At 74.2% G+C, this 56051-nt stretch carries 53 protein-coding genes (2 of these 53 only partly in view); 30 read left to right on the top strand and 23 right to left on the bottom strand.

Translation table 11 applies throughout. The features are described 5' to 3' along the window. Together ACFT41_RS09760 and ACFT41_RS09765 are read right to left on the bottom strand one after the other, a co-directional pair. Window positions 1–553, bottom strand: partial view of an SAM-dependent methyltransferase gene (locus ACFT41_RS09760; RefSeq protein WP_377584703.1) — the 5' portion only. It extends 86 nt beyond the left edge of the window; only the first 553 of its 639 coding nucleotides appear in the window; its start codon is at window positions 551–553; the stop codon falls past the left edge of the window. A 64-nt stretch (window positions 554–617) separates the two neighbouring features. Next, window positions 618–830 carry a hypothetical protein gene (locus ACFT41_RS09765; protein ID WP_377584705.1) on the bottom strand — a complete coding sequence of 71 codons (213 nt, stop codon included), beginning with the start codon at window positions 828–830 and terminating at the stop codon, window positions 618–620. 167 nt (window positions 831–997) lie between these two features. Here ACFT41_RS09765 and ACFT41_RS09770 point away from each other — a divergent pair, with 167 nt between their 5' ends. Continuing rightward, window positions 998–1906 (top strand): LLM class flavin-dependent oxidoreductase, encoded by a 909-nt coding sequence (locus ACFT41_RS09770; RefSeq protein ID WP_377584708.1) that lies wholly within the window; start codon window positions 998–1000, stop codon window positions 1904–1906. A gap of 55 nt (window positions 1907–1961) precedes the next feature. On the opposite strand, the gene ACFT41_RS09775 is transcribed toward ACFT41_RS09770, so the two are convergent. Further along, window positions 1962–2363: an ASCH domain-containing protein gene (locus ACFT41_RS09775; RefSeq protein WP_377584711.1), complete on the bottom strand. Its 402-nt coding sequence runs from the start codon at window positions 2361–2363 to the stop codon at window positions 1962–1964. A 151-nt stretch (window positions 2364–2514) separates the two neighbouring features. Between ACFT41_RS09775 and ACFT41_RS09780 the strand changes: the two genes are divergently transcribed. Beyond that, the gene (locus tag ACFT41_RS09780; protein ID WP_377584713.1) at window positions 2515–3048 is read left to right on the top strand and encodes an alpha/beta hydrolase; all 534 of its coding nucleotides are present in this window, start codon (window positions 2515–2517) and stop codon (window positions 3046–3048) included. Between the two features lie 15 nt (window positions 3049–3063). Here ACFT41_RS09780 and ACFT41_RS09785 read toward each other — a convergent pair whose 3' ends face one another. After that, window positions 3064–4140 carry a questin oxidase family protein gene (locus ACFT41_RS09785; RefSeq protein ID WP_377584716.1) on the bottom strand — a complete coding sequence of 359 codons (1077 nt, stop codon included), beginning with the start codon at window positions 4138–4140 and terminating at the stop codon, window positions 3064–3066. A 28-nt stretch (window positions 4141–4168) separates the two neighbouring features. Further along, window positions 4169–4735: a phosphoribosyltransferase family protein gene (locus tag ACFT41_RS09790; protein ID WP_377584719.1), complete on the bottom strand. Its 567-nt coding sequence runs from the start codon at window positions 4733–4735 to the stop codon at window positions 4169–4171. Window positions 4736–4932: 197 nt separating this feature from the next. On the opposite strand from ACFT41_RS09790, the gene ACFT41_RS09795 reads away from it, so the two are divergent. The 3 genes from ACFT41_RS09795 to ACFT41_RS09805 all read left to right on the top strand — a co-directional run bounded on the left by ACFT41_RS09795 (window position 4933) and on the right by ACFT41_RS09805 (window position 8890). Continuing rightward, a complete protein-coding gene (locus ACFT41_RS09795) occupies window positions 4933–5577 on the top strand; it encodes a septal ring lytic transglycosylase RlpA family protein (RefSeq protein WP_377584721.1) in 645 nt (214 codons plus the stop codon). Window positions 5578–5698: 121 nt separating this feature from the next. Further along, the gene (locus tag ACFT41_RS09800; protein WP_377584724.1) at window positions 5699–6826 is read left to right on the top strand and encodes a PP2C family protein-serine/threonine phosphatase; all 1128 of its coding nucleotides are present in this window, start codon (window positions 5699–5701) and stop codon (window positions 6824–6826) included. Window positions 6827–7033: 207 nt separating this feature from the next. Beyond that, the gene (locus ACFT41_RS09805; RefSeq protein ID WP_377584727.1) at window positions 7034–8890 is read left to right on the top strand and encodes an acyl-CoA dehydrogenase; all 1857 of its coding nucleotides are present in this window, start codon (window positions 7034–7036) and stop codon (window positions 8888–8890) included. Between the two features lie 132 nt (window positions 8891–9022). On the opposite strand, the gene ACFT41_RS09810 is transcribed toward ACFT41_RS09805, so the two are convergent. Then, on the bottom strand, window positions 9023–9856 hold the full coding sequence (locus ACFT41_RS09810; RefSeq protein ID WP_377584730.1) for an SDR family NAD(P)-dependent oxidoreductase: 834 nt from the start codon (window positions 9854–9856) through the stop codon (window positions 9023–9025). A 101-nt stretch (window positions 9857–9957) separates the two neighbouring features. On the opposite strand from ACFT41_RS09810, the gene ACFT41_RS09815 reads away from it, so the two are divergent. Both ACFT41_RS09815 and ACFT41_RS09820 read left to right on the top strand, forming a co-directional pair. Continuing rightward, window positions 9958–10569: a TetR family transcriptional regulator gene (locus tag ACFT41_RS09815; RefSeq protein ID WP_377584733.1), complete on the top strand. Its 612-nt coding sequence runs from the start codon at window positions 9958–9960 to the stop codon at window positions 10567–10569. 162 nt (window positions 10570–10731) lie between these two features. Next, the gene (locus tag ACFT41_RS09820; RefSeq protein ID WP_043961115.1) at window positions 10732–11001 is read left to right on the top strand and encodes a DUF6458 family protein; all 270 of its coding nucleotides are present in this window, start codon (window positions 10732–10734) and stop codon (window positions 10999–11001) included. Between the two features lie 81 nt (window positions 11002–11082). Here ACFT41_RS09820 and ACFT41_RS09825 read toward each other — a convergent pair whose 3' ends face one another. Together ACFT41_RS09825 and ACFT41_RS09830 are read right to left on the bottom strand one after the other, a co-directional pair. Continuing rightward, on the bottom strand, window positions 11083–11613 hold the full coding sequence (locus tag ACFT41_RS09825; protein ID WP_377584736.1) for a SixA phosphatase family protein: 531 nt from the start codon (window positions 11611–11613) through the stop codon (window positions 11083–11085). A 118-nt stretch (window positions 11614–11731) separates the two neighbouring features. Then, window positions 11732–12409 (bottom strand): hemolysin III family protein, encoded by a 678-nt coding sequence (locus ACFT41_RS09830; protein WP_377584738.1) that lies wholly within the window; start codon window positions 12407–12409, stop codon window positions 11732–11734. A gap of 106 nt (window positions 12410–12515) precedes the next feature. Here ACFT41_RS09830 and ACFT41_RS09835 point away from each other — a divergent pair, with 106 nt between their 5' ends. The 3 genes from ACFT41_RS09835 to ACFT41_RS09845 are packed head-to-tail and all read left to right on the top strand — an operon-like array spanning window position 12516 to window position 14894. Next, the gene (locus ACFT41_RS09835; RefSeq protein ID WP_377584741.1) at window positions 12516–13217 is read left to right on the top strand and encodes an allophanate hydrolase subunit 1; all 702 of its coding nucleotides are present in this window, start codon (window positions 12516–12518) and stop codon (window positions 13215–13217) included. Then, a complete protein-coding gene (locus ACFT41_RS09840) occupies window positions 13214–14161 on the top strand; it encodes a biotin-dependent carboxyltransferase family protein (RefSeq protein WP_377584744.1) in 948 nt (315 codons plus the stop codon). The genes ACFT41_RS09835 and ACFT41_RS09840 overlap by 4 nt, the downstream gene beginning before the upstream one ends. Beyond that, window positions 14145–14894 carry a LamB/YcsF family protein gene (locus ACFT41_RS09845; RefSeq protein WP_377584747.1) on the top strand — a complete coding sequence of 250 codons (750 nt, stop codon included), beginning with the start codon at window positions 14145–14147 and terminating at the stop codon, window positions 14892–14894. Before ACFT41_RS09840 ends, ACFT41_RS09845 begins: the two co-directional genes overlap by 17 nt. Before the next feature lie 88 nt (window positions 14895–14982). Here the strand turns inward: ACFT41_RS09845 and ACFT41_RS09850 are convergent, their stop codons facing one another. From ACFT41_RS09850 to pdhA, 6 genes are all read right to left on the bottom strand, one after another. Next, window positions 14983–16815 (bottom strand): NHL domain-containing thioredoxin family protein, encoded by a 1833-nt coding sequence (locus ACFT41_RS09850; RefSeq protein ID WP_377584750.1) that lies wholly within the window; start codon window positions 16813–16815, stop codon window positions 14983–14985. 120 nt (window positions 16816–16935) lie between these two features. Then, complete coding sequence (locus tag ACFT41_RS09855) at window positions 16936–20034, bottom strand: hypothetical protein (RefSeq protein WP_377587270.1); 3099 nt, start codon at window positions 20032–20034, stop codon at window positions 16936–16938. 343 nt (window positions 20035–20377) lie between these two features. Beyond that, entirely contained in the window at window positions 20378–20515 is a 138-nt protein-coding gene (locus tag ACFT41_RS09860; protein WP_165823299.1) for a hypothetical protein, read from the bottom strand. Between the two features lie 222 nt (window positions 20516–20737). Further along, window positions 20738–22246: a dihydrolipoamide acetyltransferase family protein gene (locus ACFT41_RS09865; RefSeq protein WP_377587271.1), complete on the bottom strand. Its 1509-nt coding sequence runs from the start codon at window positions 22244–22246 to the stop codon at window positions 20738–20740. Continuing rightward, entirely contained in the window at window positions 22243–23232 is a 990-nt protein-coding gene (locus tag ACFT41_RS09870) for an alpha-ketoacid dehydrogenase subunit beta (protein WP_377587272.1), read from the bottom strand. Before ACFT41_RS09870 ends, ACFT41_RS09865 begins: the two co-directional genes overlap by 4 nt. Then, the gene (pdhA, locus tag ACFT41_RS09875) at window positions 23232–24419 is read right to left on the bottom strand and encodes a pyruvate dehydrogenase (acetyl-transferring) E1 component subunit alpha (RefSeq protein WP_377587274.1); all 1188 of its coding nucleotides are present in this window, start codon (window positions 24417–24419) and stop codon (window positions 23232–23234) included. Before pdhA ends, ACFT41_RS09870 begins: the two co-directional genes overlap by 1 nt. Before the next feature lie 530 nt (window positions 24420–24949). On the opposite strand from pdhA, the gene ACFT41_RS09880 reads away from it, so the two are divergent. Further along, window positions 24950–25933, top strand: coding sequence for a hypothetical protein (locus tag ACFT41_RS09880; protein WP_377587275.1), 984 nt, complete (start codon window positions 24950–24952; stop codon window positions 25931–25933). 207 nt (window positions 25934–26140) lie between these two features. Here the strand turns inward: ACFT41_RS09880 and ACFT41_RS09885 are convergent, their stop codons facing one another. From ACFT41_RS09885 to ACFT41_RS09895, 3 genes are read right to left on the bottom strand one after another with little or no spacing between them, the layout of a single operon-like run. Then, a complete protein-coding gene (locus ACFT41_RS09885) occupies window positions 26141–27361 on the bottom strand; it encodes a hypothetical protein (protein WP_377587276.1) in 1221 nt (406 codons plus the stop codon). Between the two features lie 55 nt (window positions 27362–27416). Further along, the gene (locus tag ACFT41_RS09890; RefSeq protein WP_377587277.1) at window positions 27417–29111 is read right to left on the bottom strand and encodes a GTPase; all 1695 of its coding nucleotides are present in this window, start codon (window positions 29109–29111) and stop codon (window positions 27417–27419) included. Then, window positions 29108–30955: an ABC transporter gene (locus ACFT41_RS09895; protein WP_377587278.1), complete on the bottom strand. Its 1848-nt coding sequence runs from the start codon at window positions 30953–30955 to the stop codon at window positions 29108–29110. The genes ACFT41_RS09890 and ACFT41_RS09895 overlap by 4 nt, the downstream gene beginning before the upstream one ends. A 211-nt stretch (window positions 30956–31166) precedes the next feature. Here ACFT41_RS09895 and dnaK point away from each other — a divergent pair, with 211 nt between their 5' ends. From dnaK to ACFT41_RS09920, 5 genes are all read left to right on the top strand, one after another. After that, window positions 31167–33035: a molecular chaperone DnaK gene (dnaK, locus tag ACFT41_RS09900; RefSeq protein WP_377587279.1), complete on the top strand. Its 1869-nt coding sequence runs from the start codon at window positions 31167–31169 to the stop codon at window positions 33033–33035. Window positions 33036–33082: 47 nt separating this feature from the next. Then, a complete protein-coding gene (grpE, locus tag ACFT41_RS09905) occupies window positions 33083–33826 on the top strand; it encodes a nucleotide exchange factor GrpE (RefSeq protein WP_377587280.1) in 744 nt (247 codons plus the stop codon). A 79-nt stretch (window positions 33827–33905) separates the two neighbouring features. Beyond that, window positions 33906–35090, top strand: coding sequence for a molecular chaperone DnaJ (gene dnaJ / locus ACFT41_RS09910; RefSeq protein ID WP_377587281.1), 1185 nt, complete (start codon window positions 33906–33908; stop codon window positions 35088–35090). A gap of 32 nt (window positions 35091–35122) precedes the next feature. Then, window positions 35123–35557, top strand: coding sequence for a heat shock protein transcriptional repressor HspR (locus ACFT41_RS09915; RefSeq protein ID WP_377587282.1), 435 nt, complete (start codon window positions 35123–35125; stop codon window positions 35555–35557). Window positions 35558–35695: 138 nt separating this feature from the next. Next, window positions 35696–35875: a hypothetical protein gene (locus ACFT41_RS09920; RefSeq protein WP_377587284.1), complete on the top strand. Its 180-nt coding sequence runs from the start codon at window positions 35696–35698 to the stop codon at window positions 35873–35875. A 21-nt stretch (window positions 35876–35896) separates the two neighbouring features. On the opposite strand, the gene ACFT41_RS09925 is transcribed toward ACFT41_RS09920, so the two are convergent. The 3 genes from ACFT41_RS09925 to ACFT41_RS09935 form a co-directional block, all read right to left on the bottom strand. Continuing rightward, entirely contained in the window at window positions 35897–36328 is a 432-nt protein-coding gene (locus tag ACFT41_RS09925; protein ID WP_377587285.1) for a hypothetical protein, read from the bottom strand. A 189-nt stretch (window positions 36329–36517) separates the two neighbouring features. Continuing rightward, window positions 36518–37723 (bottom strand): cation:proton antiporter, encoded by a 1206-nt coding sequence (locus ACFT41_RS09930; protein WP_377587286.1) that lies wholly within the window; start codon window positions 37721–37723, stop codon window positions 36518–36520. 7 nt (window positions 37724–37730) lie between these two features. After that, window positions 37731–38231, bottom strand: coding sequence for a cation:proton antiporter regulatory subunit (locus tag ACFT41_RS09935; protein ID WP_377587287.1), 501 nt, complete (start codon window positions 38229–38231; stop codon window positions 37731–37733). A gap of 956 nt (window positions 38232–39187) precedes the next feature. On the opposite strand from ACFT41_RS09935, the gene clpB reads away from it, so the two are divergent. The 14 genes from clpB (at window position 39188) to ACFT41_RS10005 (ending at window position 51419) form a co-directional block, all read left to right on the top strand. Then, window positions 39188–41779 (top strand): ATP-dependent chaperone ClpB, encoded by a 2592-nt coding sequence (gene clpB / locus ACFT41_RS09940; protein ID WP_377587289.1) that lies wholly within the window; start codon window positions 39188–39190, stop codon window positions 41777–41779. A gap of 81 nt (window positions 41780–41860) precedes the next feature. Beyond that, window positions 41861–42232 carry a hypothetical protein gene (locus tag ACFT41_RS09945; RefSeq protein ID WP_377587291.1) on the top strand — a complete coding sequence of 124 codons (372 nt, stop codon included), beginning with the start codon at window positions 41861–41863 and terminating at the stop codon, window positions 42230–42232. Between the two features lie 88 nt (window positions 42233–42320). Then, on the top strand, window positions 42321–42953 hold the full coding sequence (locus ACFT41_RS09950; RefSeq protein WP_377587293.1) for a DUF4178 domain-containing protein: 633 nt from the start codon (window positions 42321–42323) through the stop codon (window positions 42951–42953). A gap of 3 nt (window positions 42954–42956) precedes the next feature. Next, the gene (locus ACFT41_RS09955) at window positions 42957–43460 is read left to right on the top strand and encodes a DUF2617 family protein (protein WP_377587294.1); all 504 of its coding nucleotides are present in this window, start codon (window positions 42957–42959) and stop codon (window positions 43458–43460) included. Next, window positions 43457–43882, top strand: a complete 426-nt coding sequence (locus tag ACFT41_RS09960; RefSeq protein WP_377587295.1) for a DUF4247 domain-containing protein — start codon at window positions 43457–43459, stop codon at window positions 43880–43882. The genes ACFT41_RS09955 and ACFT41_RS09960 overlap by 4 nt, the downstream gene beginning before the upstream one ends. A gap of 34 nt (window positions 43883–43916) precedes the next feature. Beyond that, window positions 43917–44339 carry a DUF350 domain-containing protein gene (locus ACFT41_RS09965; RefSeq protein WP_377587319.1) on the top strand — a complete coding sequence of 141 codons (423 nt, stop codon included), beginning with the start codon at window positions 43917–43919 and terminating at the stop codon, window positions 44337–44339. Next, on the top strand, window positions 44339–45127 hold the full coding sequence (locus tag ACFT41_RS09970) for a hypothetical protein (RefSeq protein ID WP_377587296.1): 789 nt from the start codon (window positions 44339–44341) through the stop codon (window positions 45125–45127). Before ACFT41_RS09965 ends, ACFT41_RS09970 begins: the two co-directional genes overlap by 1 nt. Further along, window positions 45124–46719: a polyamine aminopropyltransferase gene (locus tag ACFT41_RS09975; protein ID WP_377587297.1), complete on the top strand. Its 1596-nt coding sequence runs from the start codon at window positions 45124–45126 to the stop codon at window positions 46717–46719. Before ACFT41_RS09970 ends, ACFT41_RS09975 begins: the two co-directional genes overlap by 4 nt. Window positions 46720–46759: 40 nt before the next feature. Further along, the gene (locus ACFT41_RS09980) at window positions 46760–47743 is read left to right on the top strand and encodes a hypothetical protein (RefSeq protein ID WP_377587321.1); all 984 of its coding nucleotides are present in this window, start codon (window positions 46760–46762) and stop codon (window positions 47741–47743) included. A gap of 98 nt (window positions 47744–47841) precedes the next feature. Further along, window positions 47842–48735, top strand: a complete 894-nt coding sequence (locus ACFT41_RS09985; protein WP_377587299.1) for a hypothetical protein — start codon at window positions 47842–47844, stop codon at window positions 48733–48735. A 111-nt stretch (window positions 48736–48846) separates the two neighbouring features. Then, window positions 48847–49458: a hypothetical protein gene (locus ACFT41_RS09990; protein WP_377587301.1), complete on the top strand. Its 612-nt coding sequence runs from the start codon at window positions 48847–48849 to the stop codon at window positions 49456–49458. Between the two features lie 9 nt (window positions 49459–49467). After that, window positions 49468–50277, top strand: a complete 810-nt coding sequence (locus ACFT41_RS09995) for an SDR family NAD(P)-dependent oxidoreductase (RefSeq protein ID WP_377587302.1) — start codon at window positions 49468–49470, stop codon at window positions 50275–50277. Window positions 50278–50444: 167 nt separating this feature from the next. Beyond that, window positions 50445–50984: an orotate phosphoribosyltransferase gene (pyrE, locus tag ACFT41_RS10000; RefSeq protein ID WP_377587304.1), complete on the top strand. Its 540-nt coding sequence runs from the start codon at window positions 50445–50447 to the stop codon at window positions 50982–50984. A 57-nt stretch (window positions 50985–51041) separates the two neighbouring features. Then, window positions 51042–51419, top strand: coding sequence for a helix-turn-helix transcriptional regulator (locus ACFT41_RS10005; RefSeq protein ID WP_007073957.1), 378 nt, complete (start codon window positions 51042–51044; stop codon window positions 51417–51419). A gap of 182 nt (window positions 51420–51601) precedes the next feature. Here ACFT41_RS10005 and ACFT41_RS10010 read toward each other — a convergent pair whose 3' ends face one another. From ACFT41_RS10010 to ACFT41_RS10020, 3 genes are all read right to left on the bottom strand, one after another. Next, window positions 51602–52486 (bottom strand): DedA family protein, encoded by an 885-nt coding sequence (locus tag ACFT41_RS10010; RefSeq protein WP_377587306.1) that lies wholly within the window; start codon window positions 52484–52486, stop codon window positions 51602–51604. A 97-nt stretch (window positions 52487–52583) separates the two neighbouring features. Beyond that, entirely contained in the window at window positions 52584–55106 is a 2523-nt protein-coding gene (locus tag ACFT41_RS10015; RefSeq protein ID WP_377587308.1) for a polynucleotide kinase-phosphatase, read from the bottom strand. Beyond that, window positions 55103–56051, bottom strand: the 3' portion of a protein-coding gene (locus ACFT41_RS10020; protein ID WP_377587310.1) for a 3' terminal RNA ribose 2'-O-methyltransferase Hen1. It continues 539 nt past the right edge of the window; 949 of the gene's 1488 nt are visible here — the last part of the coding sequence; the start codon falls outside the window, past its right edge; its stop codon occupies window positions 55103–55105. Before ACFT41_RS10020 ends, ACFT41_RS10015 begins: the two co-directional genes overlap by 4 nt.

Here is a 56051-nt window from a genome sequence, read left to right on the forward strand (position 1 = left end):
CGCCGTCCGGCGCGTGGAACGAGCGCTCGGCGAAACCGGCGTCCCGCAGCCAGCCGCGCAGTGCCGGGGTCAGGTCGGGAGCGCGCCGGGTCCGCGTCCAGATCACCGTGGCGTCGGCCGCGCACAACTGCGGCAGGGCGGCCACGGTCCGGCGTACGTCGTGGTCGTCGATGTTGCCGAAGACGCCCGCCATCAGCACGAGGTCGGCCGGCACCGCCTGTGCGTACGACGAGAGCCGGCCCGCGTCCGCCTGCCGGACGGTGGCGTTCGCGAGGCCGGCCCGGGCGGCGGTGATCCGGGCGGCGGTGACGTTGCCCGGGTCGTTCTCCAGCAGCGTGGCGCGGACGCGGGCCGCGTCGGCCCGACCAGCCAGTGCTCCGACGAGGTCGTGCCCCTGGCCCGTGCAGGCGCTGACGACCGTCAGCGGCTCGCCGGGGCGCTCGTCCAGCCACGCGGTGATCGCTCCCCGCACCAGCCGCAGCCGGCGGGACAGCTGGGAGTCCTCGTCGGCGTAGGGCTCGTGCCACGCCCGCCAGTCCGTCCCGGTCGTCATGCCACCGAGACTGCCAGGCCGCCGGCCGGTCGGGCCCACGGGCGGCCGGCGGGTCACGAAGGCGTCACAGGCGGCCGGCGGCGACGAACACGCAGGCGGCGAGGAGCGTCAGATTGACCAGTACGGCGACCGGCTCGCGTAGCCGCAGGTGGATGCCCGCCGCGCCGACCATCACGGCGGCGAGCGGCGTGAGCGAGGTCGCGATGCCGGTCAGCCCGGGCAGGAGCAGCCCGACGGCCGCGAGGACCGCCTGCGCGGCCCAGAGCGCGACGGTCACGGCGACTCCCGACGATCGTGGGTGGAGAATCGGTCACCTGAACGACGGGACGGGCCGCCGATCGGTGACCGGCCCCGCCGAGCTGCGGCGGCCGACGTGGTCTGCCGGCCGGCGGGCGATGCCGTCGACCTGACCGTCCCGGCCGTGGAGGCCGTAGGCTGGCGATCATGCGGATTGGCATCGTGATCCTTCCGGACCAGCGCTGGTCGCAGTCGCAGCATCGCTGGCGGCAGGCGGAGGAGTGGGGCTTCGACCACGCCTGGACGTACGATCACCTGGGCTGGCGGGACCTGGTCGACGGGCCCTGGTTCGACTCGATGACCACGCTGACCGCCGCCGCCACCGTGACCTCCCGGATCGGGCTCGGCACCCTCGTCGCCTCGCCCAACTTCCGGCACCCGGCGGCCTTCGCCCGGCAGATCACGGCCCTCGACGACGTCTCCGGTGGGCGGTTCCTACTCGGCGTCGGCGCGGGCGGCATCGGCTTCGACTCGGCCGTGCTGGGCGGGGAGACGCTGCCCCCGAGCCAGCGCGTCGCCCGGTTCGCCGAGTTCGTCGAGCTGCTCGACCTGATCCTGCGCGAGGACGGCACCACCTGGCGCGGCGACTGGTTCGCCGCCGTGGACGCCCGGAACAACCCGGGGTGCGTGCAGACCCCCAGGGTGCCGTTCGTGCTGGCTGCCAACGGCCCCCGCTCGATGCGGCTGGTGGCCCGGTTCGGGCAGGGCTGGGTCACCACCGGCACGGGCGGCGACGACGTGGAACAGTGGTGGGGGACGGTCACCGACCTGGCCGCCCGGATGGATCGGACGCTGGCCGAGGCCGGCCGCGATCCGGCCACCCTGGACCGCTATCTCTCGCTCGATTCCGCCCCGGCGTTCTCGCTGCGCAGCGCGGACTTCTTTGCCGAGCAGGTCGGGCGGGCCTCCGCCCTCGGCTTCACGGACGTGGTGACGCACTGGCCCCGAGCCAGCAGCTGGTACGCCGGGGACGAGGCCGTCCTGGCGGACGCGGCAACCCGCCTCCTGCCGGAGCTGCGTCGCCTGGCGCCCGCTGGCCGCCCTGCGGCTGAGTGAGAGCCGGTGGGAAGGGGACCCTTCTCTACCGTATGCGTTAACAGGGGGCCCTTCCTTACGCCTCCACCGAGACGAGCCGGAACCGCACGCAGACGACCCGGCTGTCGTCGGTGACGGGGGTGCCCACCCGGGCCCAGTAGGCGGCGTGCCCGGCCCGCCACTCCTCGATCGACCGGTCGCCCTCCCCTTCGGAGCGGGCGAAGTCCCACGGCACGTCGGCGAAGCGCACCACGTCGATGCCGGTCACCTCGACGATCCCGACGGGCGCGTCGTGGTCGTCCACGAGGGCGAGTCGCTCGCCGACGTGCTCCAGCTCCTCGTCCTCCTCGGCGTACTCGTCGGTCAGGCCGGCGGTCGCCGTCTTGGCCCCGGCCAGCACCAGGGAGTTGAGTCTCGCCCGCAGCTCGCCGGGGGTGCCGAGGGGGAGGCTGCGCAGTCCGTCGATCCGAGGCCACATCCCGCCGAGGCTACGCGGGCCGGCCGCACCCCGCCGCCGGATTTCGGGCGCGGAGTGCGGGAGCGCGTTCCGTGTCGGAGCGGCGCTGCTTCGCGCAGCGTGCCGGGGGCGTTACGGTGGCGGCAGGTCGAGCTGGCGAAGGGAGCGGGCGATGGCGGACCGGCGCGCGGTGCTGATTCCGGGGCGGGGCTACGACACCCGGGCGCCGCTGTTCGCGTACGTCGGGGAGGCCCTGCGCCGGATCGGCTTCGATACCCACGAGATCACCTGGCAGGTGCCGCCGGAGCTGGGCGCGGACCGGGCGGCGCCCTGGGTGGCCGAGCAGGTCGCCCCGGCGTTGGCGGAGCCGGCGCACCTGCTGGTCGGCAAGTCGCTGGGCAGCTTCGCCGCCCCGTTCGCCGCCGACCACGAGCTGCCGGCGGTGTGGCTCACCCCGCTGCTGCGCCGGGCCGACGTGACCGAGGCGCTGGCCCGGGCGACCGCGCCGTTCCTGCTGGTCGGCGGCACCGCCGACGCCCTGTGGGACGGCATCCAGGCCCGCCGGCTCAGCCCGCACGTGCTGGAGCTCGACGGTGCGGACCATTCGCTGCTGGTGCCCGGTCCGCTGGCCCGCTCGGCGGAGACGCTGGGCATGGTCTGCACCGCCGTGGAGGAGTTCCTCGGCGGAGCGGGCACGGGCAGCTGACCCTGGCGGCCTCGTTCAGATGAGCTGCGCCGCGTAGCCGGCCGCGGCGAGCACCCGCTCGTCTCCCGTCGCCGCGTGGGCGTCGAGCACCGCGTCGGCGAGCTTCACCACGTGCGCGTCGCCGTGCCGGGCCGCCCGGGCGAAGACCTCCGCCGGGGTGCCGGGGGCGACGGCCGGGGGTGCGCCGCCAGCCATGGAGGCGTACACGGCGGTCACCGCCGCCGTCGCGGACCAGGCCGCGGCGAGGCTCGGCGCCCAGAGCCCCGGGTCCAGCTCCGGCAGGGTACGCAGCACAGCCGTCGGCGCGGTCACCGCGTGCACCAGCATGACGGGTTCCGCGTGCCCGTACCGGAGGTAGTCCAGGCTCGCCAGGTGCACCAGCTCGGCGAGCCCCCGCTCCGCCTCGGCCGGGGTGCGCGCCGGCCGCAGCGCCGCGAGCGACGACTTCCACTCCGGTACGTCCGGCAGCCGGCCCAGCCGCTCGCGGATGCCGCCGGTGCGGTCGGCGATGCGGGGCAGCCCGGCCAGCGCGGCGGTCACCTCGCCCTCTCCGGCGGGAGCTCCGCCCTCTCCGGCGTGTGCCTCGTCCGTCCTGTCCGGTGTCGCCGCCGTCAGCGCTGTCGTGCCGGGGACCGGCTGCCAGCGCGCGGCCCAGTAGGCGAGGGCCTGGCCGAGTTCGGTGCGCCGGTCCGGGCTGGCCTCGTCGGCGCGCAGCGCCCGGACGGCGTGCCCGACCCGGATGACGCCGTGGGTCGCCCCGGCGGCGATGCCTGGCAGCAGTCGGGGCCACCAGGTGGCAAGCGTCTCCCGCCAGGGTCGTTCGCGTAGCTCCCGGTCGAAGTGGGCGAGCCAGTCGCCGGCGCGCTTCGGGTCGCCGAGGGCGGCCCGCCAGTCGTCGATCGGCCGGATGCCGCGCGGCAGCTCGTCGAGCCGCCGGAGGTAGTCGTCCAGCCAGCGGTGCACCCGGGCGTCGTGCCCGTGCCGGACCAGTGCCTCGACGGCCATCGGGCCGTGGTTGGAGAGCCAGCCCTCGAACTCCGGGCCGGTGCGGTGCAAGCGTCGGTACGCCTCGTTCAGGATTCCGTCGTCCATGCTCCGATCGTGCGAGTTGAAGCTCGCTTCAGGTCAACCCCTCGGGCGGCGACAACCGGCCGCCCTCGACCAGGCCGTGTACCCGCAGCTCGGCGGCGACGTCGGGCGGGCAGTCGACGACCACGGCCGAGGTGCCGACGACCTCGGCGCCCCGGGCGGCGCAGATCGCGTACAGGGCGTGCAGCTGGGCGCCGGTGGCCACCCAGTCGTCGACCACCAGCACCCGGTCGCCGGGGCCCAGGTGCCGGTCCCGCACGCCCAGGTCGACCCGGCGGCCCCGGAAGTCCGGGGGGCTCTGCGCCCACGTCGTCGCACCGGCGGGCAGCCTCCCGTCCCCCGCCTTGTGCGCCGGCGTGAAGCCGACCCCGAGCGCGGTTGCGGCGAGCGGGCCGAGCAGCAGCCCGGTCACGGCGGGGGCGAGCACGACGGTCGGCCGGGCGTCCTGGAACGGCGCGGCCAGGGCCGGCCCGAGCCCCGCCAGCACCGCCGGGTCCCGCCACCAGCCGGAGACGTCGCTGACCAGGTGGGTGCTCTGCGGCCCGGGATCGATCCACCGGAACAGCTCGACGAGGCGTTCGCTCAGCTCAGCGGGCATCCGCCCATCCTGCGCCAGATCGACGCCGCGGTGGAATCCGGCCCGCCCCGGGGCCGAGCGGGCCACGTCGCCTCGGATGATCGGCCACACGTATGCGAGCAAATATGCATATAGCACCATGATCACGTTGACTTCGGAAGTGCTTCTCTCGCTACGGTCCGGGCCGGTTTGTTCTCCACGACGAAAGGACCGGGCCGGTGGTTGGTAGGCACTCCCGTACCCGATTGTTCTCCTCGCCGGCCGGAATCGCGGCCACCGCGGCCGTCGGCGTCGCGCTCGCCGTCGGCGGCACCGTCGGCGCGGTGAGCCTGACCGCCGGTGAGGCGGCGCCGCAGCCGACCGTCGCCGACACCCCGGTGGGTGTCCCCACCACCCCGGCCGTGCCGTCGGCGTCGCCCAGCGCGAGCGCCAGCGTCCCGCCCAGCGCCAGCCCGTCGCCGACCGTAACGGCCAGTCCGAAGGGCACCCGGAGTCAGGCGGCCTCGCGGAGCAGGCCGCGCACCGCCGCGCCGAAGCCGGCCGCCACCACGAAGAAGCCCGCCCCGACCAGCAACGTCGTCGACAGCGGCTCGTGCGGGGCGTCCTTCTACGACGAGGGTCAGCTCACCGCCAACGGGGAGAACTTCGACCCGAGCGCCCTGACCGCCGCGCACAAGACCCTGCCGTTCGACACTTTGGTGCGGGTGACGAACCCGGCCAGCGGCAAGTCGGTCACCGTCCGGATCAACGACCGGGGCCCCTTCATCGACGGCCGCTGCCTCGACCTGTCCCGGGCCGCGTTCGCGGCCATCGCCTCCGTCGACGTCGGCGCCCTGACCGTGAAGTACGAGGTCCTGGGCTGACCCGATGACCTCGGGTGGGGGCGGTGCGACCAGGGCCGGACCGGCCGCCGCCCGGACCCGGCCGGGCAGAACATCCTCGGCCGACGGGCCAGGCTCGTTCACCGGTTCACGTCCATCAGGCATGCTGTCCCTCGTACGCACGCATGCCTTCCAGTCGGGCCGTGGCCCGCTGAGCCCCGGATCCCGCGCCGGCCTCGGCGCGGCCCTCGTCCTGCTCGCGATCATCTCCGCGGTGGAGCTGGCGGACGGCCGGTCGGCGCACTACGTGGCGCTGATGGTCGCCGCCCCGTTCCTCTCGGCGGCGCTGGCCTCCTGGCGGGTGGTGCTCGGGGTGGGTGCCGCCGCGACCGCGATCGGGTCCGCCTTCGCCCTCACCGAGCCGAGGACGTCGCTGGTCACCGCCGTCAACGTGGCCGGCATCGCGCTGGCGACCGGCATCGCGGCGGCGGTGGCCTCCGTCCGGCAGCGGCAGGCCGAGCGGATCGCCGAGCTGTCCAAGCTGGCGGCGGTGGCCCAGCAGGCGGTGCTGCGTCCGCTCGGCCCGCAGGTGGGGACCCTGGCAGTGGCGGGACGCTACATCTCCTCGACCGCGACCGCCGAGATCGGCGGCGACCTGTACGAGGCGATCGACACCCCGTACGGCGTGCGCATGATCATCGGTGACGTACGTGGCAAGGGGCTGGACGCCGTCCGGCTGGCCAGCATCGTGCTGGGCTCGTACCGGCACGTCGCGTACGAGCGGGCCGACCTGCGGGCGGTGGTCGCCGACCTGGACCGGGCGGTGGCCCGCAACGTCGGCGACGAGGACTTCGTCACCGCCGCCCTGGTCGAGGAGCGGGGTGGGACGCTCACCATCGTCAACTGCGGCCACCCGTCGCCGCTGCTGCTGCGCCGGGGCGCGGTGATCCCCCTCGAACCGCCCGCGCCCGCGCCGCCGCTGGGCTTCATGCCGGTCGTCCGGCCTCGGGTCGAGCGTCTGGAGCCCGGCGACCGGCTGCTGCTGTTCACCGATGGCCTCGGCGAGGCGCGCCGGGACGGCGAGTTCTTCCCGACGGCCGACCGGGCGTGGCGGCTGCTCGGCCACGGCACGGTCGGCGACGGGCTGGCCTCGTTGGAGACCGCCCTGGTCGAGTGGGTGCACGGCCGGCTCGACGACGACATTGCCCTGGTCCTGATGGAGTACGCCGGCCACCGCGGCGCGGTGGCCGACCCCGTGCCGAGTTGGGAGGTCGGCGCGGCCGAGGGCTGAGCCACGATTTTCGTGACCCACGGTTCCGTCCGGTTCGGGACGGGGTTCCGCCCGATTCGGGACGGGGTTCCGCCCGGTTTCGGACGGCCGAAGCGCGGGTGTGTAATCGCCGTCACTTCCACGATCGGCTTGTCGCTGCCTACCCGCGAGTAATACAGTCGGGGTTACTGATCGGTAACACCTGTCCGGGAAGCGGGGCCAGCGAGCATGACCCACTACAAGAGCAACCTCCGGGACCTCGAGTTCAACCTGTTCGAGGTCTTCGGGGTGGACCGGGCGTTCGGCCAGGAGCCGTACTCGGATCTCGACGTCGACACCGCGCGCAGCTTCCTCTCCGAGGTGGACCGCCTCGCCCGCGAGGACCTCGCGGTCAGCTACTCGGACAGCGACCGGAACCCCCCGGTCTTCGACCCGGCCACGCACACCGCGCCGCTGCCGGCGTCGTTCAAGAAGTCGTACCAGGCGTTCATGGACTCCGAGTTCTGGCGCCTGGACCTCCCGCCGGCGCTGGACGGCACCAACGCTCCCCGCGCCCTCTGGTGGTCGCTCGCCGAGATGGTGCTCGGCGCGAACGCCCCGGTGTGGATGTACGCCTCCGGCCCCTCCTTCGCGCACGTGCTGCACGTCGAGGGCACCGAGGAGCAGAAGAAGTGGGCCAAGCTCTTCATCGACAGGCAGTGGGGCTCCACGATGGTGCTCACCGAGCCCGACGCCGGCTCGGACGTGGGCGCCGGCCGCACCCGCGCGATCCCGCAGCCGGACGGCACGTGGCACATCGAGGGCGTGAAGCGCTTCATCACCTCCGGTGAGCACGACCTGAGCGACAACATCGTGCACTACGTGCTGGCCCGCCCGGTCGGCGTCGAGGGCGTCGGCGGCCCCGGCACCAAGGGTCTGTCGCTCTTCGTCGTGCCGAAGTTCCACTTCGACCCGGAGACCGGCGAGCTGGGCGAGCGCAACGGCGTCTACGCCACCAACGTCGAGCACAAGATGGGGATCAAGGTCTCCAACACCTGCGAGATGACCTTCGGCGAGCACGGCGTGCCGGCGAAGGGCTGGCTGCTGGGCGAGAAGCACGACGGCATCCGGCAGATGTTCATGATCATCGAGTACGCGCGGATGATGGTCGGCACCAAGGCCATCGCCACCCTCTCCACCGGCTACCTCAACGCCCTGGAATACGCCAAGAACCGCGTCCAGGGCGCCGACCTCGTCCAGCAGGCCGACAAGACCGCCCCCCGGGTCACCATCACCCACCACCCGGACGTCCGCCGCTCGCTGATGCTCCAGAAGTCGTACGCCGAGGGCCTGCGCGCCCTGGTCTGCTACACCGCCTCCTGGCAGGACCAGGTCGCCATCGCCGAGGCGGCCGGCGACGAGCAGGCGACGAAGATCGCCAAGCGGGTCAACGACCTGCTGCTGCCGCTGGTCAAGGGCGTCGGCTCCGAGCGGGCGTACGAGATGCTGGGCCACGAGGCGCTGCAGACCTTCGGCGGCTCCGGCTTCCTCCAGGACTACCCCCTGGAGCAGTACGTCCGGGACGCGAAGATCGACACCCTGTACGAGGGCACCACCGCGATCCAGAGTCTGGACCTGATCTTCCGCAAGATCGTCCGGGACAACGGCAAGGCCCTCATGACGGTCGCCGGCGAAATCCAGGAGTTCATCACCTCCGAGGGCGGCAACGGCCAGCTCAAGCAGGAGCGGCAGTCGCTCGGCAAGGCCCTCGCCGAGGTCCAGAACATGCTCGGTGTGCTGACCGGCTGGCTGGGCGAGGCGCAGGGCGGCGACGTCCGGGCGCTGTACAAGGTGGGCCTCAGCAGCCGGCGATTCCTGCTGGCGGTGGGCGACCTGGTCGTCGGCTGGCTGCTCCAGCGGCAGGCCGACGTCGCCCTGCGCGCCCTGGCCGGCGAGGTCTCCGCCGCCGACAAGGCGTTCTACACCGGCAAGGTCGCCGCCGCGAAGTTCTTCGCCCGCGAGGTGCTGCCCCGACTGGGCGCCGACCGGCGGATCATCGAGAACACCGACCTGGAGTTGATGGACCTCCCGGAGGAGGCATTCTGAGCCGCTGACGCACCACAGCGGCCCCCGGACGGCCGGCGAGTCCCCCACTCGCCGGCCGTCGCCGTCTCACCACCTGTCCGTCGGCGGTGCGGCGGTGCGGCGGTGCGGCGGCGGTGCGGCGGGCGGCGTGGTTCAGCGGGTGGTGATCGACAGCAGCGCGGCGGAGCGGTCCCACAGTTTCCTGGCCAGGGCCGGGTCGCGGGCGTCGTCGCTGGATGCGGCGACCTTGCGCTTCTCGTAGTACTCGCCCGACTGCCAGTCGGCGCCCGGTGCCCCCTCCGCCAACCAGACCAGTTGGTCGGCGCCCTTGTCGGGGCTGATCGTGAGCAGGTACCTGAGGGGCGTGTGGTAGATGAACCGCACGAAGTGCGTGGTGTCGCTGGCGAAGGCGCTACGGACCACGCCGGGGTGGAACGCGGCGGCGTTGATGCCCTGGGCGTGGTAGCGGCGGTGCAACTCCCGGGTGAACAGGATGTTCGCCAGCTTCCCGTTGCCGTACGCGACGTGCGGCCGGTAGTCCTTCTCGTTCTGCAGGTCGTCGATGTCGAACCGGCCGAACTGCTTCGCCACGACGCTGGAGGTCTGGATCACCTTCGCCCTGCTCGCGATCAGCGTCGGCAGGAGCAGGTTGGTGAGCAGGAACGGGGCCAGGTGGTTGACCTGGAAGGTCTTCTCGAACCCGTCGCGGGTCACCGCCCGGTCGCCCATGATGCCGCCGGCGTTGTTGGCCAGCACGTCGATGCGCGGGCATGCCTCCCGCAGCCGGTCGGCCAGCACACGCACCTGTGCGAGGTCGGCGAAGTCCGCCACGAAGTGCGGCACCCCGAGCTGCGCGGCGACAGCGGCGGTCTTCGCCGGTGACCGGCCGACCAGGACGAGCTTCTCGCCCCTGGCCGCCAGCTGCCGGGCGGCGGCGGCGCCGACGCCGTCACTCGCGCCGGTGATCACGATGGTCTGCTGCGGCATGACCACACCCTCCTCTCGTTAAAACCGAACGGTTCGGTTCGACCGTACACCGCCGCCCGGACGTCGCCAAACCGAACGGTTCGGTTAGGTAGGGTGGGGGCATGACCCCGCGCGCCAGCACCGATCCGACCAGCGATCGCATCGTCGCCGCGGCAACGGCCGAGTTCTCCCGGTACGGGATCGCCGGCGCGCGCGTCGAGCGGATCGCCAAGGCGGCCCGGACGAGCAAGGAACGGGTCTACGCCTACTTCCGCAGCAAGGAACAGCTGTACCGGTTCGTCGCCGGTCGCGAACTCGCGGCGATGGCAGAGGCCGTTCTGCTGGATCCCACCGATCTTCCGGAGTACGCCGGACGTGTACACGACCACTTCACCCGCCACCCCGAATGCTGGCGGCTGATGATGTGGGGCCAGATGGAACTGTCGCCGGGCCAGACGCCGCAGGACGACCCGCTCCAGGAGTCCGTGAACCACAAATTGGAACAACTGCGCAAGGCCCAGGAATCCGGCCACCTCGATCCCGCATGGGATCCCCAGGACATCCTGGTGTTCGTCAGCCAGCTCGCCACCTCGTGGGCCGCAGCCGAAAGCACCCTCACCCTGGCCGGTGAGGATCGTGCGGCCTTCATGGCGGCTCGACGAGCGGCCATCGTCGCCGCCGTCCAGCGCCTGTTCCCCACCATCCCGCGCGCCGGTGCACCCGAAGGTCACTGATCACCGGACCCCGGGCGCTCCGGGTGTCACTCCTCGACCCGGCGCGTCGGCTGTCCCCTATCGCCGGTCGCGTCCCGGGTACTAGCCCCGCCGGACGGGTAACCGGGGCCCGGACGTCGTCAGTGAACGCCCAGAGCCACCGCACGTGGGGGTGCAGCGCACATGGGCATTGGTAGTGGAATCTTTCTCATCGCCATCGGCGCGATCCTGACCTTCGCCATCCGGGCCAACGTCTGGTGGGTGGATCTGCGCGCGGTCGGCTGGGTCTTCATCCTGGCCGGGCTGGCCGTGCTGCTCACCACGCTCTGGTTCTGGCAGGACCGGCGCAAGCGGGCGCGCACCCTGATCGTGGAGGAGAACAGGCTGTCGCATCCGACCGCGATGATGCCGCCTCCGCCCGACCCGCCTCCGCCCACGGCGCCGCCCTCCTGAGGCCCGCCGGCCCGCCCGCACCTGTCGTTAGCAGGGGCCCCTGTGCAACAGAATGCGTTGACAGGGGCCCCTGCTTGCACCTCAGGCGCGGGCGGTGTGGCGGGCGACGATGTCGGCATGGCGCAACTCGGCCCAGGGGAGCCTGGTGCGGTGCACCACCAGGTCGGTGGTGCGTAGGCCCTCCTGGTCCGCGCGTTCCGGGTCGAGCAGCGCCGAGAGCAGCGAGATGCCCGGGTTGTGGGCGACCAGCAGCACCGTCGTCGCCTTCGCCGGGGTCGACCGGATCAACCCCAACAGCTCCGCCGGGCGTGCCTCGTACGCGCCCGGCTCGTAGCGCACCTGCGGCGCGGGGCTGGCCGGCCCGGCCTCGTCCGGCGAGCCGGTCATGCCCAGCTCCACCCCGTGCCAGGTCTGCCGGGTGCGCCTGGCGGCCGAGCAGAGCACCACGTCGGGAAGCAGCCCGTGCCGGGCCAGCCAGGCGCCGGCGGCGGCCGAGTCGGCGTGCCCCCTGGCGGTGAGCGGTCGCTGGAGGTCCGGCCCGGTTCCCGGTGCCTCCGCCTTGGCGTGCCGCAGCAGCACCAGCGTCCGTTCCGTCCCTCCGGCGTCCGTCATGGGCCCAGCTTGCCCGATTGACGATCGGAGCGCCTGGGTATGTCGATGGATGCCGCAACCTCATCCATGGCCGGGGCCCCGCAACGGCGCGGGGCCCCGGCGCGTGCCCGGGTGGGGATCAGGCGAACAGGGCGAAGTAGATCGCGATGTGGTGGCAGATCGCCGCCACCAGCGTGCAGGCGTGGAAGAACTCGTGGTGGCCGAAGACGGTGGGCCACGGGTTGGGCCGGCGCAACGCGTAGAAGACGGCGCCGACGCTGTAGATCGCTCCGCCGACGGCGAGCAGCACCAGCGCGGTCACGCCGCCGGAGTGCAGGATCTGTGGCAGCATCGCCACCGACACCCAGCCCAGCGCCAGGTAGAGCGGGGCGGAGACCCAGCGCGGCGCGTGCGGCCAGACCAGTTTCAGCGCCACCCCGCCCAGCGCGCCGCCCCAGACCAGGGCGAGCATGGTTGTCGCCTGCCGGACGTCCAGCAGCAGGACGCAGAACGGGGTGTACGTGCCGGCGATGAACACGAAGATCATCGAATGGTCCATCCGGCGCATGATCTGGTAGCCGCGTTCGGACCACACGCGACGGTGGTAGAGCGCGCTGGTGCCGAAGAGGCCGCAGACCGTCAGGCTGTAGACGAGGCAGCTGATCAGCGGGGACCAGCCGGGGCGGCTGGCGGCGATGGAGCAGAGCACGATGCCGCAGACGAGCGCGACGAAGAACGCGTAAGTGTGCAGCCAGCCGCGCATCCGCGGCTTCCCGATGTCGACCGGCTTGAGTCGAAGCGGTGCGGAGGTCGTCACGCACCTAGGTTACGGCACCGTAGGTTACCGTCAAGTAGTGCTGATCGTCACCGGATCGAGGGGTCCGACGGCCCTGCCCGGTCCGCCGATCGGGGATCATGGCGGGATGCGGATCCGGCCCGTCGGCGCACACGCCCTGCTGCTCGACTGCGACGATCCCGACCAGGTGGAGGCGTGGCGCGCCGAGCTGACGCACCGCCGGGCGGCCAGCGAGCTGACCGCCGTCGAGATTGTCGCGGCGGCCCGTACGGTGCTGCTCGACGGGGTGCCCGACCCCGACCGGGCTGCCGCGCTCGTCGCCGGCTGGACGCCGCGACCCGCCGACGGGCCGACTTCCGCCGACGGCACGTTGCCCGCCGACGGCACGTTGCCCGCCGACGGCACGTTGCCCGCCGACGGCACGACGTCCAACGACGGCACGACGCCCGTCGAGGTCGAGGTCCCCGTCACGTACGACGGGGCGGACCTGCCCGTCGTCGCCGGCCACTGGGGGGTGGACGTGCCCGAGGTGGTCGCCCGCCTCACCGGCACCCGGTTCCGGGTGGCGTTCTGCGGGTTCGCGCCCGGGTTCGCGTACCTGACCGGTTTGCCGCAGGAGTGGGCGGTGCCCCGGCTCGCCACGCCCCGCCCCCGGGTCCCGGCCGGCTCGGTCGCGCTCGCCGGCCCGTACGCGGGGATCTATCCCGGTGCGTCCCCCGGCGGCTGGCTGCTGGTCGGGCGGACCAGGATGACCCTGTTCGACGTGACCGCCGACCCGCCTGCCCGGCTCGCCCCCGGCACCCGGGTACGCCTGGCGGCGACCGCGTGACCGGCCGATCCGCCGCCGGACCGAGGCCCCGGCTGGAGGTGCTCCGGGCCGGGGCGCTCACCACCGTGCAGGACCAGGGCCGACCCGGCTGGGCGCACCTCGGCGTGCCCCGGTCGGGAGCGCTCGACCCGACGGCCCTGCGCCTGGCCAACCGCCTCGTCGGCAACCCGGAGGACGCGGCCGGCCTGGAGATCACCCTCACCGGCTGCGCGCTGCGCCTCACCCGGGCCGGCGCGGTCGCGCTCACCGGCGCGGACGCCGACGTGTGGATCGGCGGCGCGCGGATCGGCGCGGACGCCGAGGCGCGGGTCGCCGACCAGCCTGGCGGCGTGCGGGTCGCCGACCGGCCCGGCGACGTCGGCCGGCCCCTGGCCGTGCCAGCCGGGGCGGTCGTGCGGATCGGCCCGGCCCGCTCCGGGCTGCGCACCTGGCTCGCCGTGGCCGGCGGGATCGCCGTGCCGCCGGTGCTCGGCAGCCGCTCCACCGACACCCTCTCCGGGCTCGGCCCGCCCCCGCTGCGCGACGGCGACATCCTGCCGCTCGGCGCCCCGGCCGGCGACCCCGCGCCGGTCGACATCACGGTCGGGCGGCCCGCCCCGGCCGCGCTGCGGCTCGCGCTGCGCCTCGGACCCCGCGACGACTGGTTCACCCCGGCCGCGCTCGACCGGCTGTTCGGCACGGCGTACACGGTGAGCCCGGTCAGCAACCGGGTCGGCGCGCGACTGACCGGCGCGCCGCTGCCCCGCGCGGTCGCCGGGGAACTGCCCAGCGAGGGCCTCGTGCTCGGCGCGGTGCAGGTGCCCGCCGACGGCCAGCCGTTGATCTTCCTCGCCGACCATCCCACCACCGGCGGCTACCCCGTCGTCGGGGTGGTGGACGACGTGACGCCGCTCGCGCAGGCCCGCCCGGGGACTACGGTGACGTTCCATGGACCTCAACGCTGACCTCGGTGAGGGATTCGGCATCTGGCGGCTCGGCGACGACGAGGCGCTGCTCGACCTGATCACCTCCGCCAACGTGGCCTGCGGCTTCCATGGCGGCGACCCGTCGACCATGCGCCGGGTCTGCGCCGCCGCCGCGCAACGCGGGGTCGCCGTGGGCGCGCAGGTCGGCTACCGCGACCTCGCCGGCTTCGGCCGCCGACACATCGCGTACGCGTTCGCGGACCTGCGCGACGAGACCACCTACCAGCTCGGCGCGCTCGACGCGTTCTGCCGGCCGTACCGCACCCGGGTCCGCTACCTCAAGCCGCACGGGGCGCTCTACCACGCCGTGTCGGTCGACGAGTCGCAGGCCGCCGCCCTGATCGCCGCCATCGACGACTACGACCGCGACCTGCCGGTGCTCTGCGCTCCCGGCTCGGTGCTCGCCCAGCTCGCCACCGGCGCCGGTCTGCGGGTGGTCGCCGAGGGCTTCGCCGACCGGGGCTACCTGCCCAACGGCACGCTGGTGCCCCGCACCGCCCTCGGCGCGCTGCTCACCGACCCCGAGCAGGTGGCCGCCCGTGCCGTCCGGATGGCCACCGAGCAGACCGTGGTGGCCGTCGACGGCACCGTCGTGCCCTGCCCGGTCGAGTCCATCTGCCTGCACGGCGACACGCCGGGCGCGGTGGCGTCCGCCGAGCTGGTACGGGCCGCGCTCCTCGACGCGGGGGTGACGCTCACTCCGTTCGCGTGAGAGGAAGGGCACCTTGTTGACGCATTCTGCATAGGAAGGGCCCCTTCCTGACGCACCGAGCGCCGACGCACGGGCGGCCGGCGTCGGGTCAGGCGTCCAGGCCGCGCAGGACCAGCGGGAGCCGTGCCGGGCCGCCCTCGACCACCCGCACCGGCACCCCCCAGTCCTGGCGGGTCAGGTGGCAGGCCGCGTGCTCCACGTCCGCGTCGCACGTTGCCGCCTGCGCGGTCACCTGGAGCACCCCGCCGGCCACCGACCCGTCGACCACCAACCGGCGGGACAGCTCCGTGCCGGTGCCCGCCCCCTCCCGCAGCAACTCCGGCGGCGACGCCGAGACGACCAGCCGGGTCGACGGCCCGTACGTCTCGTCCAGCTTCTGCCCCGGCGCCGGGGCGAACACCACGTCCAGCGTCACCTCGCCGGCCGCCACCTCCATCGGCTTCCGCTCGGTGCGGTGCCGGGGGCCGTCGACCGTGCTCGCCCCCACGGCCGACAACGCGCCCGGGGCCAGCCGGGTCAGCCGGTGCGCCGCCGACTCGACCACCAGCACCCCGCCGTCGGCGGTCAGCACCAGGTCGCTCGGCTCGGCGAGCCCGTCGGCGACCGTCGACACCTGACCGGTGGCCGGATCGAAGCGGCGGACCGCCCCGTTGTACGTGTCGGCGATCAGCACCGAGCCGTCCGGCAGCGCGCACACGCCCAGCGGATGCTGGAGCAGCGCCCGGTCGGCCGGGCCGTCAACGTGGCCGAAGTCGAACAACCCCTGCCCGACGGCGGTGCCCAGGACGCCGTTCTCGACGTACCGGATCGCGCTGGTCTCGCTGTCGGCGACCCAGAGCCGGATGCCGTCGGCCGAGACGGCCAGGCCGGACGGCTGGGCCAGCCACGCCTCGGCCAGCGGCCCGTCGCGCAGCGCCTCGACGGTGGTGCCGGCGTACATGCCCGCCGTGCGGCGGATCGGGTCGAACCACCAGAGCTGGTGGATGCCCGCCATGGCGACGATCACCCGGTCGTCGTACCAGGCCACGTCCCACGGGGAGGAGAGGTCGACCGAGAGCGAGTCGTGGGCGTGGTCGTCCACCGTGGAACGCCACTGCCGGCCGGTGCCGGCCACGGTCACCACCTCGCCGGTGGCCAGCCGCAGCCCGCGTAGCAGGTGGTTCACGGTGTCGGCGACGACCACGTCGTACCCGGCCACCTCGGCCACGTGCTCCGGCAGCCGGCACAGCCCCTGCGGCTCCGCGAACGCGGCGACGCCGGCCGGCCCGTCGGCCCGCCCCCGGACGCCCGAGCCGATCCGGCGCACCAGCGTCTCGCCGTCGGGGGCCAGCTCCACCAGGGAGTGCCGGGCCGAGTCCGACACCAGCAGGTTCCCGCCGTCGAGCGCAAGGGCCTTGCCGGGGAAGCGCAGGGCCGTCTCCGGCTCGACGGGCGGCACGTACGGGCCGTCGCCCCGGTGCAGGGTGCCCTTCGTCTCGTGGGTGGCGACCAGTTCGTCGACCAGCCGGGCCAGCCCCTCGGCGTGGCCCTCGCCGGCCATCGTGGCCACCACGTACCCCTCGGGGTCGATGACGGCGAGGGTCGGCCAGGCGCGGGCCGCGTACTGCTGCCACATGTCCAGCTCGGGATCGTCGAGGACGGGGTGGTGCACGCCGTACCGCTCGACGGCGGCGGCGAGGGCGGCCGGGTCCTTCTCGTGCTCGAACTTCGGCGAGTGGACGCCGACGACGACCAGCACGTCGGCGTACTTCTCCTCCAGGGGGCGCAACTCGTCGAGCACGTGGAGGCAGTTGACACAGCAGAAGGTCCAGAAGTCGGCAATGACGATTTTTCCCCGCAGGTCGGCCAGCTTCAGGTCCCGCCCGCCGGTGTTCAGCCAGCCCCGTCCGCGCAGCTCCGGAGCCCGTACTCGTGCGCTCATGCCCCCAGTCTGCCCGACCGTGACGCCCTGAACGGCCGGCACCCGCGCGGCCCCGGTCACACCTTGGGCGTACGACGGGGGCGGGGCCACGGTGGTCCGTGGCCCCGCCCCCAGGGTTCGCTACTTGGCGGCCGGCTTGAGGCAGAGCACCTTCTTCGGTACGTCGCCACGGAGGACGACGTACGGCTGGGCGGGGTCGGCGCACTTCTCCTTGGCGTCGACCTTGGACACGATCGTGAACGCACCGGCCTCGCCGCAGGTGGCCTCCGCCGCGTTGCCGCCCGACTGCTTGACGCAGGAGCCGACGGCCGGGTCGAACGCCTTCGCGTTGCCGCCGCCCACCTTGCCGAGCAGCAGGAGCAGCCCCAACGGCACCGCGAGGATCAGCACGGCGGCCACCAGCACGGCGACCAGCACCCGGCCGTTGCGGACCTTCGGCGGCGGCGCCTCGGCCTTCGGCGCGTCCGCCTCGGGCTTGAACGCGTCGAACCGGCCCTGCTCCTCCGGCTCCGGCCCCCAGGCCGGGCCGGACTGCTGCCCCTGCGGCGGGAACCCGACCTGGGTCGGCTCGCCGTACGGCGCGGGACCATGGCCGGGCACGGTGCCCTGCACGGCGGTGGCCCCATCCACCGGGCCGAACTGCTCACCCGGGCGGTCGCCCTCGTGCGGCCGTACGCCGTTGACGGGCCGGTTGCTGGCCGGCGGGTCCACGAAGGACGGCACCCCGGGCGGGAAGGTCGGCGGGGCGGCCGCCGCGCCCGCCGCCCCGGCCGCCGGGCCGTCGCCGAAGCCGTGCTGCTGGCCGGCCGACCGGTCCGGGGCGTCGAATCGCTGCGGTCCCTGCGGCCCCCGGTCGTCGAACCGCGGCTGCGGCCCGACGTCGTCGAACCCGCGATGCTGGTCACGCCCGTCGAACCCGCGGTGTTGGTCCTGCCCGTCGAACCCGCCCGGGTGGTCGTGTTCGGCGGAGCGCCGCTGCAGGCCCGGCTCGTCGAACCGACCGGGTTCGTCGAAGCGCCCTGGTCCCTCGAAGCGCCCTGGCTCGTCGTACCGGCCGGGTTCGTCGAAGCGGCCCTGGGGGCCCGGCTCGTCGAAGCGGGACGGTGGCGGGTTGTGTTCGGGGCGGAACGGGCTCTCCTCCGCCGGCTCCGGCTCGTCGGCCGGCTCCGGGCGGGCCGGCCGGCCGTACACCCGGGGCTGCGGCGCGGGCGCGCCGCCGGGGTGCAGCGCCTGGTCGGTCGGGGGCATCACCCGGCTGGCCATCGGCACGGACGCGCTCGCCGAGACGCTGCCCACCGCGCCGGCAGCGGCCTCCCCGGCCTCCGCCGGGGGTACGGCGGCCCGGGCGGTCGCCCCGGACTCGGGCGAGACCCGAGGGGCGGGCACGAACGGGGTGCCCTGCGGGTGTGGCTCCTCGGCGCGGCCCCAGCCGGCGCCCGCCTCGGGCTCGTACGGCGACGGGACGCCCTGACGGCCGGCCGGCTCGGCGGCCGGCGAGGGCTCGATCGCCGGGGCGAACTGTGCCGGCGGGGCGTAGTCGGCCGGCGGGAGGGCAGCCAGGCTGGCACCGGGCACGCGCTGCTCCTGCGGCGGCAGCGGCACGGCGTTGGCCGGCGAGATCCCCGGCCCGGGAGCCGGCTGGTAGAGCGGACGGTCCTCGGACCGCTCGGGCTCCCAGCCGTTGCCGGCCTGCTGCGGCGCGGCGGCCTCCGCCTCGGTACGCCCCCACGCCTCGCCCGGTGCCCACGGCTCGACGTCCGGCATGGCCGGTCGGTCGGACCGGTCGGCGCCGGACCGCTGCTGCGGGCTCTCGCCGGGCGTCCCCCAGACGGGCGGACCCTCCGTGCCGACGGTGGCCCGCGCCGGTGGTACGGAGGTCGGCTCAGCCGCCGCCCAGTCGGGAACCTCGGGCCGGTCGTCCTGTCGTTGCGGCACCGATGCCGCGCCCCACGCGCCGGGCTGCCCCGACTCCTCGGCAGCGGGCCAGGCGTTCTGCTTCGGCTGGTCGTCGGCGCGGACCGCCGTGGCGGCCCATCCGCCGGAACGGGCGGGGTCGTCCTGGGCGGAAGCGGAGGAGCCGGTCGACCAGCCGCCGGAGCGGGAGGCGTCGTCCTGTGTGGTGGCCCAGTCCTGGGGCGGCGTCGCCTGGCCGGGCACGCGGGCGGCGCCCCGGGCGGCGGGCTCGTCCTGACCCCACGCGGCCGGCGACTGCTCGACCGGACCGCCGGGCCCGGGCTGACCGGTCGCCCCGCCGAATCCGGGCTGACCGGCCAGGCCGGTCGAGGCGGCCTGACCTGCCTGGCCGGGGGTGTCGGGTTGCTCGGCCCGCGACCAGCCACCGGAACCGGCCGGGCCGTCGGCCTCCTGCGGCGTGGCGTTCCAGCCGCCGGAGCGGGCGGGGTCGTCGGCCTGTTGGCCGGCGTTCCAGCCGCCGGAGCGGGAGGCGTCGTCCTGTGTGGTGGCCCAATCCTGGGGCGGCGTCGCCTGGCCGGGCACGCGGGCGGCGCCCCGGGCGCCGGGCTCGGCCTGGCCCCACGGCGTTGGCGGCTGCTCGGCCGGGCCGGCCCAGGTCGGGGCCGGCTGCTCGGGCTGCGTCGCCCAGGCCGGCTGGGCCGGGTCTCCGTTCGACGCGCTCGCGACGACCGGGGTGGCCGACGCGGCGGCCCAGCCGGGGCCGGCCTGCTCGTTCTGCTGCCAGCCCGGTGCCTGCTCGTTCTGCTGCCAATCCGGCCCGGTCTGCTCGTTCTGCTCCCAGGCGGGCTGCGCTGCGGCAGCCGGTGCCCCCCAGGCGGCCGGACGGTTCGGCTCCGGCTGCTGCGCCGGCACCTGGGCGGCACCCCAGGCCGCGGTGGGCGGCTGGTCACCTTGTGGAGGGTGGCCCCAGGCCGCGGTCGCGGGTTGGTCGCCCTGCGGCGCGCCCCAGTGGGGAGTCACCGGCCCGGCGCCCCAGGCAGCTGTCGGCGGCTGGTCGCTGTTGGGGGACGCGCCCCAGGCTGCTGTCGGCGGTTGGTCGCCCTGCGAGGGCTGGCCCCAGGAGGGGGCCGGCGGCTGGTCGTTCTGGGTCGCCCAGGCGGGAGTGGGCGGGTTCGGCCGGGCTGCGGGGGGCGGGGGCGCCCAGCCCAGGTCCGGGTTGGCGACGCCGTACGGCGCCGGTGCGCCGGTGCCCGGCGACACCTCGTCCGGCTCCTGGCCGGGGTGGTGCGGGCCCTCGGACGTCATCGGTGCGCCTCCTCCATCACATGTCGGCCGCCGATGCCGACGGTGCGTCGGCGTGGGTGCCGGTGTGGCCGGCGGTGCCGGCCGTGGGGACTCCCCGCACCGTATCCGGTGGCCGCCCGCGGCATCCGGGGAGCACCGGCCGTCACTCCGCGTCGCCGGACGGTGTCGAGCAGCTTCTATCGGCGCGACGGGGTCCGGTCGGGCGGTTGACGACCGAGCCCCACCGTACCGGGCGGTGCGGCGAGGCGGAATCCCGGTGTCAATAGGCCCGAAAACGCCGACGACCCGCCCGGGCGAACCGGGCGGGTCGTCGAACTGGAGGAGGGGACGAAAGTGTGGGGCGTCAGCTCATGTGACGCTGGGCGATGGCGAGAAGCTCCTCGCGGACCGCGGGCGAGTTGGCGGACCGCAGGGCGTGCTCGATGGCACGGGCCCGGCGGTTGGCGTCGCGGCGGTTGCGGATTCGCTCGATCATGCTCATCTGGGTCTCTCCTCCTGGCTTATTCGGTTGTCAGCCCCTTGGTGACTCAATTGAACCGCATGCAGCTCGGAACTTCCAACGATTATTAGGTGAGCTGAGACACTTGCCTAAGGATCGTAGGTCAACGGGACGCATGGGCGGTGCTTTCTTCTTTCAACGGCCACGGCCGGTGTGCCGGGCGTTCACCCGTGGCACACCGGCCGTGGCTGGTGTCGCGACCCGTCAGGTCCAGGCGAGCAGCGCCGCCTCCGGGTCGGTCAGGAAGTCCCCGATGTCCCGGAGGAACTTCGAGCCGAGCTCGCCGTCGATGATCCGGTGATCGAAGGAGAGACCCAGCGTGGTCACCTGGCGCGGGCGGACCTTGCCCTTGTGCACCCAGGGCATCTCGCGGACCGCGCCGAAGGCCAGGATCGCCGACTCGCCCGGGGGCAGGATCGGCGTGCCGGTGTCCACTCCGAACACCCCGACGTTGGTGATCGTCAGTGTGCCGCCGGACATGTCGGCCGGCGAGGTCCGGCCGGCCTTCGCCGTCTGCACCAGGTCGGTCAGCGCGTCCGCCAGCTCACGCAGCGTGAGCCGGCCGGCGTCCTTGATGTTCGGCACGATCAGGCCGCGCTCCGTGGCCGCCGCGATGCCCAGGTTGACGTAGTCCTTGACGACGATCTCGTCACCGGCCCACGTCGAGTTGACCATCGGATGCCGCCGCACCGCCAGGAGCACCGCCTTGGCGACGAGCAACAGCGGCGAGACCCGCACGTCGCGCCACTCCCGCCGGCCGCGAAGCCGGTCCAGTGCCTTCATCGCCCGGGTCACGTCAACGGTCAGGAACTCCGTCACGTGCGGCGCGGTGAAGGCCGAGCGGGACATGTTCTCGGCGGTGAGCCTGCGTATCCCCTTGACCGGGACGCGTCGCTCGCGGTCCGCGCCGAAGCTCGCGGCAGCCGCGGCCGGTGCCGCGACCGTCAGCGGCTCGGCCGCAGTCGCGGTGCCGCTCGCCGCCCGCTGTACGTCCTCCCGGGTGATCGAGCCCAGCGGCCCCGACCCGCTCAGCGAGCCGAGGTCCACGCCGAGGTCCTTGGCGAGCTTGCGCACCGGCGGCTTGGCCAGCACCAGCCCGCCGGGCGGCCCGCTGCCGTTCACGCTCGTCGCCGTCGCCGGGACGGGCGCCGACGTCGAGGCGGGTGCCGACGCCGGGACGGGCGCAGGCACGGGCACGACCGGAACAGGGGCCGTCGGGGCGGCGGCGGGCCGGCCCGAGGCCGCGCCCTTGCGTGGGCGGCGCTTGGCCGGCGCGTTGCGCGGGCCGTAACCGACCAACACGGCGGTGCGTCCGCCCGGTGCCGCGCCGCCGATCAGCCCCGGCTCGATCATGCCCTCCTCGGGTGCGATCTCGACGGCGGCCAGGGAAGCCGCCGACGGGGTCGGCCGGTCGGCGGACGGGGTGCCTGTCGTCGACGCCTCGATCGGGCCGGCGCCCGGATCGGTGTCGATCGCGATGATCGGCGTGCCGACCTCGACCGTGGTCCCCTCCGGGTGGAAGATCGACCGCACCTGGCCGGCCCACTTCGCGGGGATCTCGACGGCCGCCTTCGCCGTCTCCACCTCCACGATCGGCTGGTTCAGCTCGATCGTGTCGCCCTCTTTGACCAGCCAGGCGAGGATCTCGCCCTCGGTCAGCCCCTCGCCCAGGTCGGGCAGGTTGAACTCCTTGATCCGTGACACGCCGCTCACCACCCGAAGGCGCGGTCGACGGCGTCGAGCACCCGGTCGAGGTCGGGAAGGTATTCCTCCTCCACCCGGGACGCCGGGTAGGGGGTGTCGAAGCCGGTCACCCGCAGCACCGGGGACTCCAGCGAGTAGAAGGACTCCTCGGTGACCCGGGCGGCGACCTCCGCGCCCAGGCCCAGGTTGCCCGGCGCCTCGTGCACCACCACGCACCGGCCGGTGCGCCGCACCGACTCGTACACGGCGGTCAGGTCCAGCGGGGAGAGCGTGCGCAGGTCGACGACCTCCAGCTCCCGGCCGTCCTCGGCCGCGGCGGCCGCCGCGTCCAGGCAGGTCCGCACCATGGGCCCGTACGCCAGCACGGTGGCGTCCGTGCCGGCCCGCACCACCCGGGCCGAGTGCAGCGGGTACGCCGCCGACAGCGGGCCGTCCAGCTCGACCGGGCCCTTCTCCCAGTAGCGCCGCTTCGGCTCCAGGAAGACGATCGGGTCGTCCGAGGCGATCGCCTGCTGGATCATCCAGTACGCGTCCTGCGGGTTGGCACAGGTCACGACCTTCAGGCCGGCGGTGTGCGCGAAGTACGCCTCCGGCGACTCCGAGTGGTGCTCGACCGCGCCGATGCCGCCGCCGTAGGGGATGCGGATGACCATCGGGATGCGCACCTTGCCCTGCGAGCGGTAGTGCATCTTCGCCACCTGCGACACGATCTGGTCGTACGCGGGGTAGACGAAGCCGTCGAACTGGATCTCGCAGACCGGGCGGAAGCCGCGGATGGCCAGGCCGACGGCGGTGCCGATGATGCCGGACTCGGCCAGCGGGGTGTCGATCACCCGCTGGTCGCCGAAGTCCTTCTGGAGCCCGTCGGTGATCCGGAAGACGCCGCCGAGCTTGCCGACGTCCTCGCCCATGATGACGACCTTCTGGTCGTGCTCCAGGGCCCGGCGCAGGCCGGTGTTGAGGGCCTTGCCGAGGGTGAGCGTCTCCGTGGCCATCAGTGTGCGCTCCCTTCGAACGACTCCAGGTAGCGGCTGAACTGCGCCCGCTGCTCGTCGAGCTCCGGGGAGCCGTGCGGGTAGACGTGGTCGAACATCGTCACCGGCTCGGGGTTGGGCATGGCGAGCACCCGCTCGCGCAGGTGCACCGACTCGGCGCGGGCCTGCTCGTCGACCTCGGCGAAGAACGACCCGTCGGCGATCTTCTGCTTCTCCAGGAACGCCTTCATCCGGGCGATCGGGTCCTTGGCCTGCCAGGCCTCGACCTCGCTGGCGATCCGGTACCGGGTCGGGTCGTCGGAGGTGGTGTGCGCCCCCATCCGGTAGGTGTACGCCTCGATCAGGCTGGGGCCCTGGCCGTGCCGCGCGTTGTCCAGCGCGTGCCGGGTCACCGCGTACGAGGCGAGCACGTCGTTGCCGTCCACCCGTACGCCCGGGAAGCCGAAGCCGCGCGCCCGCTGGTAGAGCGGGACGCGGGTCTGCCGCTCCAGGGGCTCGGAGATGGCGTACTGGTTGTTCTGGCAGAAGAACACCAGCGGGGCGTTGAAGACGCTGGCCCAGACGAACGCCTCGTTCACGTCGCCCTGGCTGGTCGCGCCGTCGCCGAAGTAGGCGATCACCGCCTCGCCGTCGTCGCCGCCGGTCTTGCCGTCCATGTGGACGCCCATCGCGTACCCGGTGGCGTGCAGGGTCTGCGCGCCGATCACGATCGTGTACATGTTGAACTTGAACTCGTTCGGGTCCCAGCCGCCCTGGTCGACGCCCCGGAACAGGCCGAGCGGCATGATCGGGTCGATGCCCCGGCAATAGAGCACGCCGTGCTCCCGGTAGGTCGGGAAGGCCATGTCCTGGCTGCGCAGCGCCCGCCCGGAGCCGACCTGCGCCGCCTCCTGGCCGAGCAGACTGGCCCACAGCCCCAGCTCGCCCTGCCGCTGCAACGCGGTGGCCTCGGCGTCGAGCTTGCGGACCAGCACGAGGTCGCGGTAGAGCCCGCGGTACTCCTCGTCGGTGAAGTCGACGCGGTACTCCGTGCCGTCCGGCCCGAACGCGCTCTCGACGCGCTCTCCGGCGGGGGTGAGCAGCTGTACGAGTTCCGGGTCGCCGCCAGCCGTCGCGGCCGTTCGCTTGGCACGGGGTGCGGCTCGCCGGCCGCGGGTGGTGGTGACCCCGGGGTCGCCCTTTGCCATCCGTCTCTCCCTGTCGTGGTCTGCGCCGGCACCGGGGGTGACCCGCTCCGCGCAGTGCGTGCACCCGCCCGGCTGGTGCCGGGCTGGTTCCTGGCGGCCGCGCCTAGCCCCGGTGAGGGTTGCCGCGCGGCGTGAGCCGGATTCCGTGCGAACCCGGTTCGGGAGCGCCGGCGTCGTACCGCGCCTGCCGCGGGGTGCGCGGAGGTCGCGGCTGCGTTGCCGTCGTGCCCCAAATGATGGCAGAGGAGATGAGCGCGCCCACAGTACGCCCGCCCCGCATTCCGGGCGCTGTCGGGTTTGCGGCTGGTGGGACCCCATGCCTGCGCGAGGATCGTGACCCGCAGGGGCGCGCCGGACAATTTGTGTGTCGACACGCGGTGGCTCCTGGTGAACTGGCCGTCACTGAGTCAAGCTGTTGAGGCTGGTGGGCATTTCATGGGCTTATGACCCTTTTTGTGCCTCGGCTGCCGTCCGCCCGTGCCAGTGCTGCCGTCCACCGGTGCCCGTGATCGACGACGAGGAGTGTGTGCGTGTCCCAGCCAGATGAGGGTCCCACCGCGCCGCTGCTCGGCCGGCACCGTGCGGCCGGGGGCAGCTACCGTCGGGTCGTCGGGGCGCACCGTGCCCCCGGCTCCGGCGGCCCCGGTCGCGGGTACCTCTTCACGGTCGCCCTGCTCGCCGGCACCGCCTCGATGCCGATCCTCGCCGCCATCAGCACGGGGTCGGCCACAGTGGGTAGCACCGCACTCCCGGACAGCAGCACCCCGTTCATCCCCACGCCCTCCGCCGGGCCGGTGATCGTGCCGGCGACCGGCCGACCGGCGGTCACCCCCTCCGCACTGCCGGGCACGGTCGTGGTGCCGCAGCCCGGGCTGCCCGGTCCGGGGCTCCCGCCACCCGCGCCCGCGCCGGTGGTGCCGGCCGCCTCCGACCGGTCGGACCCCGAGGCGGTCCACAGCCCGCCGCCCCGGGTGCCGACCCTGCCCCCGCCGACCACCGTGACCCCGGCCCCCACCCCGACGCCGCACCCCTCCCCGGCCCCGGCACCGACCGGGGAACCGACGCCCCCGGCCGAGCCGACGGCGACCCTTTCCGCCTCGGCCCAGGTGCCGGTTCCGTCGTCCGGCACCGAGCCGACCGTGAGCGCGGAGCCGCCTCCCGGCACCGAACCGACGGCGACCGGAGAACCTGCCCCGAGCCCCGGGCCGACGGCGAGCGCCGACCCTGCCCCGAGCCCCGGGCCGACGGCGAGCGCCGACCCTGCCCCGGCTCCCGAGCCACCCGCGAACGCGGAATCCCGGTCGAGCGCGAGCGCGCAACGGGCCCCCGGCCCCGGGCCGGCGGCGGTGCTCACGGCGGTGCCCAGCCCGCCCACGCGTAGCCGTCCGCCGGCCGCCCCGACCGGCGCGCCCAGCCCCGCGCCGCAGACCCCGGCCGTCCCGCCCCGGCCCACCGCCTCCGGCGCTCCGGCCGAGCCCCTCGTGGGCGAAGGCCGGCAGCCCGCCGCCCGGTGAAGCCCGTCGCTGCCGACTCGTACGGCAGTCGTCAAGCTGCGGGCCCACACCCTGCCCCAGGTGCTGGTCGGCGGCACCGTCGGCGGGCTGGTGGCCGGGGGCGTCCCCGGCACCCCCGCGTCGGCCCCCTCCGGGGCCGTTTACGGTGCGCTCGGTTGAGCGCCCGCCGCCCGGCCCGGCCACCTGCCCGCCGGGCCGGAGGCCGGGTCAGGCCCCGTCGTCGGCGAGCCGGTGCCGGTTCGCCTCGATCCAGGCGTCGAGGGCGGCCGGGTCGTCCGGGTCCACTCCGTCGGCCATCAGCTGGGCCACCGCCGCCGTGGCGGGGCTGCGGCGTTCACCGGTGGAGTAGAGCCGGGCGAACTCGGGGATCATCTCCTCGACGGCCGTGTCGGTCCGCTGCGCCGCCGCCTGCGGCAGCCCCTTGCGCCGGGCCGCGTACGCCGCCCAGCCGCGCAGCACCCGGGGCAGCATCGCGGCGTCGTCCATGTCGAGCACGGCCCGCCGGTGCACCCAGTCCAGCAGGAACAGCTCGGCCACCGTGGGGCTCCAGCGCAGCGCGTCGGCGTCGGGGAAGCTCGCCGCGTGGTCGAGCAGCAGGCTGAGGCAGAAGTGCAGCGAGGCCAGCCCCGCGTCGTCGGACGGGTCGAGGTCGTAGCGGGCCGCCTCGGGCGAGGCGAGGAACGCCCGGACCAGCTCCGTGCGCCGGTCGCCGGAGAGGGGCTCGGCGTCGGGGGTGGCCCCGGCGGTCGGCGGGGGCAGCAGCGCCAGCCGGGCACCGGCCAGCGCCCGGTCCGCGGCGAGGGAGCCCTCGGCGGGCAGCTCGCCCAGGTCGTCGGTGACGGCCAGGTGCCGGGCGACCTCGCCGTGCATGCGGGCCGGGTCCTCCTCCCGGAACCAGGTCAGCTCGTCGCCGTCGACCATCTCCCGGACCTGGTCGACGATGCGCCCCGCGGGGCCGCCCACGAAGACGTCCTTGGTGATGCCGATGTTGTGGTCGACGAGGGCCACCAGCGCGTGCTCGGGGCCGCCGGCCGCGTCGTCGTAGGCGAACGTGGCCAGGTAGGAGGTCTGGTCGCCGTACACGTCGCCGTAGCACCAGGTGCCGGTGAGGTGCACCCGGCCGAGGTGCGCCGACCACGTCGGTGCCTGGGTGCCGGGGTTGACCTTCGCCGCGCCCTCGGCGTCCGGCACCAGGGCGGCGAAGACGGAGCGGATGGTCCTCGCCGCAGCCGTGCGGCGGCGGGAGGTGGCGGCGAGGAAGCCCGTGACGAACTCCCGGACGGCCGCCTCCCGGTCGGTCTCCGCGACCGAGTAGACGCTGCCGAGCAGCGCCGCGCCGAGCATCTCGGCATCGAGGGCGGTGTCGAGCCTGGTCACGTCGCGTGCGGCGTACAGCACCGCGTCGTAGGGGGTCTGAGGCGTGGCCATGCGTCGACCCTACGCCCGCCGACGGTCCCCGAACAGCGAAGAAAGACCGCGGTCGTCAGCGGCGGGCGGCGTCGCGCAGCGCCTGCCGCGCCTGCCCGTGGCGGGCCAGCACCGCCCGCACCGGCTCCATCACGTGCTCCTGCCCGACCGCGCTGACGGCGAGGGTGAGCCGCTTCTCGGCCCGGTCGCGCGCCCGGCGGGCCGCCCACCGCACCACGGGCCTGGTCAGCGCCGCCACCAGCAGGCCGGCGAGCAGGCCGCCGAGCAGCAGCACCGTGGGCAGCGGGGCCTCCCCGACCCGGGGATGGTCCAGGGCCGGCAGGCCCAGGGCGCGTAGCGCGTAGCCGAGCGCGAGCCAGCCGAGGCCGGCCACGGCCGCGAGGGTGACCAGCCACTGCACCCCGCCGACGATCCGCCACCAGGCGGGCCGGCGGTCCAGCCCGAGGTCGGTCTGCGCCACCGCGCGGTCCAGGGCGTCCGGCAGGTCGCCGAGGCGGGACCGGGCGGCGGTGGTCACCGCGGCTGCCCACGAGTCGGGCAGGCCGGCACCGGCGCGGTCGGCCACCGTCCGCACGGCCAGCCCCAGCGCCGAGCGCTGCGCGGCGGTCGGATCGGGTACGGAGGTCGCGGCGACCAGGCTCTCCGCCGGGTCGCCCGCGTCGCCGCCGGTGGGCGGGCCGGGCAGGTGCAGTCGGCGCAGCGGGTCGGGGCGCAGCCGCCGCCAGCCGCGCACCAGCGGCCAGCCGGTGCTCGCGGCGGCCCGGTGCCGGTACGCCCCCTCGACCGCCTCCGCCACCGCCGGCACCCCGGCCGCGCCGGCCAACGCCCGGTTCAGCCCCGAGGCGGGCCCGACGTCCGGCGCGTCGACCGGGGGCTCGGCGGCGACCAGCTCCTCCAGCCCGGCGACGACCGCGTCCACGTCGCCGGCGAGGCGACGCAGGGCGGCCTGCCGCTCGGCGACCGTACGCTCAAGCGTGGCCCGCAGCTCGGTGATCCCGGTCGGGTCGCCGGCGGTGGTGGCCAGCAGCGGCACCCCGTCCAACCCGTCGGCGTCGAGGAGCCGGCGCAGGTCGGCCAGGACGCGGGGCAGCTCGGCCGGGGGCAGCCGGTCGGCCTGGTTGAGCACGACCAGCGTCACGTCCCGATGCCGGTGGAACTCGCGCAGGTAGCTGGTGTGGACGACCCGGTCGGCGTACTTCTGCGGGTCGACGACCCAGACCACCAGGTCGACCAGGCCGAGCAGCCGGTCGACCTCCAGCCGGTGCGACCGCTGCACCGAGTCGAAGTCGGGCAGGTCGAGCAGGACCAGCCCGTGCAGGGCCGACTCGTCGTCGCCGTCGAGCGCGCTCTCCCGGACGAAGCGGTGCCGGGGCAGCACGCCGGTCCAGTCGAGCAGCCGGTTCGCGCCGTCGAGCGGGCCCCAGACGCAGGCGTGCGCCACGCCGGTGGTGGGGCGGCGCACCCCGACCGGGGAGAGGTCGAACCGGGCGAGCGCGTTGAACAGGCTCGACTTGCCGCTGCCGGTGGCACCGGCGAGGGCGACGACGGTGTGGTCGCGGGAGAGCGCGAGCCGGGTGCCGGCCCGTTCGACGAGGGTGTGCGCGGGCACGAGCTGGGTGTCCGGGAGCTGGCCGTCGGCCGCTTCGAGGAACCGCCGGACGGCCGCGAGGCGGGCGATCAGCGCGTCCGGGACGACCCGCTGGTCGCCGCGCAGCGCCTCGCGCACCCGGCCGACGATGTTCGGGCTCACCGCGCCTCACCTTCGGGGGCCAGCGCCGAGGGCAGGGCCGCCGCGCCGGCCGCCGCCAGGCCGCTGCGGCGCCGGTCCTGCTCCACCCGCTCGGCCGCCGCCCGCAGGGCGTCGCCGGTGTCCGTCGCCGGCCGGGCCGTCGCCGTGCGGGACAGGAACCGGGTGGCCTCCGCGTCGAGCAGCTCGCGGACCCGCGCCAGCAGGTCGCCCCGGGCCTTCGCGGCCAGCGTACGCACGGCCTGGTCGCCGAAGATCGCCTGGAGTACGGCCTGCCCGGCGACCGTGGTGCCGGCACCCGTGGCGACCTCCAGCCCGGTCGGGACGAACGCGGTCGAGGCGAACACGGCGATCATCACGGCCAGCCCGGTGGCGTTCACCGCGTACGCGGCGGTGCGGGCCACGAACCGCCGGTCGGCGCCCTCGGCCCGGACCAGCTCCAGCACCCCGCGTTGCCAGTCGCGGACCAGTCGTTCGGCGCGGTCGGGGAAGTCGGTGCCCGGGTGGGCGAGCGGCGGGTCGAGCAGGGCCGCCCCGGCGGGATGCGCCCGCCACCCGGTGTACGCGTTCTCGGCCGCCTCGGCGGCGACCCCATGCAGCAGCGTGACCAGCTGCGACTCGATGGCGTCGCGCAGCTCGACGGCGGGGGCGGGCCGGCCGGTCACCGCCGCCACGAGCCGGTCCCGCAGCCGGCCGATCCGCGCCTCCAGGGTGCGGAAGAACTCGCCGGTGCCGACGAGCTCCTGCCAGCGGGCGAGCACCTCGCCGCGCAGCAGCCGGCCGTCCTTGAACCCCTGCTCCACGGTCCGCTCGGCCCCCTGGTAGGCGGCGACGACCCGTTCGTCGAGGGCGTCGGCGGCGGCCCCCTGCTCGTCGGCGGCGTCGGCCAGGCCCGCGACGGCCGGGCCCAGCGCGGCCAGCGCGCCGTCCAGGGTCTGCCGGACGACGGCGGTGCGCGCCCCGGCGTCGGCGGCCAGCCGGGAGAACCAGGTGCTCAGCGGTTCGGTGACCTTGTCGGGCAGCAGGCCCTGGCCGTCGACCCAGGTCTCCGGGAGGACGAACAGGGGTGCCGCGCCGAGGCCCTGGGCGGCGAGCATCTCGGCCAGGTGGGCGGCCACCTCGTCGGTGGCCTCCGCCGGCACCCGGTCGAGCACCATGGCGATCACCACGCCCCGGGCCCGGGCGGTGTGCAGCAGCTCCCAGGGGACGGCGTCGGCGTACCGGGCGGCGGTGGTGACGAAGAGCCAGAGGTCGGCGGCGGCGAGGAGCTGGCCGGCCAGGGCGCGGTTGGCGTCGACCACCGAGTCGATGTCGGGGGCGTCGAGGAAGGCCAGCCCGGCGGGGAGCGCCGGGGCGGTCACGAGCTGGAGGGTGCCCGGGTCCTCGCCGGGCTCGTTGGTGCGGCTGAGGCCGGGCAGCAGCTCGCCCTGGCGGAACCAGCCGGAGTCGGCGGGGTTGCACACGAGCACCGGCGAGCGGGTGGTCGGCCGGAGCACCCCGGCGGCGCTGACCCGGGCCTGGACGAGGCTGTTGACCAGGGTCGACTTGCCAGCCCCGGTGGAGCCGCCGACGACCACGAGCAGCGGCGCGTCGAGCCGGGCGAGCCGGGGCAGGAGATAGTCGTCGAGCTGCGCGGTGAGGCTCGCGCCGACGTGCCGGGCCGCCTCGGCCGAGGGCAGGGCGAGCGGGAACCGGGCCGCGCCGATCGCGGCCCGCAGGGCGGTGAGCGCGGCGGGCAGGCCGTCGCCGGAAGGGCCGGACGGGTCCTCCCCGGCCTCCTCCGTGCCGGTACGGGCGGCGACGGCGGGCGAACCGGTTTCGATGGCGGGATCGCCGTGCGTCGTCACCGCTAAAGCGTGCCCGACCGGCGCAAGGTAACACAACCGGGCTCCCCCGAACGCGAGGTTGCGTCGGGTCGGCTCAACTCGACTTGACGATCGCCGTGAGCGTGGCACTATTGAGTCAAGTTCACTCAACTTGTGGCGAGTGCAGGGCGGGGCAACCCCGTCACCTGCGCCGACGTGAGAAGCCTCCAACGTAAGAAGCGAGGAAGCGAAGATGGCACGTGCGGTCGGTATCGACCTCGGCACGACGAACTCCTGCGTCAGCGTTCTCGAGGGCGGTGAGCCCACCGTCATCGCCAACGCTGAGGGCTCGCGGACGACCCCGTCGATCGTCGCGTTCGCCCGCAACGGGGAGGTGCTCGTCGGTGAGGTCGCCAAGCGGCAGGCGGTGACGAACCCGGACCGGACCATCCGGTCGGTCAAGCGGGAGATCGGCACCAACTGGACCGTCGACATCGACGGCAAGAAGTACACCCCGCAGGAGATCTCGGCCCGGACGCTGATGAAGCTCAAGCGGGACGCCGAGGCGTACCTGGGCGAGCAGATCACCGACGCGGTGATCACCGTCCCGGCCTACTTCAACGACGGGCAGCGCCAGGCCACCAAGGAGGCCGGCGAGATCGCCGGCTTCAACGTGCTGCGGATCGTCAACGAGCCGACCGCGGCGGCCCTGGCGTACGGGCTCGACAAGGGCTCGAAGGAGCAGACCGTCCTGGTCTTCGACCTCGGCGGCGGCACCTTCGACGTGTCGCTGCTGGAGCTGGCCGAGGGCGTCGTCGAGGTCAAGTCGACCAGCGGCGACAACCAGCTGGGCGGCGACGACTGGGACCAGCGGATCATCGACCACCTGGTGAAGACGTTCCGGGGCGAGCACGGCATCGACCTGGCGCAGGACAAGATGGCCCTCCAGCGGCTGCGCGAGGCGGCCGAGAAGGCCAAGATCGAACTGTCGGCGGCCACCACCACCAACATCAACCTGCCGTACATCACGGCCGGCTCCGCCGGCCCGCTGCACCTGGACGTGACGCTCAGCCGCGCCGAGTTCCAGCGGATGACGCAGGACCTGCTGGACCGCTGCAAGGGCCCGTTCGAGCAGGCCGTGAAGGACGCCGGGATCAAGGTCGCCGACGTCGACCACGTCATCCTCGTCGGCGGCTCCACCCGGATGCCGGCCGTCACCGACCTGGTCAAGCAGCTCACCGGCCGCGACCCGAACAAGGGCGTCAACCCCGACGAGGTCGTCGCCGTCGGCGCCGCCCTGCAGGCCGGCGTGCTCAAGGGCGAGGTCAAGGACGTCCTGCTGCTCGACGTGACCCCGCTGAGCCTGGGCATCGAGACCAAGGGCGGCATCTTCACCAAGCTCATCGAGCGCAACACCACCATCCCGACCAAGCGCTCCGAGGTCTTCACCACGGCCGACGACAACCAGCCGTCGGTGCTGATCCAGGTGTTCCAGGGCGAGCGGGAGATCGCGGCCTACAACAAGAAGCTCGGCACCTTCGAGCTGACCGGCCTCCCGCCCGCGCCGCGCGGCGTGCCGCAGATCGAGGTCACGTTCGACATCGACGCCAACGGCATCGTCAACGTGCACGCGAAGGACCTGGGCACCGGCAAGGAGCAGAAGATGACGATCACCGGCGGCTCCTCGCTGCCGAAGGACGACATCGAGCGGATGCGCCGCGACGCCGAGGAGCACGCCGACGACGACAAGCGCCGCCGCGAGGAGGCGGAGACCCGCAACGTCGCCGAGGCGCTCCAGTGGCAGACCGAGAAGTTCCTCGCCGAGAGCGGCGACAAGCTGCCGGGCGAGAACCGGGAGCAGCTCAACGAGGCCCTCGGCGAGCTGCGCGGCGCCCTCGGCGGCCAGGACATCGACAAGATCAAGGCGGCCCACGAGAAGCTCGCGCAGGTCTCCCAGCAGGCCGGCTCGCTGCTCTACGCGTCGCAGCAGGCCGAGCAGGGCGAGCAGCCCGGGGCGGCCGGCCCGGGTGCCGGCCCGGGTGCCGGCGCGACCGGCGGTGCCAAGGCCGGCGGCGCCGACGACGTGGTCGACGCGGAGATCGTGGACGAGGACAAGAAGTGACGATCCGCCTCGGACACGTACCCACGGCCAAGGGATGAGGTAACCGCATGACGGAGAAGCCACGAGCCGCCGACCCGGTGGAGTCCGGGTCGACGCCGGGTGGCTCCGCGACCGCCGGGCAGTCCGCCGGTGAGCAGCCGCGGGTCGTCATCCGTGACAACCGCAGGATCAGCAGGTCCGAGCCGCCCGCCGCGACCGACGCCGGGGCCGACACCCCGGCGGAGGGGCTGGTCGAGGACGCCGAGATCGTGGTCGACGAGATCGAGGTCGAGGCCGCGTCCGTGGACGGGCCGCCCGTGGTCGACGCCCCGGCGCAGCCGGTCGAGAGCACGGCTCCGCCCGCCGGCCCGCCGCTCGGCGCCGAGCTGGAGGCGCTGCGGGCCGAGCTGGACGAGCGGACCCGGGACCTGCAACGGGTGACGGCGGAGTACGCCAACTACCGCAAGCGGGTGGATCGGGACCGCAGCCTCGTCCAGGAGCAGGCGACCGGCTCGGTGCTCACCGCGCTGCTGCCGATCCTCGACGACCTGGACCGCGCCCGCGAGCACGGTGACCTGGTGGGTCCGTTCGGCACGGTCGCCGAGCAGCTCACCACCGCGCTGGGCAAGTTCGGCCTGTCCGCGTTCGGCGAGCAGGGCGACCCGTTCGACCCGACCCGGCACGAGGCGGTGGCCCACCAAACCTCCGCCGATGTGACCGAACCGACCTGCGTGCAGGTCATGCGCCGCGGCTACCAGCTCGGCGAGCGGCTGCTGCGGCCGGCGATGGTCGCGGTCGCCGACCCGCAGTAGTGCCGACCCGTGTCGTCCCGCCCGCCCGCACCGGGCGGGCGGGACGTCCGGGGTACGTCCCGTGGAAGGGGGTGGACCGGTGAGTACCAAGGACTGGATCGAGAAGGACTACTACGCCACGCTGGGCGTGCAGAAGTCCGCCTCCTCGGACGAGATCAAGAAGTCGTACCGGAAACTGGCCCGGGAGTCGCATCCGGACCACAACCCGGGCGACGCAGGAGCCGAGGAGCGGTTCAAGGCCGTCTCCGAGGCGTACGCGGTGCTCGGCGACGAGGCCAAGCGCCGCGAGTACGACGAGATGCGCTCGCTGTTCGGCTCGGGGCAGTTCCGGCGCAACGCCCGGGGTCCGGGTGGCCCCGGCGGGCAGCCGTTCGACGTGTCCGACATGTTCGGCGGCGCGGCGGGCGGCGGTGACCGGCGCTTCGGCGGGGCCGGCTTCCAGGACCTGTTCAGCACGATCTTCTCCGGCGGCGGGGCCGGCGGCCCGACCCGTGCGCGTGGCCCGGCGAAGGGCCGGGACATCGAGACCGAGGTGGCGCTCGACTTCGGCGACGCGGTACGCGGGGTCACCCTCCCGCTGACCCTGCGCGCGCCCGGGATCTGCGACACGTGCGCCGGCAGCGGGGCGAAGCCGGGGACCTCACCGGTGACCTGCCAGGTCTGCCACGGCGCCGGGGTGACCAACCGCAACCAGGGGTCGTTCAGCTTCTCCGAGCCGTGCCGCAACTGCCAGGGCGTGGGGACGGTCGTCGAGGAGAAGTGCCCGGAGTGCCACGGCACCGGCGGGGTCACCAAGACCCGCACGCTGAACGTCCGCTTCCCCGCCGGGGTGGCCGACGGGCAGCGGATCCGGCTGAACGGGCGCGGCGAGCCGGGGGAGCGCGGCGGCCCGGCCGGCGACCTGTACGTGCACGTGAAGGTGCGGCCGGACGAGCTGTTCGGGCGTACCGGGGACGACCTGACCCTGACCGTGCCGATCACCTTCCCGGAGGCCGTGCTCGGCATGGACCTGCGGGTGCCGACGCTCGACGGCACGGTGACCCTGCGGGTCCCGCCGGGCACGCCGAGCGGCCGGGTGCTGCGCGCCCGGGGCAAGGGCGTGGTGCGCCGCGACGGCCGGGCCGGTGACCTCCTGGTCACCCTCGACGTGGTGGTGCCCGCCGGGGTGTCCGACGAGGCGCGGGCGGCGCTGGAGACGTTCGCCGAGCAGACCCCGCCGGCCGCCCGGGAACATCTCGACGCCCGGGTGCGTCGGTTCAGTTGAGCCTGCTGGAGTGTGTGCGGAGGTGAGCGGGGATGGCGGGAGAGCACGTCGGCTCGGGTGACCCTGCCTACGAGGCCAAGGTGCTGATGATCTCGGTCGCGGCGCGGATGGCGGGGATGCACCCACAGACCCTGCGCCAGTACGACCGGCTCGGCCTGGTGCAGGCCGGCCGGGCGGCCGGCGGCGGGCGCCGCTACAGCGTCCGGGACGTGGTGCTGCTGCGCGAGGTGCAGCGGCTCAGTCAGGACGAGGGGGTCAACCTCGCCGGGGTCAAGCGGATCATCGGCCTGGAACGCCTGTTGGAGCAGGCCCAGCAGCGGGTCGCGCGGCTGGAGGCCGAGCTGGACGCCGCGTACCGGCGGGTGGCTGAGCTGGAGTCCCTCGCCCGGTTCCCGGGCAGTGACCTGGTGCCGACCAACCGCACCTCCACGGCCCTGGTGGTCTGGCGTCCCCGGCGCGACCGCTGACCCGCCGCGCACCTCACCCGAGCCCTACCGGCCCGGTCCGCTTCCCGGAACCCCGGCGCGGGCCGGGCCGGCTCCGCTAACCTGCGAATCAGGCCCGGCCCGAACGACCCGGGCCTACCGCGCCGGCGAGGGGGAGCCATGTCGGAACCGGCCAAGAAGGTGGCGAAGCAGGCGGAGGAGCGGCTCGACCGGGTCGCCAAGTCGGCTCGGCAGCAGTTCGACAAGATCACCGAGGGCCGGTTCGCCGACAAGGTCAAGGAGGGCCGGTTCGCCGAGCGGGACGCGGGTGGCGACGATCGGGGCGGATCGGCAGCCTGAGGCGACGCCCACGCGTCAGCGTCAGCCGATGCGGCGGTTCTCCCGGACCAGGCCGCCCTCGCACCAGTCCCGGTAGACGAACAGGTGGGGTCGGGCCAGCAGCACCCGGCTGTTGTGCGCCCACGTCCGCATCATCTCGTCGCCGGTCCGCTCCGACTGCTCGACCAGCTTGCGGAAGCGCCGCTTCGGGTGGGCGCGGAAGTTCGTCCGGATGCCGTCGGCGGCGTAGATGTAGAGGCAGTGCAGCGCGAACCGGCGGGCCGGACAGGCCGGGTCCATCGCCAGCTCGAAGAGGGTCTGCACCAGGTGGTCCCCGGAGACCAGCAGGTCCCAGTCCGGCGGCATCGACGTCAACGGCACCGAGTCGGGTTGGTACGCCCACGCCCGCAACTCCGCCGGGGACGGGTCGACGGGGTTGGCGAAGCCGTGGAACGTCGAGTCCTGCACGCTCACCGGCCAACCTTCCGCTCGCGCCCGAGGGCGGCCGAGCGGCCTCCCACGGACCCTTGCTGCTGGGGCGAAACGGTAACCCGGGCCGCCGACCAGGGGGAAGGGGCTCCCGGCACCAATTCGGCATCCGATGGACGCGGGCGGGGCCGACCGTACGGCCGACCCCGCCCCGGCGGCGAACTGAGCTCCGACTCAATCGGTGCTGACCAGCGGCTCTGGGCGCTGGGCGACGGCCCGCTGCCGCAGCCACACCTTGAACCAGGCGAAGTCGGGCAGCCGGGCCAGCATCGGCCCGGTCACCACGGTGATCAGCACGTACGCGGTGGCCAGCGCGGCCAGCCTCGGCTCGACGCTGCCGGCGGCCACGGCGAGCCCGGCGATGACGATGGAGAACTCGCCGCGTGGCACCAGGGCCAGCCCGGCCCGCCACCGGCCGGGTTCCTTGATCCCCACCCGCCGGGCGGCCAGGTATCCGGTCAGCGTCTTCGTCCCCATCGTCACCACGGCCAGCGCGAGCGCCGGCAGCAGCACGGGCGGGATGTCCCGGGGGTCGGTGACCAGGCCGAAGAAGACGAAGAACACCGCTGCGAACAGGTCCCGCAGCGGGGAGAGCATCTCGGTGGCGTGGTGCGCCACGGGGCCGGACAGGGCGATGCCGACGAGGAACGCGCCGACCGCCGCCGACACCTGGAGCTTCGCCGCGATGCCGGCGACCAGCAGCGTGAGCCCGAGCACGCCGAGCAGCAGCGCCTCCGGGTCCTTCGCGGACAGGGCAGAGGAGATCAGGTGGCCGTACCGGATCGCCACCACGAGCACCAGCACGACGGTGCCGACGGCGACGCCGAGCGTGACGCCGCCGCGGAGCAGGCCGGAGCCGGCCAGCACGGCGGTGAGCAGCGGCAGGTAGAGCGCCATCGCCAGGTCCTCGATGACCAGCACCGAGAGGACCACCGGCGTCTCCCGGTTACCGAGCCGACCGAGGTCGGCCAGCACCTTGGCGATCACGCCGGAGGAGGAGATCCAGGTGATGCCGGCGAGCACGATCGCGGCCACCCAGTCCCAGCCGAGCAGGAAGGCGAAGGCCGCGCCGGGCAGCGCGTTGAGCACGCCGTCGATCAGGCCGGCGGGCGCCGCGGAGCGCAGGTTGCCGACGAGCTCGCCCGCCGAGTATTCCAGGCCGAGCATGACCAGCAGCAGGATCACGCCGATCTCCGCGCCGACGGCGAAGAACTCCTCGCTGGCGTTGAGCGGCAGCACGCCGCCGTGGCCGAAGACGAGCCCGGCGAGCAGGTACAGGGGAATGGGCGAGAGGCCGATCCGCCGCCCGAGCCGCCCCAGCAGCCCGAGCAGGAACAGCAGTGCACCGACCTCGATGAGCAACGTTGTGGTCTCGTGCATCCGCGCCTCAGCCGTCCGGGTCGCTGTCGGCAAGAATGGCGGTCACGCCGTCGAGCCCCTGGCGGGTGCCGACCACGACCACCACGTCACCGGCGTCGAAGCGGAAGGCCGGGTCCGGCGAGACGATCACCTCGCCCTGGCGCAGCACCGCGACGATCGAGGCGCTGGTCCGCGTGCGGGCCTTCGTGTCACCGAGCCGCTTGTTGACGTACTTGGAGCCGGCCGGGATGGCGATCTGCTCGGTGAGCAGTCCGGCGGCCTGCTCGCGCAGCCCGGAGAGCTGACCGAGCATCAGCGACGCGCCGAGGATGTCGGCCAGCGCTTCGGCCTCGTCGTCGGTCAGCGGTATGTCGGCCTGGCAGGAATCGGGATCATCCGGATCGTAGAGGACAAGGTCGCGGCGGCCATTGCGGTGGGAAACCACACCGAGCCGGCGTCCGGACTCCGTCACCAGCTCGTGACGCATTCCGATCCCGGGAAGGGCAGTCTGTTCGACACGTACTCGCACGGCGCCAGGCTACCGGTTGGGGGGCAGGCCGATGACTCGTCGATTCGGCCGCAGGGCGGTCGCGCTGCTGCTCGTACCGCTGGTGGCGGGCTGTTCGATCGACGACGTCCGCCGCCCGCCGCCGGACCGCGCGGCCCCGTCGCCCCGGCCGCCCGCGACCGAGCCGGCGCCGTCGCCCCCGGCCGTCGACGTCGAGTTGCGCGAGGTCCGGGTCCCGGCCTGCGGCGCGGGACTGCCCGGCGGTGCGCTACGCCACGGTCGACGGCGGGCGCACCTTCGCGCACACCACCGGAAAGCAGGAGCCCGTCGCGTGGCGGGCCGCGCAGGGCCGGTTCCAGCTCGACCAGGCCACCGGCCGGGTGGTCCGCTCGGCGGGGCAGCGGATGACGCCGCTGCCAGCCCAGCCGCGCGTGCCGGTGCCGCACGGCATCGTGGAGGCCCGGGGCCTGCTGGTGGTGGCCGGCGTCGACGGCGGCAAGCCGTACGCGGCGGTCTCGACGGACCAGGGGCGGACCTGGCAGCGGACCCCGGTGCCGGCGCCCGGCGGCGAGGCTGCCTTGCCTTGCCGCGCCGCCTTGCCGGGGCGGTGGACTCGTTCGCCGCATAGGGAGCTGCCCCGTTTGTGCTACCGGCAAAGAGACCGGGCCGGGAGATGTGGCTGCATCCGCTACACGACACGCCGACGCGGTTCCACCGCAACCGGCCACGAACCGGGCGCTGCGTGCTGCATGCCGATCATGGGGCCCTCTGCGCGGCTGTGGCCGCGCCCTGCCTGGCCCTCCGGCCCGATAGCACAGACGGGGCAGCTCCAAAGGGGGCGCACAGACCGTCGCCGGTCCGCGCCGCACCCGCCGACCATGCCGTGGAGTGACTCAGGTCACGCTGGCGAGGTTGAGCGGAATAGGCTCAACTCTGGTTGTGTCCTTCCTAGTGGACACGCCGATCCGGGGGAGCCCATGAACACGGAACGTCTCACCACCAAGAGCCGCGAGACCATCACCGGTGCCGTCGCGCTGGCGAACCAGCGCGGTCACGCCACCGTGGAGCCCTGGCACCTGCTGCTGGCGTTGCTGGACACCGAGGGGTCCACCGCCGCCGGCCTGCTGCGCGCCGCCGGGGCCGACCCCGCCGAGCTGCGCCGGGCCGCCCAGCGCGCCGTCGACGCCCTGCCCGCCGCCCGGGGCTCCAGCATCGCCGAGCCCACGCTGGCCCGCGAGTTCGTCAACGCCATCGGCGCCGCCGAGCAGATCGCCCGGCCGCTCGGCGACGAATACACCTCCACCGAGCACCTGCTCGCCGGCCTGGCCCGGGTGGGCGGCACGGTCGCCACCGCGCTGCGCAACGCCGGTGCGACCGAGGAGAGCCTGGTCGCCGCGTTCCCGACCGTCCGAGGCGGGGACCGCCGCGTCACCACCGCCGACCCGGAGCAGACCTACCAGGCCCTGGCCAAGTACGGCGTCGACCTGACCGCCAGCGCCCGCGACGGGAAGATCGACCCCGTGATCGGCCGGGACTCCGAGATCCGTCGGGTCATCCAGGTGCTGTCCCGGCGTACCAAGAACAACCCGGTGCTGATCGGCGAGCCCGGCGTCGGCAAGACGGCGATCGTCGAGGGCCTGGCCCAGCGGATCGTGGCCGGCGACGTGCCCGAGTCGCTGCGCGACAAGAAGCTGGTCTCGCTCGACCTCGGCGCGATGGTGGCCGGCGCGCAGTACCGGGGCCAGTTCGAGGAGCGGCTCAAGTCCGTGCTGGAGGAGATCAAGAACTCCAACGGCCAGGTCATCACCTTCCTCGACGAGCTGCACACCGTCGTCGGCGCGGGCAAGGGCGAGGGCTCGATGGACGCCGGCAACATGCTCAAGCCGATGCTCGCGCGAGGCGAGCTGCGGATGGTCGGCGCGACCACCCTCGACGAGTACCGCGAGCACATCGAGAAGGACCCGGCCCTGGAGCGCCGCTTCCAGCCGGTGCTGGTCGGCGAGCCGACCATCGAGGACACCATCGGCATCCTGCGTGGGCTCAAGGAGCGCTACGAGGTGCACCACGGCGTACGCATCACCGACGCCGCCCTGGTCGCCGCCGCGACCCTCTCCGACCGCTACATCACCGACCGGTTCCTGCCGGACAAGGCGATCGACCTGGTCGACGAGTCCGCCTCCCGGCTCCGCATGGAGATCGACTCCCGCCCGGTCGAGGTCGACGAGATCGAGCGGGCCGTGCGCCGGCTGGAGATCGAGGAGATGGCGCTGGCCAAGGAGCCCGACGCCGCCTCCGCCGAGCGTCTCGACCGGCTGCGCAAGGAGTTGGCCGACAAGCGCGAGCAGCTTACCGCCCTCTCCGAGCGCTGGCAGACGGAGAAGAGCCACATCACCAAGCTCTCCACGGCCAAGGAGGAGCTGGAGCGGCTCGGCGGCGAGGCCGAGCGGGCCGAGCGCGACGGCGAGCTGGAGCGGGCCGCCGAGCTGCGGTACGGCCGCATCCCCGCCCTCAAGGCCGACCTGGCGAAGGCCGCGGAGGAGCTGGCCCGCCTCCAGGCCGACGGCGCGATGCTCAAGGAGGAGGTCGGCGCGGACGACATCGCCGCCGTCGTCGCCTCCTGGACCGGCATCCCCGCCGGCCGGCTCCTCGAAGGCGAGACCGCCAAGCTGCTGCGGATGGAGGAGTCGCTGGGCGCGCGTGTGGTCGGCCAGTCCGAGGCCGTCTCCGCCGTCTCCGACGCGGTCCGCCGCGCCCGTGCCGGCGTCGCCGACCCGGACCGCCCCACCGGCAGCTTCCTCTTCCTCGGCCCGACCGGCGTCGGCAAGACCGAGCTGGCCAAGGCCCTCGCCGGGTTCCTCTTCGACGACGAGCGGGCCATGGTCCGCATCGACATGAGCGAGTACGGCGAGAAGCACTCCGTCGCCCGGCTCGTCGGTGCCCCGCCCGGGTACGTCGGCTACGAGGAGGGCGGCCAGCTCACCGAGGCGGTGCGCCGCCGGCCATACTCGGTGATCCTGCTCGACGAGGTGGAGAAGGCCCACCCCGACGTCTTCGACGTGCTGCTCCAGGTGCTCGACGACGGCCGGCTCACCGACGGCCAGGGCCGCACGGTGGACTTCCGCAACGCGATCCTGATTCTCACCTCCAACCTCGGGTCGTCGGTGATCGGCGACCTGACGCTGACGGAGGATCAGCGCCGCGAGGGCGTCCTCGCGGTGGTCCGGTCGCACTTCAAGCCGGAGTTCCTCAACCGGCTCGACGACATCGTGGTCTTCGCCGCGCTGCTCGGCGACGACCTGCGGGCCATCGTCGACATCCAGCTCGACCGGATGCGGAAGCGACTCGCGGACCGCCGGCTGGCACTCGACGTGAGCGAGGCCGCCCGGGGGTGGCTCGCCGAGCACGGGTACGACCCGATCTACGGTGCCCGCCCGCTGCGCCGGCTGGTGCAGTCCGCCATCGGCGACCAGCTCGCCCGGGCGCTGCTCGCCGGCGCGATCCGCGACGGCGACACGGTCCAGGTCGACCTGGCCGACGGCAAGGATGGCCTGACGGTCGCCGCGGCCTGACACGCTGGCCCGGATGTTGATAGGGGCCCCCTGTACAACGTTTTGCGTTAACAGGGGGCCCTTCCTTTCGAGGGGGTTGGGATGGTCGAGCGGCTCGACGCGGCGGTGCGGGAGTTGGCGGGCACCGACACGCTCGCCTTCGGCGGCGTCGGGTTCGCCGGCACGGTGCTGCCGGAGACCGAGGCGTACCGGGAGGTCGAGCGGCAGTTCGACGCGCACCCCGAGCAGGCCCGGCGGAAGGTCGACTGGCTGCTGGCGCAGGGCTCCCCGGCCGGCCGGGCGTACGCGGCGACCCTGCTGGCACGGGTCGACCCGGCCGCCGCCCGCGCGGCGTGGGAGGCGCTGCGCTGCTCCGAGGCCGAATTCACCACGTTTGCCGGCTGCATCATGGGCCGGACCACACTGGGCGAGTACGCCGATGCCCAGCTCACCGGCCCCGAGGGCGGTTCGTAGCTGAGTCACTACTCAGCACCGCTCGGGTTCCCCGACGTGCGCGGGGTTGTTACCGTCTGCGCCGACGCGACTGGGGGAGGCGATCGGGTTGAACGGTTCGGTGGCGTATCTGGTGACGGGGGCGGGCTGCCTCATCGCGGTGGCCGGTGTCGTCGTCGCCGTGGTGGCGATGCAGCGTTCCCGCAAGCGGACGGCGGGGAGGCCCGGCCCGGTGGACCCGTTCCGGGACCGGGACGCCGACGCGCTGCGGGGCGACCCGCGCCGGCTCAGCCCCGGCGACATCGTCGAGATCCGCGGCACGTCGTACGCGGTGCGCGGCTCGGTGCTGCTCAGGGAGGGCAGCTGGACCTGGTCGGAGCACCTGCTCGACGACGCCGGCGGCGGCCAGCTCTGGCTCTCCGTCGAGGAGGACCCGGACGTGATCATGGTGCTCTGGACGACCGACCCGGCGCTCACCCTCACCCCGGGCGCGCCGAGCATCGACCTCGACGGCCACCGTTACGCCAGCAAGGAGGCCGGGCACGCCCGGTTCACCGGCACCGGCACCACCGGCCTCGACCCGTCCGGCGCGATGCGCTACCACGACTACCGGGGCCCGGGGAAGCTGCGGCTCTCCTTCGAGGCGTACGGCGACGCCGCGTGGGAGGTGGCGCGGGGCGACGAGCTGCACCGCTCCGACGTGATGATCTACCCGCAGGCCGGCCCGGGGACGGTGAGCTGACCCGTGCTGGTCACCCTCGACGCCCCGTACGTCGACACCAGCGCCGCCGACCTCAGCCTCGCCCTCGGCGACGGCGAGCGCCCCGCGCTGCACGTGCTCGACCTCGACCTGCCCGGCGGGATCCGGCTGCGGCTGCGGCTGCTCGGCGCGTCCCACCAGGTGGTGCTGCGCGCGGCCGGCGTCGAGCTGACCGAGACCGTCGCCTGCCTGCCCGGCCGGCCGCCCGAGCTGCCCGCCACCCGGCTCGACGAGGCGAACGGCTACCGGTTCACCGCCACCGTGCTGCGCCCGGCCGGGGCGGAGCTGAGCACCCGGGTCGCCGCGCTCCGCGCCGAGCTGGCCGGCGACCCGTACGCGCTGGTCGGGGTGTTCCCCGGCGACGCCGACGCGGTGACCGCCCTCGCGGTGCGCCCCGACCCGCCGGACGGGGCGGTCGGCTGGCGCACCTGGCACGCGTACCCCCAGACCAACGAGCTGGTCCTGACCGAGACGGTGGTGTCCAGATGACGTACCGACGCTGGTTCGTGGTGGGCGCGGCGGTCGCCGTCGTCGGCGCGCTGCTCGCCGCCTTCGCGATCTTCTACGGCAACTTCTCCCCGCGCGGGTACGTGCAGGACCGGTACAACCGGGCGGCCGGCCGCGACATCGGCGGGAACGCCGTGGCGTACACCTCGGCGAAGACGCCCAGCCAGGTCGCCAAGGAGGTCACCGACGCCTGGCAGCCGGCCGACCAGTACGTCGACGGCAGCGGCGTCTACCTGCGCTACGACGACGACTCGGTGGTGATCCTGCCGATCGCCGCCGGCTCGGTGATCCTGCTCGAACGCCTCACCACCGCCTACCCCCGTTACCACTCGACCGTCGGGTCGCACTGGGGCTGGGGACGCGGCAGCACCGTCCGGGGCGGCGGCCCCGGCGCCGGCAAGTAGCCCGACGACCGCCCCTCACCCTGGAGTGTCCCCCTTGCAGAACCTCGTCACCGATCTGCTGGTCACCCTCGCCTACGGCGTGCTCGGCGTCGTCCTGATGGGCGTCGGCTACGGCCTGGTCGACGTGGCCACCCCCGGCAAGCTGCACGAGCTGATCTGGACCGAACGCAACCGCAACGCCGCCCTGCTGCTCTCGTCCAACCTGCTCGGCGTCGGCACCATCGTGGTCGCCGCCATCGTCGCCAGCGAGGACGACTTCGTGATCGGCCTGGTCGGCGCGGCGGCGTACGGGATCGTCGGGCTGGTCATCATGACTGCCGCGTTCCTGCTGCTCGACGCCGTGACCCCGGGGCGGCTCGGCGAGCTGCTGGTCGACCCGGAGCCGCACCCCGCCGTGTGGGTCTCCGCCGTCGTGCACCTCGCCACCGGCGCGATCATCGCCGCCGCGATCAGCTGATGACCGCCGGCAAGCACCCGGGCGGCAGGCGGCCCGGCCAGCCGGTGGTGGCGGTGAAGAAGTCGTCGGCCGCCGGCGGCTGGATCATCGCGCTGGTGACCGTCGTCCTCGTCGGCGGCTGTATCGGCATCGGCGTGGTCAACGGCGACTCCGGCGGCACCACCGTCCCCGCCCCGGCGGCCGACGAGCGGGCCGACACCGTGCCGATCCTCGCCCAGGCCGCCGCCAGCCAGGGCATCTGCTACGGCTGGCGGCTGGAGAGCTGGTACGGCTCCACCCCGGTCAGCGTCGGCTCCAACCTCGGCGACGGGGTCCCGGTGGTCGACGACCCGGCCTGCCCGCGCTGGGTCGAGGTGGTCGCCGACGTCCGGTACACGTCGGAGAGCAGCGAGAGCAGCGACTCCGCGCTCATCGACGTGACCGGCTCGCCCGACCTCGACCGTGCCGACCTGTACGCCGTCGAGACCGGCCTCGCCCGGTTCGGGCTGGCAGAGGACGTGTTCGTCGACGACCCTGGCTGGGCCGTCTGCCGGGCCGCCGTCGCGCTGCCGCTGCTGCTCGCCGAGGCCGGCGTGGTGCCGCCCGCCGCCGCCCCGAGCGCGCAGCCCGGCGCCACCGTCGCCCCGTTGCCCGACGCCGGCAGCGACTTCTGGCGGGACCGCTGGGGCTGGCTGCTTGGCACCGGCGGGCTGCTGCTGGTCACCGCACTGCTGTTCACCGTCGGGTTCGTGCAGCGGGGCCGGCAGCGCGCGGCGGCGCCCGCCGGGCGTACCCCGGGGAAGGCGTGACCACCGCGACGCCGGCGGCGGTCGACGGCGGCGCCCCCACCGCCCGGCCGCGCTGGCGGCTGGCCCGCTCGGCGGTGCTGGTCGCCGTCTTCGTCTGCGCGGCCTGCGGCCTGGTCTACGAGCTGGCCCTGGTCGCGCTCGGCAGCTACCTGATCGGCGACGCCGTCGGCCAGGCGTCGATCGTGCTCGGCGTGATGGTCTTCGCGATGGGCGTCGGCGCGCTCGCCGCGAAGCCGTTGCAGTCCCGGGCCGCCGCCGCGTTCGCCCTGGTCGAGCTGGCCCTCGCCCTGCTCGGCGGCCTGTCGGTGCTCGGCCTCTACGCCGCGTTCGCCTGGCTCGACCTGTACGGCCCGGCGCTGGTCGGCACCGCGTTCGTGCTCGGGCTGCTCATCGGCGCGGAGATCCCGCTGCTGATGGTCATGCTGCAACGCATCCGGGAGCAGTCCGCCGGCAGCGCCGTGGCGGACCTGTTCGCCGCCGACTACGTCGGCGCGCTGCTCGGCGGGCTGGCCTTCCCGTTCCTGCTGATCCCGGTCTTCGGGCAGCTCAAGGGCGCCCTGGTGGTCGGCGCGGTGAACGCGGTGGCCGGCGTGGCGCTGGTCTGCACGGTGTTCCGGGCGGAGCTGAGCCGCCGGGCGCGCATCGCCGTCGCCGCCGGCTCCGTCGCGGTCGCGCTCTGCCTGGGGTACGCCTGGATCACCGCCGCCGACTTCGAGGTGACCGCCCGTCAGCAGCTCTACCGGGACCCGGTGGTGCACGCCGAGCGCAGCCGCTACCAGGAGATCGTGTTGACCCGCTCGGTGCGGGAGGTCGGCCACGCCGACACCGACCTGCGGCTGTTCCTCAACGGCGACCTCCAGTTCAGCTCCGTCGACGAGTACCGCTACCACGAGGCGCTCGTGCATCCGGCGCTGAACGGCCCGCGCGGCGAGGTGCTGGTGCTCGGCGCCGGCGACGGGCTCGCGGTGCGGGAGATCCTGCGCTACCCCGACGTGCGGCGGGTGACCGTCGTCGACCTCGACCCGGCCGTGGTGGCGCTGGCCCGCAGCGAGCCGCAGCTGCGCGAGCTGAACGGCGACGCGTTCGCCGACCCCCGGGTGCGGGTGGTCAACGTCGACGCGTTCGGCTGGCTGCGCGCCGCCACCGAACGGTTCGACGTGGTGGTCGCCGACCTGCCCGACCCCGACGAGACGGCCACCGCCAAGCTCTACGCCGTCGAGTTCTACGCGTTGGTCCGGGCGGTGCTCGCCGACGGCGGGCGGCTGGTCGTGCAGTCCGGCTCGCCGTACTTCGCGCCCCGGTCGTACTGGTCGATCGAGGCGTCGGTGCGGGAGGCCGGCTTCGCCACCGTGCCGTACCACGTCGACGTGCCGAGCTTCGGCGACTGGGGTTTCGTGCTCGCCGCGCCCGGGACCGCCCCGACCGCGCTGGCGCTGCCGGCCGACGCACCCCGGCTGCGCTTCCTGACCGCCGGCACGCTCGCGTCGGCCGCGAGCTTCCCCGCCGACCGGGGCCGGCTCGACGTGCCCGCCTCCACGCTGCTGCGGCCCCGGGTGCTGGAGTACGCCCGCGAGGAGTGGCGCGGCTACTAGCGTCGGGACCATGGTGCGCGGACCGTCGCGTCGTCACTGGATGCCGCCCCGGGCGTTGGCCGCGGCGGCGTACCTCCAGGCGTTCGTCCTGTCCGGGGTGGCCGCCGTGCTGCTGACCCGGGCGCTCCTGCGGGCCACCGGCTACCCCCAGCTCGGCGGCGGCGGCCTGCACATCGCGCACGTGCTCTGGGGTGGCCTGCTGCTGGCCGCCGGCCTCGGCGTGGCGCTGGTCTTCCTCGGCGGCGCGGCCCGGATGACCGGCGCGATCCTCGGCGGGATCGGGTTCGGCCTGTTCATCGACGAGGTGGGCAAGTTCGTCACGGCCCGCACCGACTACTTCTACGCCCCCGCCGCCGGCATCATCTACGCCGTCTTCGCGGTGCTCGTGGTCATCACCCAGGCGGTCCGGGACCGGACCCGGCTGATCCCCGCCGAGCGGACCGCGAACGCGTTGGACGCCGTGGCCGGTGGCCTGATCGACGGGCTCACCGACCTCCGCCGGGCGCAGGTGCTGCGGCTGGCCCGGGGCTCCGGCGCGGGCACCGAGGCCGCCGTGGCCGCGTTGCTCGACGCGGTGCCCCGCCGGGAACCGCCGCCGCCCCGGTGCTGGCAGCCCTGGCTGACCCGCGTCCGCCGGGTCGCCGTCGGGCTGACCGACCAGCGGTGGGTGGTCCGCTTCGTGGTGCTCTACCTGGTGGTGGAGCCGGCGCTGACCGTGGTCGGGGTGGCCGTCGACGAGGTGACCGGCGCGCTGGACGAGGAGCGGGAGTGGGGCGCGGTACTCGGCGTCTCGGCGTCCGCGCTGGCCACGGCGGTGCTCAGCGTCACGGCGGCGGTCCGGCTGCGGCGGGACCGGATCGGCGCGTTCCGGCTGTTCAAGCTGGCGATCCTGGTCGACCTGCTGTTCGGGCAGATCTTCAACTTCACGGTCAACCAGTTCGGGGCGGTCGCCGCGCTGGCCTTCGACCTGTTCCTGCTCGCCGTGGTGACGGCCGAGCACCGCCGGCTGTCCCGGGCCGGGTGACGCCCGCCGCACCGGGTCGGGGGCCCGGCGCGGCTCACCGGCGGGCGGCACGGGACTCCGGACGATACCGTGACGTCGTGATCTAGAAGGGAGAAGTCATGGTCGATACCCACAGCACGCCGTCGCGGACCCGCCCGGGCATCGTGACGCTGTCCAGCTACCTGCTCATGCTCTTCGCTCTCCTCCAGCTCCTCGGCCTGCTCACGACGATTGCCGTGGCCGGCAAGCTCCGTAAGGGCTTCGAGGACGCGTTCGAGGGCACCGCGAGCGGGGCCGAGGGGCTGGGCACGTTCGTCGTCGGCTTCGCCATCGGCAGCGCCGTGCTGATGCTGGTCCTCGCCCTGGTCCTCGTCGTACTGGGGATCTTCAACAACCGGGGCAGCAACGGCAGCCGCATCACCACCTGGGTGCTCGGCGGCATCCTGCTCTGCTGCGTCGGCGGCAGCCTGATCAACGGCGCGGCCGGCTCGGTGGGCGGGCCGTCGGCCGGCGGCGACGCGCCGAGCGCCGAGGAGATCGAGCGCAGCCTGACCGGGGCGCTGCCCTCCTGGTACACCCCGGTCAGCCTGCTGTTCGGGGTCGTGGGCCTGCTCGCCGTGCTGGGCGCGCTGATCCTGCTGGCCCTGCCGAAGGCGAACGAGTTCTTCCGCAAGCCGAAGCAGGGCTGGGAGCCGCCGGTCCCGGGTGCCGCCTACCCGGCGTACCCGCAGCACCCCGGCTACCCGCAGCCCTCGGGCTATCCGGCCGCCCCCGGCTACCAGCCCGGCCACCCGACGTACCCGCACGGGACCCACGGCTCGTCCACCCCGGACCAGCCGCCCTACCCGGACCAGCCGGGGCCGTCCGCGTCCGACCGCCCGGACTCTCCCGGTCAGGGGCAGTGGGGCGACTCCGGGCCGTCGTCCTCCGGCGGTTCGTCGGACTCCGGCTCCTCGTCCGGCGGCTCCTCCGACGCGGGCTCGTCGTCCTCGGGCTCCTCGTCGTCGGACTGAGCGTCGACGCTGCCCCGCCCGCGACCGCCGGGGCGGGGCACGCCGGAAAACGGCGACACCGACGATCCCTCCGAGTAGGTTCCAACCGGACGCCTACCGGAGGGATGTGTCGTGTCGTACCCCGATCAGGTGCCGGTCCGTCGCCCTGCGGCCGTGGGGCTGGCGGCGGCGGTGCTGGTGTTGATGGCCGCCGGTGCCGCGGTCTCGGCGGTCGCCGCGCTGCTCGTCCTCGGCGGCACCGTCGACCGGTTCCGGTCGGCGGCGGCCGGCACGTCGGCCGGCGCGGCGGAGATCGACGACGTGGTCCTCCTGCTGCGGGGCGCGACGATCGCCTCGGCGGCGGTGACGGTGCTGGTGGGCGTCGTGCTGGTCGGCCTGGCGGGCGGGCTGCTCGCCGGCCGGCCCTGGGCCCGGGTGGCGGCCTGGGTGGTCTGCGGGCTGGGTGCGCTCTTCGGTTGCTGCGGGGTGGCGGCGCTGGTCGGCCAGCGGGCCGTGCCGCTGCGGCTCTCCGCCGGCGACGGGTCCGCCGCCGAGCTGCTCGGCCTGGTCGGCGACGCGTATCCGGGGTTCTGGATCCCGGCCAACGCCGCACTTTCGGTCGGCCAGGCGCTCGGTTACCTTGTGGTAGCCGCGTTGCTGCTCTCCCCGAGCGCCGGCGCCTGGTTCCGCCGGCGGCGCCCCGCGCCGGCACCGACCGCCACCCCGTATCACCCGCCCCGCTGAGGATCGTCCGTGACGTCAGAGCAGGTCCCCGCCGTGCGCCGCGCGCTGGTCACCGGCGCGACGGCCGGCATCGGCGCGGAGTTCGCCCGCCGGCTCGCCGCCGACGGCTGGGCACTGGTGCTGGTGGCGCGCGACGCCACCCGGCTGGCGGAGACGGCCACCGAGCTGACGGGCCGGTACGGCCACCCCGTCGAGGTGATCCCGGCGGACCTTTCCACCGAGGACGGCTGCGCCGAAGTGGAACGGCGGCTGGCCGGCGACGAGCAGGTCGACCTGCTCGTCAACAACGCCGGGATCAGCCTCAACCAGCCGTTCCTGCGCTCCTCGATGGCCGACGAGTCCCGCCTGCTGGGGCTGAACGTGCACGCGGTGCTGCGGCTGACCCGCGCGGCGGTCGGCCCGATGGTCGGGCGGGGCGACGGGGCAGTGATAAATGTCTCTTCGGTCGCCGGGTTCGGCCCGGTGATGCCGGGATCGACGTACCCGGCCAGCAAGGCGTGGGTGACGGCCTTCAGTGAGTCCGTCGACCTCACGACCCGCCCGCGCGGGGTACGCGTGATGGCACTCTGCCCTGGTTACACCCGCACCGGCGCGCACGAGCGGATCGGGATCGACATGTCCGGCACGCCTCGCCTGATGTGGCTGCGAGCCGAGCAGGTCGTCGACGAAGCCCTGCGTGACCTGCGGAAAGGTCGTTCGGTCAGCGTCCCGTCACGGCGCTACAAGCTGGCCGTGGCGGCGGTGCGGCACGCCCCACGCAGTCTGCTGCGCCGGTTCGCCCGGGACACCCGGGGTCGCGACGACCGCCAGCCCGGCTGACCTGCGACGCAGCGCCTTTGAGCGGCCCCGGAGGCGGTTCGGCCGACCCGGTCCGGCAGGTCGATCGCACAGAGTAGCCGAACATCGCCAACCATCGGTCGCCCGTGGGGCTGACCGGTGTGGACCCCACACACACCTCCCAGAGTTGCGCAGTACCCTCTATCGCCATGGGGGACCACGACGACCTGCGTAAATTCATCATCGACCTGGCTGTGGTCCACGGGCGGGTGGTGCTCTCCTCCGGCCGGGAGGCGGACTGGTACGTCGATCTGCGACGTGTCACGCTCCATCACCAGGCCGCACCGTTGGTCGGTCGGACGCTGCTCGACCTGACCGCCGACTGGGAGTACGACGCCGTCGGTGGCCTGACCCTGGGCGCCGATCCGGTGGCGCTCTCCATGTTGCACGCCGCGTCGGCGACCGACCGGTCGCTCGATGCTTTCGTCGTCCGTAAGGCGGGTAAGGCTCATGGTCTGCAACGCCGCATCGAGGGGCCGGACGTGGCCGGACGGCGGGTACTGGCGGTCGAAGACACGTCGACGACCGGTGGCAGCGTGCTGACCGCAGTAGAGGCGCTGCGCGAGGCCGGGGCCGAAGTGGTGGGTGTGGCAGTTATTGTTGATCGTGGCGCCGGCGACGCGGTGGAAGCCGCCGGACTGCCGTATCGGGCGGCCTATACGTTGGCTGACCTCGGCCTTGTGGCCTAAAAGTTTGCCGATTCGGATCTGCTGATATGCAGGCGGATCGATGCTGCTGGTGGAAGGATGGAATACGTGGGAACTGCGTTGGCTGAAATGACCATGCCTCAGATCTCGCCGCTTGCCGGCGAGCCGATCGAACGCGCCGACGCCGAGCGGCTGGCGGGGGTCCTCAAGGCCCTTGCCGACCCCGCCCGGCTGCGGCTGCTCAGCCTGATCCAGTCGGCCCCAGAGGGCGAAGCGTGCGTGTGCGACCTGACCGCGCCGCTCGGCCTCTCCCAGCCGACGGTCAGCCACCACCTGCGTATCCTCACCGAGGCCGGCTTGCTGGAGCGGGAGAAGCGCGGGGTCTGGGCGTACTACCGGCTGGTGCCGACCGCGATCGCCACGATCGCGGATCTGCTGACTCCGCCGCGCAAGCGGGCCACCAAGAAGGCCCGCTGACGAGGTTTCCGTTCCGGGTCGTCCCGCCTCAGGACGGCATCGGGTGGCGTGCCAGGGGTGGCGCCACCACCGGACGGTGACGCCTGCCCGGGTCACCGGCAGTCGCCTCGTTACTTCATTGCGGCTTGAACGATGGCCGGTCCCGTTCCGACGGGGCCGGCCATCGACGTACGCCTTTCCCGTCAGCGGTCCTCGCCGTGCTCCGGCCATCGACCGCCGTCCTGCTGCGGCTGCTGCGGGAACTGCTGCTGCCCGTGTTGCCCGTGCGGGGCCGCCTGGTCGTGGTGGCCGTGGTGGTGCTCGACCGCGTCCCGGACGGCCTCGACGGCGCCGGCCGCGCTGGCGGCGGCGATCACCGTCATGACCTCACCCCGCTTGCGGGCCCGCCGGTCGCGGAGGAACTCGAAGAAGATCGGCAGCACCGAGATCAGGATGATCAACGCGACCACCGGCAGGATGTACCGGTCGATCTTGTCGCCGATCGCGTTGTAGATCTGCTCGGCGAGCAGGTAGCCGATCAGCAGGATGCCGTCCACCCACAGGATCGCCCCGACGACGTTCCACAGGAAGAACTGCTTCGCCGGCATGCCGAGCACCCCGGCCACCGGGTTGAGGAACGTGCGGACGATCGGGATGAACCGGGCCAGCACCACGGCCTTGGCCGGGCCGAACTTCCGGAAGTAGTGCTCGGCCTTCTCCACGTACTCCCGCTTGAACAGCCGGGAGTTGGGGCGCTCGAACATGCGCCGGCCGTACCGCGCGCCCAGCCAGTGCCCGAGCTGCGCACCGACGATCGCGCAGATCGGGCCGCCGATCAGCAGCCCGACCAGGGAGAGCCGGGTGCCGTCGCCGAAGATCGCGTCCGCCACCGGCGAGGCGGCGACGCCGGCGAGGAACAGCATCGAGTCGCCCGGGAAGAAGAAGCCGACGAGCAGCCCGGTCTCGGCGAACAGGATCACCCAGACGCCGACCAGCCCGAAGGTCTGGAGCAGATCCTTCGGATCGAGCGGGTTCAGGGCGACGGTCTCGGAGACCGCCCGTGCCTTCTCTGCTGTGTCCACGGCCACACAGGGTACCGAACCCGGAACCGGCCGCGCCCGGCACCGCCCCGGACCGGGGCGACCGCCGCCCGCACAGGCGCGGGTCGACCGCCCCGGCCCCGCCTCACAGGCGCGGGTCGACCGGCTCCGACTCGCAGGCCAGGATGGCGAAGACCAGCTCGTGGCGACGCCAGAGCGGAGCGCCGTCCGCCAGCGCGGCCAGGGCCGCCAGGCCGAGGGCGTGCTCGCGCAGGGCCAGCCCCCGCTTGCGCCCCAGCGACCGGCGGCGCAGCGCGGCGAGCTGCTCCGGCCCGGGGTACCCGGGGCCGTAGACGATCCGCAGGTACTCCCGGCCCCGGCACTTGATGCCCGGCTGGAGCAGCGACCCCTTCGGCGACCGGGCGGCCAGCCCCGCGTACGGCTTGACGACCATGCCCTCCCCGCCGGCAGTGGTCAGCGCCAGCCACCACTCGGTCGCGTCGGCCTCGGCCGAGGCGTCGGCCAGGTCGACGACCCGCCGTCGGGTGCCGGTGAACAGCCCCGGGTCGGCGGCGCACAGCCGGTCGGCCAGGTCCAGGTGCCAGCCGTGGTCCCGCTCGACGTGGCTCGCCCCGGCGGAGGCGAGCACCGCGAACGGGGCGAGGGTCACCCCGGTCAGCCCGTCCGTCGGCCCCACGTACGCCCGGTACGCCGCCGAGTACGCCTCGACGTCCGCCCGGCGGTCCGCCATCCGCGCCCGCAGCTCGCCCACCGGCAGGCCCCGCCCAGCCGCCGCGTCCAGGGTGGCCAGCACCGCCGGCAGGGCGGCCCGGCCCGCCGCACCCACGCTCGCGTACTGCTCGCGGATCAAACCGCCCGCCTTCGCCGACCACGGCAGCAGCTCGCAGTCGAGCAGCAGCCAGTCGGTGTCCAGCTCCGCCCAGAGCCCCGCCGCGCCGACCGCCGCCCGGACCCCGCCCAGCAGCTCGCCGTCCAGGGGCGGGCCGAAGAACGGCCGGCCCGTGCGGGTGTGCACCACCCCGCCGCCCGGCCCGAACGGGCCGCCGTCGGGGTCGCGGCAGACCAGCACCACCGCGCGCGAGCCCATGTGCTTCTCTTCGCAGACCACCCGGCCGACGCCGGCCGCCCGGTAGTCGGCGAACGCCTGCGCCGGGTGCTCCAGGAACCCCTCGGCCGTGGCCGTCGAGCAGGGCGCCATCGTCGGCGGCAGCCAGGTCAGCCAGCGCGGGTCCACGGCGAAGCGGCTCATCACCTCCAGCGCGGCGGCGGCGTTCTCCGCCGGCACGGTCAGCGTCCCGTACGCGTGCTCGACGTGCCGCCGCCCGGTCACGTCGCGCAGGTCCAGCACCGCGTCCGGGCGGGCCGGGGCGGGCGTGACCAGCGGGCGGACCGGGGCGTACCACTGCTTGACCGCCGGGACGGAGACCAGCTCCTTCTCCGGGTACCGCAGCGCCGTCAGCTTCCCGCCGAACACGCAGCCGGTGTCGACGCAGATCGTGTTGTTCACCCACTCCGGCTCCGGGGTGGGCGTGTGCCCGTACACGACCATCGCCGAGCCGCGGTAGTCGCGGGCCCACGGGTAGCGCACCGGCAGGCCGTACTCGTCGGTCTCGCCGGTGGTCTCCCCGTACAGCGCGAACGAGCGGACCCGGCCCGACGCGCGGCCGTGGTATTCCTCCTTGAGCCCGGCGTGCGCGACCACCAGCCGGCCGTCGTCGAGCACGAAGTGGCTGACCAGGCCGTCGACGAACGTCGCGACCTCGGCCACGAACGCCGGGTCCTCCGCGTCGAGCTGGGCCATCGTCTCGGCCAGGCCGTGGGTGAGCCGCACGTCCCGGCCGCGCAGCTTGCGCAGCAGCTTCTGCTCGTGGTTGCCCGGCACGCAGATCGCGTGGCCGGCCGCCACCATGCCCATCACCAGGCGGAGCACCCCGGGGGAGTCCGGGCCGCGGTCCACCAGGTCACCCACGAACACGGGGGTACGACCAGCCGGGTGCACCGCGTCCACCGGGCGGCCCGCGTCGTCGCGGCGCAGCACGTAGCCCAGCCGGAGCAGCAGCGCCTCCAGCTCCTCGCGGCAGCCGTGGACGTCGCCGACGACGTCGAACGGGCCGGTCAGCTCCCGCCGGTCGTTGAACAGCTTCGCGTACCGGAGCTCCGCCGCGTCGATCTCGTCGACGCCGCGCAGCACGTGCACCTTCCGGAAGCCCTCCCGGGCCAGCCGCCCGTACGACTGCCGCAGGTCCCGCTGCATCCGGGTCAGCACCTGCCGGCCGTGGGTGCGGTCGGCCCGGCCCTGCGTACGCTCCCACGCCACCGACTCCGGCACGTCCAGCACGATCGCCACCGGCAGCACGTCGTGCTCCCGGGCCACCCGGACCAGCCCGGCGCGGGCGTGCGGCTGGAGGTTGGTGGCGTCCACGACGGTGAGCAGGCCCCGCCGCAGCCGGATCCCCGCCACGTGGTGCAGGGCGTCGAACGCGTCGGCGGAGGCCGACTGGTCGTTCTCGTCGTCGGCGACCATCCCCCGGAACGCGTCGGAGGAGAGCACCTGGCTCGGCGCGAAGTGCCGCCGGGCGAAGGTGGACTTGCCGGAGCCGGAGACGCCGACCAGCGCCACCAGGGCCAGCTCGGGGATCTCGATCACGCGGCCATCTCCTTCCTGCCCGTTCCGGTGGTCATCGGCGTTCCGCCGGTCGTCGCCGGTCCGGTGGCGCGGAACACGGCGAGCTGGGTGGGCGGGCCCACCTCGGGGTCGTCGTCGCCGACGCCCCGGATCTCCGCCGCGTAGCCGTACGCCGTCGCGACCCGGTCCACCCAGGCCGCGAACTCGGCCCGGGTCCACTCGAAGCGGTGGTCGGCGTGCCGGAACCGGCCCGCGCCCAGCCCCTCGTAGCGGACGTTGTGCTCGACGTTCGGCGTGGTCACCACGACCGTGGCCGGCCGGGCGTGGCCGAACACGGCGTCCTCCAGCGCGGGAAGGCGCGGCGGGTCGACGTGCTCGATCACCTCCATCAGGACCGCCGCGTCGTAGCCGCGCAGCCGGTCGTCTCGGTAGGTCAGGGCGGACTGCCACAGCCGGATCCGGTCCCGCTGCCGCTCCGGCAGCCGGTCCAGCCGCAGCCGGCGGGCCGCCAGCGTCAGCGCCTGGGCGGACACGTCCGTGCCGACGATCTCCGTGTACCGCCGGTCGCCCACCAGGGCGGACAGCAGCGCGCCGGGACCGCAGCCGAGGTCCAGCACCCGGGTCGCCCCGCTGGCCGCGAGCGCGGCGAGCACCGCCTCCCGGCGACGCAGCGCCAGCGCCGGCCGGCGCGGGGGCTCCGCGCGCTCCTCCTCGGCGACGCTGTCGGCCGGCGGCTCCTCGGCCAGCCGCTGCTCGGCGAGGCGGGCCATCGCCTCCCCGGCCAGGGTGCGACGGTGGGCCAGGTAGCGGCGGGTGATGGTGGCCCGCTCCGGATGGTCGGCGAGCCAGCCCGCGCCCGCCCGGAGCAGCTTGTCGATCTCGTCCGGGGCCACCCAGTAGTGCTTCGCGTCGTCGAGGACCGGCAGCAGCACGTACAGGTGGTTGAGGGCGTCGGCGAGCCGCAGC

It is taken from the genome of Micromonospora sp. NPDC057141, from assembly GCF_042670805.1.
In the GTDB taxonomy this organism is placed as follows: domain Bacteria; phylum Actinomycetota; class Actinomycetes; order Mycobacteriales; family Micromonosporaceae; genus Micromonospora.

Coding starts and splice junctions, on each gene's coding strand:
- ACFT41_RS09770 (WP_377584708.1), top strand. CDS start 998: ATGCGGATTGGCATCGTGATCCTTCCGGACCAGCGCTGGTCGCAGTCG.
- ACFT41_RS09775 (WP_377584711.1), bottom strand. CDS start 2,363: ATGTGGCCTCGGATCGACGGACTGCGCAGCCTCCCCCTCGGCACCCCC.
- ACFT41_RS09780 (WP_377584713.1), top strand. CDS start 2,515: ATGGCGGACCGGCGCGCGGTGCTGATTCCGGGGCGGGGCTACGACACC.
- ACFT41_RS09785 (WP_377584716.1), bottom strand. CDS start 4,140: ATGGACGACGGAATCCTGAACGAGGCGTACCGACGCTTGCACCGCACC.
- ACFT41_RS09790 (WP_377584719.1), bottom strand. CDS start 4,735: ATGCCCGCTGAGCTGAGCGAACGCCTCGTCGAGCTGTTCCGGTGGATC.
- ACFT41_RS09800 (WP_377584724.1), top strand. CDS start 5,699: ATGCTGTCCCTCGTACGCACGCATGCCTTCCAGTCGGGCCGTGGCCCG.
- ACFT41_RS09805 (WP_377584727.1), top strand. CDS start 7,034: ATGACCCACTACAAGAGCAACCTCCGGGACCTCGAGTTCAACCTGTTC.
- ACFT41_RS09810 (WP_377584730.1), bottom strand. CDS start 9,856: ATGCCGCAGCAGACCATCGTGATCACCGGCGCGAGTGACGGCGTCGGC.
- ACFT41_RS09815 (WP_377584733.1), top strand. CDS start 9,958: ATGACCCCGCGCGCCAGCACCGATCCGACCAGCGATCGCATCGTCGCC.
- ACFT41_RS09820 (WP_043961115.1), top strand. CDS start 10,732: ATGGGCATTGGTAGTGGAATCTTTCTCATCGCCATCGGCGCGATCCTG.
- ACFT41_RS09825 (WP_377584736.1), bottom strand. CDS start 11,613: ATGACGGACGCCGGAGGGACGGAACGGACGCTGGTGCTGCTGCGGCAC.
- ACFT41_RS09835 (WP_377584741.1), top strand. CDS start 12,516: ATGCGGATCCGGCCCGTCGGCGCACACGCCCTGCTGCTCGACTGCGAC.
- ACFT41_RS09845 (WP_377584747.1), top strand. CDS start 14,145: ATGGACCTCAACGCTGACCTCGGTGAGGGATTCGGCATCTGGCGGCTC.
- ACFT41_RS09850 (WP_377584750.1), bottom strand. CDS start 16,815: ATGAGCGCACGAGTACGGGCTCCGGAGCTGCGCGGACGGGGCTGGCTG.
- ACFT41_RS09855 (WP_377587270.1), bottom strand. CDS start 20,034: ATGACGTCCGAGGGCCCGCACCACCCCGGCCAGGAGCCGGACGAGGTG.
- ACFT41_RS09860 (WP_165823299.1), bottom strand. CDS start 20,515: ATGAGCATGATCGAGCGAATCCGCAACCGCCGCGACGCCAACCGCCGG.
- ACFT41_RS09870 (WP_377587272.1), bottom strand. CDS start 23,232: ATGGCCACGGAGACGCTCACCCTCGGCAAGGCCCTCAACACCGGCCTG.
- pdhA (WP_377587274.1), bottom strand. CDS start 24,419: ATGGCAAAGGGCGACCCCGGGGTCACCACCACCCGCGGCCGGCGAGCC.
- ACFT41_RS09885 (WP_377587276.1), bottom strand. CDS start 27,361: ATGGCCACGCCTCAGACCCCCTACGACGCGGTGCTGTACGCCGCACGC.
- dnaK (WP_377587279.1), top strand. CDS start 31,167: ATGGCACGTGCGGTCGGTATCGACCTCGGCACGACGAACTCCTGCGTC.
- grpE (WP_377587280.1), top strand. CDS start 33,083: ATGACGGAGAAGCCACGAGCCGCCGACCCGGTGGAGTCCGGGTCGACG.
- ACFT41_RS09915 (WP_377587282.1), top strand. CDS start 35,123: ATGGCGGGAGAGCACGTCGGCTCGGGTGACCCTGCCTACGAGGCCAAG.
- ACFT41_RS09920 (WP_377587284.1), top strand. CDS start 35,696: ATGTCGGAACCGGCCAAGAAGGTGGCGAAGCAGGCGGAGGAGCGGCTC.
- ACFT41_RS09930 (WP_377587286.1), bottom strand. CDS start 37,723: ATGCACGAGACCACAACGTTGCTCATCGAGGTCGGTGCACTGCTGTTC.
- clpB (WP_377587289.1), top strand. CDS start 39,188: ATGAACACGGAACGTCTCACCACCAAGAGCCGCGAGACCATCACCGGT.
- ACFT41_RS09945 (WP_377587291.1), top strand. CDS start 41,861: ATGGTCGAGCGGCTCGACGCGGCGGTGCGGGAGTTGGCGGGCACCGAC.
- ACFT41_RS09960 (WP_377587295.1), top strand. CDS start 43,457: ATGACGTACCGACGCTGGTTCGTGGTGGGCGCGGCGGTCGCCGTCGTC.
- ACFT41_RS09970 (WP_377587296.1), top strand. CDS start 44,339: ATGACCGCCGGCAAGCACCCGGGCGGCAGGCGGCCCGGCCAGCCGGTG.
- ACFT41_RS09980 (WP_377587321.1), top strand. CDS start 46,760: ATGCCGCCCCGGGCGTTGGCCGCGGCGGCGTACCTCCAGGCGTTCGTC.
- ACFT41_RS09985 (WP_377587299.1), top strand. CDS start 47,842: ATGGTCGATACCCACAGCACGCCGTCGCGGACCCGCCCGGGCATCGTG.
- pyrE (WP_377587304.1), top strand. CDS start 50,445: ATGGGGGACCACGACGACCTGCGTAAATTCATCATCGACCTGGCTGTG.
- ACFT41_RS10005 (WP_007073957.1), top strand. CDS start 51,042: ATGGAATACGTGGGAACTGCGTTGGCTGAAATGACCATGCCTCAGATC.